We start from the raw sequence: 57,671 nt of genomic DNA on the forward strand, positions 1-57,671 counted from the left end.
GAGCACGACCTTGCCATGGTTGGGGTCGCGAGTTCGACTCTCGTTTCCCGCTCCAAAAGTTGTTAATAGGCCCGGATGGCGGAATTGGTAGACGCAAGGGACTTAAAATCCCTCGGAAATTTAACTTCCGTGCCGGTTCAATTCCGGCTCCGGGCACCATTTAGGTAGCTAAATTTGCGGCGACATGGCCAAGTGGTAAGGCAAGAGCCTGCAAAGCTTTTATCCCCGGTTCAAATCCGGGTGTCGCCTCCAACAAGGAGAAGAGATGCGAATTGGTCTTTTTTGTATATCTGTTTTGTTGATTTTGTTTTTTGGCGGTTGCTCAAATACTTGGCAAGGTATAAAAAGTGACACCAAAGAGAGTGTTGATTGGACAAAAGAGAAGGTTCACAAAAGCGCAGATTGGGTATCTGACAAAACAAAATAACTATTTCGGGAGATGGCTGAGCGGCTGAAAGCGGCGGTCTTGAAAACCGTTGAGGGTAACACCTCCGGGGGTTCAAATCCCTCTCTCCCGGCCATTACTATTTAAATTTCAACCTACAACTACAAATCCCCTAATTCTCAAATTTAACTTAAGGAAAAATGATGTTTAGAATAATACTCTTTGTGCTACTAAGCCTTATAAATCTAGCTGCCAAAGGCGAAGTGACGATATTTGCAGTAGGCGATATCATGTATCATAAAGCCCAACTAGACAGTGCAAAAAAGGGCGATGGCTTTGACTTTAGCGACAATTTTAAACATCTAGAAAAATATATCAAAAAGGCCGATATTGCACTTGCCAATCTAGAGACAACCATCGCAACTGATTTGAAATTTAGCGGCTATCCACTCTTTATGTCGCCGCCACAAGTCATTGAAAGCATAAAAAATGCTGGTTTTTCCATACTCTCTACAGCAAACAATCACTCGCTTGATGGCAAAAAAGCGGGGGTTGAAAAGACAGTTGAAACTATAAAAGAGCAAGGGCTTTTAAACATAGGAAGCTACAAAGATAAAAGAAGTTTGCCTCTTATCGTAGAAAAAGACGGCTTGAAGCTTGGATTTGTCGCCTATACTTATGGGACAAATGGCATAGCGCTCAAAAATGAGGATAGTTATATGGTAGATAGGCTAGATGAAGAGCTTATAAAAAATGATTTTGCCTACCTAAAAGAGAGAGCTGACCTTATAGTTGCCTTTATACACTGGGGCGATGAGTATCAAAAAGAGCCAAACAACTATCAAAAATCATGGGCTAAATTCCTTGCAAAAAATGGCGCTAACATTATCATCGGATCGCATCCTCACGTTGTGCAAGGCTATGAGATAGTAGATGGTGCTGTAGTTTTTTACTCGCTTGGCAACGCTTTGTCCAACCAAAGAGCAATCACTAGCAAAACAAAGGCTATAGAAGATGGTTTGGGAGTTTTTTTAACTATCAAAAAAGATGAAGATGGAGCAAAAATTGGCTTTGAATTTGTCGATTTTTGGGTCGATAAAAGAGCAAAAGAGGGCAAATTTGTCTATAGCATAATGCCAAATGAGGATGTTTTAAATGGCTCTATAATTGGCGATAAAACAGAGGCTAAAAACTCACGAGCTAGGACCTATGAGGTGCTTGGCTTGTAGCTTAAATTTGTATAAATACAAATAGCCAAATTTGAGCTTTTTATGCTGCTTATTATGCTATACTTGAAATTAAAAATTTAGGATAGAAGATGAGAAGAATTTTACTTTTGCTATCTTTTTTTAGTTTCATCTATGCAGCTCCTAGCCAACCAACAACCGAAGTTTATGCTAGTTTTGATGTGGTTGCAAAGGAGAGATCAAAGCTCTCTATCTTAGGTGTTGGAACTGTAGAGAGAATAAATGTTGAGGTTGGAGATATTGTAAAAAAGGGCGATGTGCTACTTGCTTTGGACTCTAGCGCCCAACAAATAGCCCTACAAAATGCAAACAACTCATTAAAAAAGGCAACTCTTGCCAAAGAACATCTCAAAAAAAGTCTTGATCGTTACAAAAGTGTTAAAAATACCATATCCAAGCAGAGTTTTGAAGATATAGAGTTTGAGTTTAAAAAAATATCCCTAGAGGAAGAAAATGCGAAAATAGGGGTAGAAAATGCTCAAGATAGACTAAACAAAACTCTTTTAAAAGCTCCATATGATGGCGTTATTGTCTTTAAATTTATAGAAGTTGGCGAGGGCGTTGCAGCTCCTTCACAACCACTAATTGAGATGATGAGCTATCCAATGACAAAGCTCTTGCTTAGTTTTGATAGCAAATTTATAGATGTTGTTAAGGTCGGACAGGAGTTCAGATATAGGCTAGAGGGTGGCGATAAAGAGTTTAGCTCCACAATTGACCTCATCTATCCAACTATCGACGTAAGAAACAGAAAAGTCTATGCCATCTCTTATGTAAAAGAGCTAAAAGTTGGTCTTTTTGGCGAAGGCAAAATCATCATAAAGTAGATAGCGATGTTAAGATTTGCGATAAATAGACCAGTTACTATAATGATGCTCTTTTTGTCTTTGATCATCTTTGGCTTTATGTCACTTAAAAAAATGCCTACCAACCTCTTTCCAGATGTCCAAATACCACTTATCAAAATCACCACTTACGCAAATGGCGACCTAAACTACATTGAGTCAAAAATAACCAAAAAAATTGAAGATGAGATTGTAACTATTGACAATATTGACAAGATAAGATCGATAAGTTATGACAACTTAAGCGTAGTTATAGTGCAATTTAAGCTAGAAAAAGATATAGAAGTGGCAGCCAATGACATAAGAGATCATCTCTCAAAGCTAGATTTGGCTGTAAAACCGCAGATAGAGAAGCTCTCAGCCGATAGCGGTAAGATACTAAGCCTCTTTATAACCTCCAAAAAAGACAATCAAAAAGAGTTGATGTATGGAATAAATGATAAGATAAAGCCATTTTTACAAAGAGTTGAAGGTGTTGGAAAGGTCGATAGTATCGGCTATAGCGAACCAAAGATTAAAATTTATCTAGATCCATTTTTACTTGATAAATATCATCTTGACGCAGCCAAAGTAGCCGCCATAATAAAGAGCCAAAACTTAAAATTCCCAATAGGAAAGCTCTCATCAGAAGACAAAGAGCTGTTTATAAGAGGTGAGTTTGACGCAACTTCACTCCAAGAGATAGAAAACTTAACTCTACTTCCTGGACTTTTTTTAAAGGATGTAGCGACCATAAAACAGGGCTATGACGATATAAACTCACTAGTTGTAATGGACGGCAAAGAGGGTGTTTTGCTAGATATCCTAAAGGTAAGTGGCGAAAACTCACTAAAAACCATAAAAAATATCAAAAAAAGCCTAAATACATTGATAGAGCTAAATCCAAATTTAAACATCAAAGTTGCCTACGATAAGAGCGATACCATCGAAAAACACATCTCTCAAGTTGGTTTTGATATGACCTTTGGAGTCTTTTTGACCATATTTATAGTTTTTTTCTTCTTAAGAGATGGTATTGCTACGCTAATTGCTGCCATTGCCATACCAACTTCTATTATAAGCACCTTTTTTATCATAGATATTTTGGGATATGACCTAAATCGCCTAACTCTAATAGCACTAACTCTTGGTATAGGAATTTTTATAGATGATGCCATTGTTGTTACAGAAAATATCGCTAAAAAGATGCAAAGCAACAAAGAGCCACTTTTTGCAGCGTTTGACGGAGTAAAAGAGATAGTCTTTAGCCTGCTTTCTATCAGCACAGTGCTACTTTGTGTATTTATCCCGATAGCCTTTATGGGTGGCATAGTTGGAAGATACTTTAACTCATTTGCACTAAGTGTAGCTGGTGGAGTTATCGTATCATTTTTCGTCTCTATTTTGCTAATACCGACACTTGGAGGTAGATTTACCAACTCAAAACAGAGCAATTTTTATAAAAAAACAGAGCCGTTTTTTAGAGCTGGCGAAGAGCTATATGCAAAAACTTTACACTTTATTTTGAAATTTAAAGCCATTTTTCTAACAGCTGTTGCCATTGTAATTGCACTTATAATGTCGCTTATCATCTTTGTTGGAACAGACTTTTTGCCGATGGAAGATAACAGCGAGTTTGAAGTCTATCTCGAGACCAAACCTACGACTTCTCTAAATGAGACCAAAAAAGCTGCTTTGCCTATCTTAGAAGAGATAGTCAGCGACAAAGATGTTGAAGATGCCTATTTGTTAGTTGGCTATACCGACGCCAAAGAGAGCCACAAAGCCAAAATTTATGTCAAGCTAAAAAGTCTTAAAGAGCGCACAATTAGACAACCAAAAAAGATAGAACAATACAGAGCCAAACTAAATCATCCTGAGCTAAAGATAAGAATTTTGGAGCTTCCTATTGTTGAGGCTGCGGGAGTTACTGAGCCAGTTCAAATTTCTATCATAGGAGAGAGTTTTGAAAAGCTTGATGAGCTTAGCGCAAAGGCAAGGGAGATTTTAGAAAATATCGATGGCGTTGTCGATATCAAAAGTAGCAATGAGGACTCAAAAGAAAATTTAAAAATTACTTTAGAGCGTGAGAAAATGGCGCGTATGGGGCTAAATGCCTATGAAGTAGCACAAGTTCTTTATCACTCTTTTAGCCTAAATGCAGTTGGCAATGTAGATATCGATGGCAAGCAGTATGAGATGGTGATGAGATTTGATGATAAAGATAAAAAAAGCATAGAAGACCTTATGAAATTTAAGCTCATCAATTCAAACAATGAGAGCTTTTATCTCGGCTCTATCGCTAAATTTAGCTATCAAAAAAGTAGAGCCAACATAAATAGACTAAACAGAGAGAGGGAGGTTTTGATAACCGCCAACATAAACAAAACTTCGCTTGATGTAGTCCAAAAAGCTATCGATAGCGAGCTAAAGCCGCTTTTGCCAAGTGGCTATGATTGTGTTTATTTGGGCTTTATTGAGATGATGGATGATACAAATGAGATTTTTATCTTTACAATTGCCCTAAGTGCGGCACTTATCTATCTAATACTTGCTTCACTTTATGAGAGTTTTATCTTACCATTTATCATCATGATCTCTATGCCACTTGCCTTTGCAGGAGTTGTTGCTGGACTTACTTTAAGTGGCAATAGCTTTAGCCTTTTTGTAATGATTGGTGCAATTCTTCTTTTTGGTATGGTTGGCAAAAATGCCATTTTGGTGGTTGATTTTGCAAATAGATTTGTCCATGAGGGAAAAAGCCCCGATGAAGCAGTTGTGCTTGCCGGTAGAAAAAGACTTCGCGCTGTTCTTATGACAACTTTTGCTATGATTTTTGCTATGCTTCCACTTGCCATCTCCAAAGGAAGTGGCTATGAGGGCAACTCTCCTATGGCAATCTCTATCATTGCAGGGCTTATTAGCTCTACTTTTCTAACTCTTTTAGTAGTCCCTGCTCTTTTTGGAGTTGTTTATAGAGTAGATAGTTGGTTTAGAAAATTTTATGAAAAAGATAAAATTTAAATAAAATAGCTATAATGATACCTTTTATAAAGAGGGGTGTCCGAGTGGTTGAAGGAGCACGCCTGGAACGCGTGTAAGGTGCAAGCCTTCGAGGGTTCAAATCCCTTCCCCTCTGCCACATATCTGCATAAATTTAACCTTAAAAATAGCATTTAACCACTTTTTATTTTATTTACGCTAGAATAGTCGCTTTCAAAGGAGAGAACGTGACAATACAAAAGCAACACAATATGGTGGCAAATGGATAGCATTGAACTTAACATACCAATAATAATCACCTTTATTGCCTACTCTCTTTTGATGCTTTGGATTGGCTTTTATTTTTACAAAAAAAACGAAGATACCAAAGACTATTTTTTAGGCAATCGCTCTTTAGGCCCTGTAGTATCGGCTCTTAGTGCTGGCGCTAGTGATATGAGCGGATGGCTACTTATGGGACTTCCTGGCGCTTTGTATGTAGGTGGTCTTGTAAATTCAAACATCGCCATTGGACTTACAATAGGCGCTACCCTAAACTGGCTAATTGTCGCAAAAAGACTTAGGATCTACACAGGCAAATTTAACAACTGCATAACAATACCTGACTACTTTGAGCTACGTTTTGGAGATAGTAGCCATATATTAAGAGTCATATGTGCAGCGGTCATTCTTCTGTTTTTTACATTTTATATATCAAGCGGTCTTGTTGGTGGAGCAAAACTCTTTGAAGCTACATTTGGTCTAAAATATACTCACGCGCTTTTTATAGGAACTGCTATCATAGTTATCTACACCTTTTTGGGCGGATATAAGGCAGTTTGCTGGACAGATTTGGTGCAGGGTCTTTTGATGATGGGAGCACTTTTGGTAGTTGCTATTATGATGCTTTACAAAATAGGTGGCTTTGATCAAGCACTGCACTACATCAACAAAAGCGACAACGCTAGAGTTTTGCTAGAGCAAAGACTTCAAAGCTCAAATTTAGACAAAAGCGACATTGATGAGCTCTTAAATTTACTAAACTCTACAAAAGATCTCTCCATCTACATAGACTCTAAACAATACATTCACAAAGATATCGTCTCTATTTTGAGTAGTGGCGATGAAGAAAAAATGCAAAGTGCCATAGACGCACTAAAAAAACTAGATATGCAGACCAACAGAACACATCTTTTTACTGGAGTTTCACTTCTTAGTATCATCTCTGCGATGGCTTGGGGGCTTGGATATTTTGGGCAGCCGCATATATTGATAAGATTTATGTCGATAAGATCTGTTAGGGAGATCCCAACTGCCACCTTTATAGGGATCTCTTGGATGGCAATAAGTCTTATTACATCCTGCCTTATAGGGCTACTTGGTATTGCCTACATTAATAAATTTGATCTCTCTTTGCAAGATCCTGAAAAAATCTTTATCATTATGAGTGAGCTTCACTTCAACCCTTGGATAGCAGGAGTTTTGCTAAGTGCCATACTTGCTGCTATCATGAGCACCGCTAGCTCACAACTTCTAGTTTCAAGCTCCACTATTGCTGAGGATTTTTATAGAAGAGTATTTAAAAAAGATGCTAGCGAGAGTTCTGCAATGCTTATGGGAAGGGGCGGTGTGATTTTCATCTCTTTGATAGCTTTTTTCCTCTCATATGATAAAAACTCAAGTGTTTTGGAGATTGTAGCATATGCATGGGCGGGCTTTGGCGCAAGCTTTGGAAGTGTAATGCTCTTTTCTTTGTTTTGGAAAAAGATGAGTAGAGTTGGCGCAATAGCTGGAATGGTTGCTGGTGCCTTGGTGGTAGTTGCCTATAAAAACTTTTTAGCAACCGCACTAAATTTCCCAATATATGAGATAGTTCCTGGCTTTGTAGCAGCTGCTATAGCTATCATCATATTTAGTCTTTTATATCCACCAGCACAAAAGATAGAAGAGAAATTTAACAAGGTATTTAAATAAATTAATTCAAATTTGGCTAAATTTAAAGCTTTTTGATGGTAAATTTGTGTTGATTTGTCTAGTAAGAAGTGGTATCAAGAGGGAGACTTGAACTCCCGACCTCCGGCTTATGAGACCAGCGCTCTAACCAGCTGAGCTACCTTGACACGAAAAGTGATATTTTATCTTCTCTCTACTTATAATTAACTAAATTTATCTCTTTTTTTTGAAGATATAAATTTATCAACCAACCAAAGAAGCCTTGGAAGTATGAAATTTACATCTATAAATTTAACTAAAGCAAACTTAAATTCGCCTCTGTTGATGAAAAAAAGCTCCTTTGATATGTTAAATCCAGGGTCTTTTTTCATCAAATTTAACTTAGCAAGCTCAAGTGATGTTTTGCCACGTGGCTCACTTTTGCCCTCAAGCATGGAGACTAATTTTTGGATTTTTTGCTCTTTTTTACTCTTTATCTCCATTTTAGCCTCTAATTTTAACTATTAAAAAAACTAAAAGTGCAGATAAAAATGCCGCAAATGAGCTTAAAAATAGCGCTGCTATAAGCCCTAAAAACTTTTTTGCCAAGAAAAATATCGCTACTATCAAAAAGACAAAGCCAACAAAACAAAGAAGAGCGACCAAGCCGCTCCATATGATGGCTCCAAGGCTTTTTTGAAAAGAGACTCTTATCTCATCTGCTTGAGCCTCTACAAGCTCGCAAGCCGATATTATAAACTCAGATATAGTTGCCATAAGTTATCTTTTTAAGAGCCAACCAACTATCAAACCAATCCCAAAGGTAACAGCAGCGCCTTTTAGTGGCTCTTTTTGGATAGATTTACCAATCTCTTCGCCCTTGTCTTTTAGCTTTAACATAGCACTTTCTAACTCATCTGACAAATCGCAATTATCCTTTTTTCCAAGCTCTTTTATCCTATCTAAGGCCTCTTTAAGTTCCTCTTTCAAAGAGTCTATCTCTTTTTTCAAACTCTCAACTTCACTCATAATGACTCCTTTATTTTTGAGATATTATATCTTTTTTAAAACAGAAGCGGTTAAACAAAATATTTTGCCGCCTCTTGTTTTGTAATAGTTGCTGTTTTTTTAAATTTCTCATCACGATAAATCAAATTGTAGTCTTGAAAGAGCTTAGTTTTTGCATAGGCAAGCACCAAAGAAAAGGCAAGCTCTAAGTCCGCTTTTGTCGGCTCTTTGCTAATTAGCGCATATGGTCCAATACACCCATCTAACAAAATCTCGTCAAATTTTGGATTGCAAATGGCGCTTAACTCCCTGTTTTCTACCTCATCTCTTGATATTATAAGTTTTGCGCCCTCTTCTAGTCTTAGATGTCTTCCAAATTTAAGAAGTTCTATATCTTTGGCGTTTTCTAGTTTTTCGTGATTTATCACATCTTTCATCTTTTTGCAAAAGCTATCAATAGTTAGCAAACAGCCACCCGCTGGAGCTTCAAAGCTATCAAAGCCAAACTCATCTGCAAGAAGAAGTTGCCTTTGTCTGCCTCTTCCACTGATGTCTAAGAGCTTTTCCCTATCAACTATCCCATCAAGCTCTGGTTTTGTAGGCTTTAAAAGTTTTGCACTAAGCGGTCTTAACATCAAGCCTTCGTATTTTAGATTGAGTTTTTCTACGTTTCTCAAAGCCTCTGTTCTTTGGCTCATTGGGCGTTGTCCTACAACTTCGCCAGATATTATAAATTTGGCATCAAGCTGTTCAAGCATTTCAAAAGCAACTCTAAACATATAGCCATGGCAGTCAATACAGGGATTTAGGTGCTTGCCATAGCCATATTTTGGGCTAAATAAAACATCTTTTAGATAGCGCTCTTTTATATCTACGATAGCCAACTTTGCTCCCGCTTTGTTGGCATAGTAATTAAGCTTTTCTTCATCTATCTTTTTGCCGCCAAAGCCCATATCTAAGTGAAGTGCAATGACTTCAAAACCTTGCAAACTCATAAGTTTTATGGCAAGCATACTATCAAGCCCGCCACTAAATAGTGCTAAACATCTCATAATTTCTCTTCTATTTTTTTAATCATATTTGATATCTCTTCAATTTTTGAAAGCATATCCTCTCCACCTTTGGCTCGTATCTTCTCCATCTTTGCTCTAAGATATCTTAAATTTAAATTTATGATAGATCTTTTTAGATCTTTGCTACTACAAGGATAAATTCCATCATTTAACAAAAGCTCTCTAATCTCTGGGCTATCATCGCTCTTTTTTACAATCGCCTCAAAAAGCTCTTTATGAACCAAAAAAAACTTCTCTAATTTTGGCAAAACCTGCTCTTTAAAATCTCTATTAAGCACGCTAAATTTCAAAACAGAAAGCTCCAAAGGATCATCTCTTAAGCGGCTAGTCTGTCTAACTACATAGCTCTTTTTACTTTGCTGTTCAAAAGAGGTTAGACTAAAACTCTCTTTGGGTATATTTAGTAAATTTGAGACATATTTACTATGATCTTGAGCTACAACTTTTGGAAGAGTTTTGGTGTATTCGATGATTTTAAGTAGTGCATTTTGTTTTTGTTGTGGTCTTGAGAGATCAAACTCTTCTGAGATTTTTTTTATGACAAATCTTCCGCCCTCTTGTGCGTTACTAAAGATCTTCTCAATCTTTCTTATCTCGCCTCTTAAAACCATATCAGCAGGATCAGCGCCACCTTCCAAAAGCGCCACTGAACAATCTATTTGATTGGTTGTAAGAAGTTTGGCACTTTTAAAAGCAGCACTAAAACCTGCGCCATCTCCATCAAAACTAAGAGTTACACTCAAGCCCTCTTTTTTAATAAGCGGCAAATGAGAGGCGGTTAGAGCCGTCCCAAGCACAGCAACGACATTTTTAAAACCCGCCTTATGAAGCATTATGACATCTATATAGCCTTCTGTAATGATAAGTTTTTTACTCTTAAAGGCCTCTGTTTTTGCGATGTTATATCCATAAAGAACTCTTGATTTGTCAAACAAAAAGCCCTCTGGACTATTTACATATTTTGCAGGACTCTGCCCCAAAGTCCTACCACCAAAACCGATAAGTTTGCCTGTGTGACTAAAGATTGGAAAGGTGATTCTGTTTATAAAACTAGCATAAACTCCCTGCTCGTTTCTCTTGACGGCGCCAACTTTTATCGCCTCTTCTAGCTCTATCTTCTCATTTTCTAAAAGCCTTAGAGTATTTTGTGAACTTGGCGCATAACCTATCGAAAAGCGCTCAATGCTCTCTTTATCTATCCCTCTATCGTGTAGATATCTAAGTGCTTCTGGATTTTTATAAAGCACACTTTGATAGTAGGCATTTAGTTTTTCTAAGATATATCTATCTTCTCTTTTTTCAACTCTTTTGTTTGTGTAGGTGAGTGTAAAATTGCAAAGTGAGGCAAGTTTTTCGACAGCCTCTGGATAGCTAAGTCTTTCATAATCCATTATAAATTTAATCACATCGCCGCCCGCCTTGCAGCTAAAGCAGTGAAAAAAGCCCTTATCTCTACTCACGCTCATGCTTGGATTTTTGTCATCATGAAAGGGGCAAAGTCCTATGTAGTTACTCCCCGATCTCTTTAGCGGAATATAGTGCTCTATAACATCGACAATATCACTAATTTCTAATAATTTTTGGATGCTGTTTTGATCAATCATAAGCAAAATTATACATTCTCTTTGTTATAATTAAATTAATTTCACCAAAAGAGGTAACTTGCAAGGCTTTTTTTTAGAATACAGAGATCCTATTTTTGGACTTATTATCTTTGTTTCAACTATCTTGATGATAGCCATTTTAAGCTATATTTGGGGACTTTTTAGTGCAAAAGAACAAAAAGATAGTATAGAGCGGTTTATCAAAAAGTTTAACTCAAACAAAGAGCTTGATAGTAGATATATAAAGATTTTGGAAGAGAGCGACTTGGAGTGTGGAGCTTATGAGATACTTGCAAGTATGTTTTCAAGATCGGGCGAATTTACAAAAGCTATCGATATCTACTTAGTAGCGCTAGAAAAAATCAAAGAGAAAAACGATAAGATTTTTATCCTAAATAGCTTAGCAAAGGTCTATTTTAAGGCGGGTTTTCTTAAAAAATCATCTGAGATATTTTTAGAGTCGATTAAGCTAGATCATAAAAATGGCGATGCTTTAAAGATGCTTGGAGTAATCTATGAAAAGCTCAAGCTCTACGACAAAGAGCTTGAAGTTTTAGACGCTTTGATGGAGCAAAACTACAATGTGCAAAACGCCATAAGCTATGCCAGAATAAATATGATTATCGATGATGCGACCTTGACCTTTGATGAAAAGATTAAACGCCTACTAGAAGAAAAAGAGTTTAAATTTCTTGGTAGAGTTATACTTGAGCTTTTTATCAAAAACAAAGAGCCACTCTCCAATGTGCCACTTTTTCCAAAACCGCAAGATGCGCTAGATATCATCTGGTATTTAGATGAGAGGATAAATTTAAAAGATAGTAAGTATAAAGCACTCTTTGATGCAAAAGATGGTAAAGAAACTAACAGCGATATATTTGAGATAAATGCTTTGGCTGCTATGAAAAAAAGCGGCTTTGAAGAGGCGTCGCTCTCCTTTAAATTTATCTGTCTTGAGTGCAAAAATAGCTTTCCGCTCTTTTTTTATCGTTGTCCAGTTTGCTACAGCTTGGAAAGTGCTAAAATAATAACATCGTTGGTAAAAAATAGTGAAGAAGATATCCCTTTTTTGTGATGGTTCATGCCTTGGCAATCCCGGCGTTGGCGGCTGGGCCTATATAGTGAAATTTAAAGAGCATGAAAAAAAAGAATTTGGCTCGGTTAGTAGCACAACCAACAACCAAATGGAGCTACTTGCCGCTATAAAAGGACTTAGAGTTTTGAAAGAGCCTTGCGAAGTTATGCTCTATACTGATAGCAGTTATGTTGCAAATGGACTCAATAGTTGGCTTGATAATTGGGTCAAAAAAGAGTTTAAAAAGGTCAAAAATGAAGAGTATTGGAAAGAGCTCTATAGACTTAAAAATTATCACAAAATAACGGCTATTTGGGTTAGAGGACATAGTGGTCATAAAGAAAATGAAGAGTGTGATACGATGGCTAGAAATGCCGCTTTGGCTCTTCAAAAAGAAATTTAAAGAGGTAAAATGAGAGAGTTAAAAGAGCTAGAGAAAAATCTGGATTATGAATTTAAAGATAGAGAACTTTTTAAGATAGCACTCACTCACAAAAGTGTAAAGCAGACTCAAAACAACGAGAGATTGGAGTTTTTGGGCGATGCTGTGCTAGATCTTGTAGTTGGCGAATATCTTTTTAGCAACTACAAAGATGTTGGCGAGGGAGAGCTTTCAAAACTAAGAGCAGCTCTTGTAAATGAGCAGAGTTTTTCAAAACTTGCAAGAAGTATTGGGCTTCAAAACTTCATCTACCTTTCATTTGCCGAAGAGCAAAACAACGGAAGAGGGAAAGACTCCATAGTTTGCGATGCTTTTGAGGCTTTAATGGGGGCAATCTATCTAGAATCAGGACTTAAATTTACCAAAAATTTAGCCATAAAACTTATCAAAAAAGAGTTTCCTGTCATCTCTTTGGACATATTGGAGAAGGACTACAAAACAAGACTTCAAGAGCTAACTCAGTCAAAAGTAGGCTCAACACCAAAATATGAGCTAATAAGTGCAGTTGGGCCAGATCATAAAAAAGAGTTTGATATGGCGGTTGTGTTAGATGGCAAGACAATAAGTAGTGGCAAAGGCAGAAGCAAAAAGGCTGCCGAACAAGAGGCTGCCAAAAAAGCAATAGAGATTTTAAAGAGAAAATATGAATAGTTTTGGCAAAAAACTCATCCTTACAACCTATGGAGAGAGCCACGGAGTTGGCATTGGTGGTGTGCTTGATGGACTTCCTGCGGGCATTAGGATGGATCTTGATTTTATACAAGATGAGATAGACAAAAGGAGAGCAAGAACTAGGTTTTCTACGCAAAGAAAAGAGAGCGATACTATAGAGATCTATAGCGGTCTTTTTGATGGCTTTACAACAGGGATGCCTATTGGCTTTTTCATAAAAAACAGCAACACCAAGTCAAAAGACTACGATACTATAAAAGAGCTCTATCGCCCATCACATGCTGATTTTACCTATGATGCTAAATTTGGTATTAGGGACTATAAGGGCGGCGGAAGAAGTAGCGCTAGAGAAAGTGTTGCTAGAGTTGGGGCTGGTGCTATGGCGCAACTTTTGCTAAATGAGTTTAATATAGAAATTCAAAGTGGGCTTTTTGCCATTGGAAGCAAAACAACAGCTAAATTTGACTTTGAACTTGCAAAAAACTCAGAAATCTTTGCATTAGGCTGCGAAGATGAGTTTAAAAAAGAGATACTTGATGCAAAAAATAGCCACGATAGCGTTGGTGGCGCTGTGCTTACTATAGTTAAAAATCTCCCAAAAGGCCTTGGAGAGGTGCTTTATGATAAGCTTGACGCTAGAATTGCAGCGGCAGTAGTTGGGATAAATGGCGTAAAGGCGGTTGAGATTGGAGCAGGGGCAAATTTAAGCAAAGAAAGAGCTAGCAAAGCAAACGACCAAATGGATAAAAATGGCTTTCTTAGCAACAACTCAGGCGGGATTTTGGGTGGTATTTCAAATGGCGAAGAGCTTGTTATCAAAAGCTATTTTAAGCCAACACCATCAATATTTTTGCCACTAAAAACGGTTGATAAAGATGGCAATGAAGTGATAATGAAGTTAAAAGGCAGGCACGATCCTTGCATAGCTGTTAGAGGAAGTGTTGTAGTAACAGCGATGATAAGACTCCTAATCGCCGATATGATGCTTTTAAACCTAGGCTCCAAGTTAGAGCATCTTCACAAAATCTACTCTAGCGATAAAAACTAAGACAGGTTTGACTACTTTTCATAGCCAAGACTGCACTTTTTCTTTGAGAGAGCAAAGAGTATGAAGTTCATATTCTCAACGCTTAACTCTCTAAGCTCTTCTATAAATTTAGGCTCATAAATTTTGTCTAAATCTTTGTCACTTAGTGGATAAAATGCCTCTTTTAGCTCTTTTGAAAGCCTTTGAAGCTCTTTTTTGTTGTCACACTTTAAAAAAGCTTCGTGAAATTTATTCATTATAAATTTGGTCTCATCTATGCTATATTTTGGAATCTCATAACCATAAAGAGTCAAATTTAAAATACAAAAAATGGTAAATTTTTTCATCTAAAACCAACTTAGTTGGCGAAAACCGCCAACTATTAGCTGTTATTTTGCTGTTATTTATGGTTGCAGCAGCTTTTGCCTTTGCCACCACAGCAGTGAAGCTCATGCATATAGAACTCAACTGATCCCATGCCCTCTTTTAACGCCCACTCATAAGCTTGTGAGACAAATTCCCAGTTGATATTTTCATAAAACTTATCTAGATATTTTGCTCTTGCGTTTTTTACATCTATGTAGTATGCATGCTCCCAAACATCAACTACTAGTAGCGGTACTTTGCCCTCTGTAACAGGAGTGTTTGCATTGCTTGTTTGGACTATTTCTAGTTTTTTATCTTTAGGATTATAAACTAACCAACACCAGCCAGATCCAAAAAGTGTAGTACTAGCGTTTAAAAACTCCTCTTTGAAGTTTTTAAAGTTTTTCTCCAATGCCTCTTTTAACTCGCTACTCATATCTGATTTTTTAGCTATACAGTCCCAATAAAAGTCGTGGTTATAGACTTGAGCTGCATTATTAAAAACACCCTTGCTTGACTTTGTTACTAACTCAAAAAGACTTTTGCCACTAAACTCGCCCTCTTTTGTAAGGTTGTTTAGGTTATTTACATAGGTTTGGTGATGTTTTCCGTAGTGGAACTCACAGGTCTCCTTGCTAACAACTGCATTTTTTGCAGGGTCAAATGGTAATTCTCTTAATTTAAACATATCTATTCCTTTCTTTTTTGTGATATCCTCAATGATAACATCAAATTCTAATCAAATTTTAAATATAAATTTTACAGACTAATAACTTTCCTCTTCATTTTCATCGTCATCATAATCATCATCTTCGTATTCATCCTCTTCGTCATCTAAAAGATCATCATCTACATATGAGTCTTCATCTTCATAGCTATAATCGCCATCGTCATAATAATTTTTATTCATTTTTTCTCCTTTGAAAGATAACTTTAACTATCGCTTTGTTCTAAATATACCGTTCTTGATGGGAAGGCAAACTCAACTTGATTTTTCTCCAATATATCTATAATTTTGAGATAAACATCCTCTTTTGTCTCCAAAAATTCAGCCCATACAACGCTTTTTGTAAAGCAGTAAATCATAATATTGATAGAGGACTCTGCAAACTCATCAAGGACTACAAAGAGTGTATTTTTATAACCTGCCAAGTCATCAACTGATACAATCTTTTGCCTATGTCTTGAGATGTAGTCTTGAAATTTAGATGAGGTATCGTCTGCTTGTGCGATTCCTGGGTGGTTATGAAGCATCTCTTTTATATCTTTTATGCAACTTCTAAGCTGTGCTGGTGTTGTGTCGTAGGTTAGTCCGATATAGGTTTTAATTCTTCGTCCTACCTTTCTTCTGCTCCAGTTTTTGACACTTTTACTCATAATTGTAGAGTTAGGAACAAAAACCAAAGCATTGTCAAATGTCCTAACAGTAGTCTTTCTAAGACCAATCTCGACAACAGTTCCCTCAACATCGCCACAAACTATCCAATCCCCTTGTGAAAATGAGTTGTCAAACAAAAGCATGATAGAGGCAAAAAAGTTGGCGATGATATCTTTGGTAGCAAGTGCAACAGCAAGTCCTCCAATACCTAGTGAAGCAAGTATGGTTGAGACATTAAAGCCAACATGATTTAAAAGTAGCAGAACCGCAATGATGATAATAAAAAAGTAAATTATCTTTATCATCATGTTTAAGACATCTTTTCTAGCACCCCTTGTAGCGATGTTGCCGATAAATATCATTCCATAACTTCTAATTAGACCAATAGCAAGCCAAGCATACAAAAAGATATAGACCGCTCCAAAATATCTACTAAATGTAAAAGGAACTGGAAGCGGATAGTAGTAGATAGAGGCGCAAACTCCAGTGGCGTAGGCAATTAGTAGATATCCAATTGGTCCTTTTATCTCTTCGATTATCTGAGATTTGCTCTCTTTTGCATCTTTTTTCTGTCTTAAAAAAAGACCAATAAAACCATACAAAATATTGGCAAAAAAGAGTCTTAGTGAGTAAAAAAGGACTATTGTGACTGTGATTAGAAGTATTTTTCCGCTGTTTATTTTGTTGGCATCAAATGGTAAATGTGAGTTGATAGCTTTTATGATGTTGTTTAGGTTGAAGGTCTTTAGAATAAGTCCGCTGCTTATTAAATTTATATTGTCCGATAAAAACTTAATAATCTCTTTATAGGTCTCTAAATTTTCCTTTAAAAGTTCAAATTTAGCTAAAAGTTGCTCTTTTTTGACCTCATCTGTTATGCCATCTATCTGAGAGCTATATTTTATATAATCCTTTGCTTGAAGTGCCAAAATGGTATTTTGTAGCTCTTTTTTTAACTGAGTCTGTGTTGCTCCTTCTAAATAGAGCTTTTCAAAACTAAGTATAAATTTATAAAAAATTTCCTTGTTGTCAAAAAGCATAAAGTCAAGATAGGCATCGATATATTGGAGGCTATTTTTGTTCTTTTGGTATCTTTTTACTCTATTGTTTATCTTTTTTTGCTCGTTTAGATAGGTAGAAATCTCTTTTTTATCAATTTTGTGGTTGATGATAGCATTTGGAATCTCTTTTAAAATGTTGTTTTTGTTTTCAAGTAGCAAATTTAGCTCTTTTTGGCTCTCATCTGTATCTTTTGTATTTTCTTTAAAAATTGTAATTTGACTATCTATCTGCTTTAAGTCCTCTACAATTTGATCGATAGTGGTCTCTCCATCAGCTATCTCTACATCATTTTCATCTAAAAAATCATAAAGTTCTTTTTGAATAGACTCTTTTTGAGTTGCTGGTTTTGGGCTATCTGTATTGTTTGCTTCAACCCCATCTGCCAATAGCGGAACAAAAGCAAAACTAATAATCAACAAACATTTTCTTAAAGATACTCTCATAATCAACTCCCTCTTCAATAATCTTAAAATGGTGTGTCTTTTCATCAAAAATATAGATAAGCCCCGTTTCTATGATAAAGTGCCAACCATGTATTTTGACCTTTTTACTCTCTACTGCCTCCTTAAGACCTGGATAGGTGTAGAGATTGTCTATAGAGTTGATGATATTTAACCTCTCTGTATACCACTGGATTTTTGAAGTGCTGTCTAAATTTAACTTCAAAATCTCCTCTTTTATCGGTGCTAAAAGGTTGAGCCATTTTTTTATATTTGGAACTTTTTGAAGTTTTTCATTGTCATAATAGAGCGCCGCACAGCCGCCGCAGTTGCTATGTCCGCAAACTACAATGTTTTTTACTTTTAGCTCGTTGATAGCATACTCAATAGCAGCCGTTGTTGCAACATAATCATCACTCACTCTATAGGGCGGGACGATATTTGCGACATTTCTTACTACAAAAAGCTCTCCTGGAAGTGTATTTGTTATCATATTTGGCACAACTCTTGAGTCCGAACAGCCAATAAAGAGCGTGTGAGGGGATTGGTGGTCTGCTAAATCTTTAAACAGATCTTCATTTTTTAGATAATCCTCATCCATAAATTTGATGGCGCCCTCTACGATATCCATCTTCACCTCCGTTTTGATTTGCTTATTATATACATAAAAATGTAAATAGTTGTGTAGTAATTTAATTTTTTATATAAATTTATATGGTTAAATTTAACCAATATTTACTCTATTGTGGTTAAAATAATCATTTATATTAAGAAAACGAGGAGATTTATATGAGTCTATATGATAGAGATTATCTTGCGCAATCTGGCGAAGTCGAGATAGAAAGAAGTAGAGCTACAAGTATTGTAAGAGATACCTACAAACTACTCACCGCATCACTTATTGCTGCTACTGCTGGAGCTTATGTTGGAATGGGTGCTCTTGCGGTTTATAATTGGTTGTTGTTTTTTATAGTTGAAATGGCTTTGATATTTGGCATGCACTACACAGTTGCAAAGGGCTTTAATAGTATCGCTTTGGCACTTTTGTTTGCCTTTACATTTATCACAGGTTTTGGGCTTGCTCCAATATTAAATGCATATATTGCACATGGCGCTGGACATGTCATAACTAACGCATTTTTAACAACAGCTTTGGTATTTGGAGTTTTGACTGTCTATGCTATCAACACAAAAACAGATGTTGTCTCTTGGGGCAAAAGTCTATTTTACATATTGCTAGCAGTTATAGTTGTAAGTATTTTAAATTTGCTCTTCTTTAAAAGTGGCTTGCTAGATCTTGTTATATCAGCAATTACAGCTGTTTTGTTTAGCTGCTATATAGTTTATGATACACAAAACATCTTCAAAGGAAGATATGAGTCACCTATTTTGGCGGCAGTTAGCATGTATCTAAACATTCTTAACCTATTTTTATCTTTGCTTAGACTTTTTGGTAGCAGAGATTGATGTTTTGGGGTCTCTCCCCAAAACTCAAATTTAACTTAAATTTATCTATTTTTTATATAATAACAACCTATTAAATTTATAAGGATAAAACTTGACTACCACTTTGTTAGTAATACAGTTTCTCTTAACTGTTATCATAACCATATCGGTACTTTTACAAAAAAGCTCATCTATCGGACTTGGAGCATATAGCGGAAGTAACGAAAGTCTTTTTGGCGCAAAGGGACCTGCTGGATTTTTGGCTAAATTTACAGCGATTATGGGACTTTTATTTGTTTTAAATGCACTTGCTTTGGGACATCTTTATCAAAAAAATAGCAGTAGCTCTCTGCTTGAAAACTATAAGGTGGAAACTCCTTTGCCAAGCACGCTAGATGATAGCAAGCTCCCACCAAAAGCTCCGTCACTTTAATTCATAAAAGGGTTTTAGATGCTAGAAAATATCTATAAAAATCAAAAAGAGAGCTCAGTAAAGGCTATCGAGGCACTCAAAAGAGACTTTATGACACTAAGAACAGGCAAGGTAAATATAAACATACTTGATAATGTCTTTGTTGAATACTATGGCAACCAAACTCCTCTAAATCAAGTAGCAACAGTGCTTGCAACAGATGCTATGACCATAACAATAACACCATGGGAAAAGACAATGATAAAGCCTATAGATACTGCTATAAAGGCTGCAAATATTGGTGTTACTCCAAATAGCGACGCTGAGGGCATAAAGCTCTATTTTCCACCAATGACTACTGAGCAAAGAGAGGAAAATGTAAAAAGAGCCAAAGCGATGGGCGAAAAAGCAAAGGTTAGTATAAGAAACATAAGAAAAGAGGCAAATGACGAGATTAAAAAGAGCGAAAAAGAGCTAAATTTATCAGAAGATGATGTCAAAAAAGCCTATGATGATGTTCAAAAAATAACAGACGAATTTACTTCTAAGGTAGATAGCGAAGTAAAAAACAAAGAAGTTGAGCTTTTAAAAGTATAGATGTCAAAGATAAAAGGTCAAATTTCCCCTATTTTTCCGCGCATAAAGGCCTTTTTAATAGATATGTTTATGATAGCTATACCGGAGCTCTATATTGTAACTTATGTGATACTTGGTGGAAAAGATGAGTTTTTAAAAAGTCATCTTTCTATCTTTCTTATTTGGCTCCTATATGGCATAATCATCTCACTATTTCAATCAAAAACTGCCCAAAGTCCAGGATATAGAGCTATGGATATCTACTTGATAAATTTAAAAACCGGCAAAAAACCCTCATTTTTGGACTGCTTTTTTAGATATGTTCTCTTTATAGTCTTTGGTCCTTTTGGGCTGCTATTTTGCCTTTTTAGAAAAGACCGACTAAATTTACACGACATAGCAACTAAGATAGCGCCACTCATAAAGAAAAATCAATAGCGTTAAAATAAAAAATGATTTTTAATAGTGGGCTAAATTATTTAAAGAGGGCTTAAAATGAGAGAGATAAAAACATCAATCCACTTTTTTACAAACAGACAATCTAGCCTCAAATTTAAAAATTTAAAATCAACCACTACAACTTTAGTCAAATTTAAAGTGAGCTTTTAGATGTTAAAAAACAGATATAGCTTTGGAATCATACTAACCATAATAAGTGGTATTTCATGGGGCTTTGCGGGAGCTTGCGGGCAATATCTTTTTGAGGTAAAAGAGCTAGATCCAAAGTGGCTTGCTACGGTGCGAATTTTTTACTCAGCTCTCTTTCTTGGAGTTCCTGTGATTTTCAAATTTAAAAAAGAGGCAAAGGCGCTTTTGAGTGATAAAGTTGGCATGATAGAGCTGCTTATTTTTGCTATTTTTGGATTATTTGTCTGCCACTATACTTACTACATGGCTATTGAGTTAAGCAATGCTGCAATTGCTACAGTTTTGCAATATACAGCGCCTGCAATGATACTTGTCTATGTAGCCATCAAAAATAGAGCCTTTCCTAAAAAACGAGAGTTGCTTGCTCTACTTTTTGCGATGGTTGGAGTCTTTTTGCTAGCAACTCACGGAAAACTAGATAGCTTTCAGATCCCTAAAAAAGCCCTTATTATCGGGCTTATATCGGCGGTTTGCGTTGCAATATATACCTTAAGTCCTATCAATAACAACAAAAAATATGGCACTGTAGTAACACTTGCTATGGCGCTAATTGTAGGTTCGTTTTTCTCTATTTTTGCCACAGGATACTGGGGTTTGCAAGGGGCTTATGATATTGAAAGCTTTCTTGCTGCTGCTGGCGTGGTCTTTTTTGGAACTATCGTTTCATTTACCTGCTATCTTTATGGAGTTAGTATAATTGGACCATCAAGAGCAAGCTTAATAACCGCCATTGAACCTGTTTCGGCTGCAGTTTTTGTCTATTTGTGGTTTGGTACAAAATTTGTCTTTGTGGATTATGTTGGGTTTGTTTTGATACTTGCCTGCACTGCACTTCTTGCTAGAAAATAACTAAATTTAGTGTGAAACTATCTCTTTGATGATGAGTTCTGGGCTTATCATCTTTTTAAACTCATTTTTTGTAATTGTGGCAATAATCGTGATATAGTCATTCTCTTTTGGTCTTACATCAAAGTTAAAAAATAGCGCCTCTTTTATAGTGCCGCCCTTTTTTAGGGTCATTTTAAGGTGATTTTGATCTTTTCCAATAGTTCTTATGAGAAGCACTTTTAGATCTTTTAAGATAAATGTAGGACGCGGGTTTTTTTGTCCATAAGGCTCAAAAAACTCCAAAATGTCAAGCATTTCAAGATCTAACTCATCTAAATTTAACTCTCCCAAAATCTCATCTTTGTAGTTTGTTGAAGCTATGATATCCTCTTTTGAAATTTGAGAGTTCAAAGCTTCTTTAAATTTCATTAAATTTGAAGGGTCTATTACTATGCCAGCAGCACTTCTATGCCCTCCATATCCTATCAAAAGCTCTCTGTTGTCCTCTATCGCCTTTAAAATATCAAATCTGCCGACACTTCTTGCACTTCCCTTTGCCCTGTCATCATCTATGCTAAAGACAATTGCTGGTTTTTTATACTGTTTACAAAGTCTTGAGGCAACTATGCCTATAACTCCCTCATGCCACTCTTTGCCCCAAGCAACGATGATGCTGTCATCTTCATCGACATTTAAAATGGAGTCTTCATAGAGGTTTTTCTCCTCCTCTTTTCTTGAGTTATTTATGCTTATAATCTCATCAAGATAGCCATTTGCCTTGCGAATATCGGTCGAAGACAAAAACTTATAAGAGAGCGTTGCGTCGTCCATTCTGCCTGTGGAGTTTATGAGTGGTGCTATTAGAAAACTAATATCATCAAAGCCAAATTTAGACTTGCCATAATACTCTCTTATTGCCCTAAAACAAGCTCTTTTGCTCCTATTTAGATGCTCAAGTCCCAGCCTTGTAAGAACTCTATTCATATCGCGAAGCTCCATCATATCGGCAATGATAGCAAGTAGCAAAATATCAAGAGATTTTGACATATCGTAGTTTATGCCAAAGACATCTTTGAGCGCGCCAACTAGATACCAAGCAACTTGCGCACCGCATATCTCACTATTTGGGAAATGGCACTCTTGCTGCTTTGGGTTGATGATGGCAAAGGCTATTGGCAACTTGCTTGGAGGTTGATGGTGATCTGTAATGATAAGCTCAATCCCTCTTTTTTGGCAACAAATAGCCGCTTCATCTGCGCTTATGCCATTATCAACTGTGATTATTAGGTTGGTGTTTGCTGGAAGATTGTCTATGATGGTGCTATTTAGTCCATACCCTTCCGTAAAGCGGTTGGGGATCTTGACATCAAATTTAGCTCCAACTCTTTGTAAAAAGTGGGTTAAAATGACGCTACTTACGATTCCATCGACATCATAATCGCCCACTATTATGATATTTTCTTTTTCTTCTACCGCTTTTTTTATCCGTTTGGCAGCTTTGTAGTTGTCCTTTAGCTCAGACGGTAGCGGAATATCTCCTGCTTTTTTGCAACTATCATCTTTAAAACGGTTATGTAAAATCTCTTTTAACTCTTTTTTTCCTATCATTTTTTAAGTGCCGCTTTTATAAATCCTAAAATTGCAGGATTGGGTCTTGTGAGGCGAGAGGTAAATTCTGGATGAAACTGAACACCTAGAAAAAATGGATGATTTTTTAACTCAACAGCCTCTATAAGCCCATCACTTTCACCGCTTACTATCATATTGTTTTTCTCAAAAATCTCCCTGTAGGCTGGGTTTGCCTCATATCTATGTCTGTGACGCTCTTTGATTTTATTGCTACCATAAATTTGAGAAAGAAGAGTTTCTTTTTTTATGTCACACTCATAAGCGCCAAGTCGCATAGTCCCGCCAAGTGGGCTTTTGTGAGTTCTAAGCTGCTTTTTACCATGACTATCGATAAACTCATCAATTAGATAGATAATTGGCTCTTTTGTATTTTCATCAAACTCAACCGAATTTGCCCCTTTTATCCCTAAAACATCTCTTGCAAACTCAATTAAAGCAAGTTGCATTCCAAGACAAATCCCAAGAAATGGGATATTGTGCTCTCTTGCAAATTTGATAGCTGCCATCTTGCCGTCTATCCCGCGGTTTCCAAAACCACCTGCTACCAATATGCCATTGACATTTTTAAATAGCTCTTCTACATTTGTCTTATCTATGCGCTCACTATCGCACCACTTGATATTGACTCTTACATCAAGCCCTGCGCCTGCGTGAATAAGTGCTTCAGTTAGGCTTTTGTAGCTCTCTTTAAGCTCCAAATACTTACCCACAAAGGCAATCTCTACACTATCACTTGGAGCTAACACTCTTTTTACCAAACTATCCCAATTTTGCATATTTGGCTTTAGCTCGCCAAGTCCCAAAGTCTCGGAAATTGGCACTAAGATATCTTGCTTTAAAAAAGAGAGTGGGACTTGATAGATACTTGCAAGATCTGGACTTTCTATAACTGAGTTTTTCTCAACTCCACAACTTAAAGCAATCTTATCTTTTAACTCCCTGTTTAGCGGCATTTGACTTCTACAAATTATCATATCAGGCGTTATGCCTATCCTTCTAAGCTCGCCAACGCTGTGTTGTGTTGGTTTGGTTTTAAGCTCACCTGCTACCTTTATATATGGCACAAGTGTTAGATGAACATACATTGCATTTTTTCTACCAACTTCGCTTCTAAGTGCTCTAATAGCCTCTAAAAAAGGAAGTCCCTCTATATCTCCAACAGTTCCACCAATCTCAACTATCAAGATATCATTGCCTTGACCCGCCTTTTTGATGCGATCAACTATCTCTCCAACGATGTGAGGGATCACTTGAATAGTTTTACCCAAATAATCCCCGCGGCGCTCCTTTTCTATAACTGTGCTATAGACCTTTCCTGTTGTAAAGTTGTTTTTCTGGCTTAAATTTTCATCTAAAAAACGCTCATAATGTCCCAAATCCAAGTCAGTTTCAGCGCCATCATCAGTTACAAAAACCTCGCCATGTTCAAGTGGGCTCATAGTGCCAGGATCTACATTTATGTAGGGATCTGCCTTTAGGATACTTACCTTAAAGCCTACGTTTTTTAGAAGTGTTGCGATACTTGCAGCTGCAATTCCTTTGCCAAGAGAGCTTAAAACTCCGCCTGTTACAAAGATATATTTTGTCTCTTTTAGCATATTTTTCCTTAAATTTTTTCTAGCTCAATTATACCTTTTTAACTTTTATAGTTGATAAAAATAGAGAAATTTAAGAGTTAATTAGGTTGAAATTTAAGAGAGTAAAATAGGGTTATTTAAATTTGTTTATAAGCTTTATTCTATTTTTATTTAGATAAAATTATCGCCATGGAAGCTCTAAAAAATATTTTTAATTTTTACTACACTGGCTTTAAAGATATGAAACTTGGCAAAACCCTTTGGTTGATTGTCTTTGTAAAGCTTTTTATTATGATTTTTATACTTAAATTTCTAATCTTTAACAAGACTATTTATAGCGAGTTTCAAACTGATGAAGATAGAGTTAATTTTATATATCAAAATTTAAAAAAGGATTGAAAAGATGGACGATCTTTTAACACTTGATTGGTCAAGAGCGCAATTTGCACTAACAGCCATATATCACTTTTTATTTGTTCCACTAACTTTGGGTCTCTCTTTTATGATAGCTTTTATGGAGACTATCTATGTAAAGACAGGCAATCCTGAGTGGAAAAAAATAACTAAATTTTGGCTTAGGCTTTTTGCCATAAACTTTGCCATTGGCGTTGCAACTGGACTTATAATGGAGTTTGAGTTTGGAACAAACTGGGCGAACTATTCGTGGTTTGTTGGAGATATCTTTGGAGCACCTTTGGCGATTGAGGGACTTTTTGCCTTTTTCCTAGAGGCTACATTTTTTGCTGTTATGTTTTTTGGTTGGGATAGAGTTAGTAAAAAATTTCATCTTTTCTCAACTTGGATGGTAGCACTTGGCTCAAATTTAAGTGCTTTTTGGATACTTGTTGCAAATGGCTGGATGCAACACCCAGTTGGCACAGTTTTCAACCACGAAACTCTTCGAAATGAGATGGTAAATTTCGCCCAGGTTGCACTCTCACCTGTTGCAATAAGCAAGTTTTTACACACAGTTAGTGGCGGATATATCACTTCGGCTCTCTTTGTTTTGGGAATCTCAGCCTACTTTATGCTTAAAAAAAGAGATTTTCAAATGGCTAAAAAAAGCTTTATCATAGCTGCAAGTTTTGGGCTTTTAAGCTCAATCTTTGTTCTATTTAGCGGCGATGAAAGCGCCTATCAAGTAGCACAAAAACAGCCAATGAAACTAGCTGCGATGGAGGGACTTTATAAGGGCGAAGTAAATGCCGGAGTTGTTGCTATGGGGATTTTAACACCAGGCAAAAAACCAGGCGATGATAAAGAGCCTTTTATAGTGCAGTTTCAAGCGCCCTATTTGCTAGGACTTATGGCAACAAGAGGGATAAATAACTTTACTCCAGGCATCGATGACTTAGTCTATGGCAATGAGAAGTTTGGTATCCCATCAACTAAGAGCAGAATGGAGAGCGGCGAGGCAGCGCTAAATGCACTTCAAGGTATCAAATCCACTCAAGATAGAGATGAGATTGCCTATTATAGGTCGATTTTAGATAAAAATATGCAAAACTTTGGCTATGGATATTTAGAAAAACCAGAAGATATTGTTCCGCCTGTTGCGCTTACCTTTTATAGCTTTCACCTAATGGTCGCACTTGGCTCTTATTTTATATTGCTATTTTTTGTGACACTCTATCTAACTATGGCAAACAATATCGAAAAATACAAAAAAATTCTTTGGGCATGCGTCTTTAGCATACCACTTGGATATGTTGCGTGTGAAGCAGGTTGGGTAGTGGCAGAAGTTGGGCGACAACCTTGGGCAATACAAGATCTAATGCCTGTTGGAGTTGCAGTTACAAATTTGGCAAGCTTTAATGTTTGGCTCTCTTTTTGGCTTTTTGCACTTTTATTTACAATTTTGTTTATAGCTGAGATTAAAATCATGCTTAAACAGATCAAGATAGGATTTTGAGATGTATGAGTTTTTACAAATTTATTGGTGGATTGTAGTTTCGCTAATTGGGGGGCTTTTTGTCTTTATGATGTTTGTTCAAGGCGGACAAACTTTGGTTAAAAAAGTTGCAAAAAATGAGCAAGAAAGAGATCTCTTTTTAAACTCAGTTGGACTAAAATGGGAGCTTACTTTTACAACTTTGGTTATGTTTGGCGGAGCTTGCTTTGCCGCTTTTCCACTCTTTTATGCAACTAGTTTTGGCGGAGCTTACTGGGTTTGGCTTGGAATACTTTTTTGTTTTATTGTCCAAGCAGTTGCGTATGAGTATAGAAAAAAACCAAAAAACTTTTTAGGACAAAAAACTTATGAAAATTTCCTTTATATAAATGGCTCTTTGGGAGTTATTTTGATAGGTGTTGCGGTATCTACCTTTTTTAGTGGAAGTAGCTTTGTTTTGGATGGTAGCAATTTTGTCGCTTGGCAGAGCAAGTTTAGAGGACTTGAGGCTTTGAAAGATCCATTTAACTATCTTCTTGCAATCGCTCTTTTTTTCCAAGCAAGAGTTGGTGGAGCAATCTATCTTATAAACAATATAAACGATGAAAAGATAAGATCAAATTTAAGGTCAAATTTAAAAATTGACGCCTTAATTTTCGTGCTATTTTTGGTAGCTTTTTTGGTAGCTCTTGTCCTAAAAGATGGCTATTTTGTAGACGAAAATGGCATTGTAAGTCTAGTGAAATTTAAATATGGACTAAATTACTTAAAGATGCCAATTGTTTTGATTATGCTCTTAATTGGGCTAATTCTGGCTCTCTTTGGACTTTACAAAGCTATCTTTACAACCAGCATAAAGGGAATTTTTCCATACGGAGCTGGTGTTGTTTTGGTTGTGATGAGCGTGTTTTTGGTAGCTGGACTAAACTCCACAGCCTTTTATCCATCACACTTTGACTTGCAAAGCTCACTTACCATAAAAAATGCAAGTTCAAGCCCATATACACTCAAAGTTATGGCTGTAGTTTCACTTTGGGCGCCAGTTTTACTAGGTTATATTGCCTATGTTTGGCGACTTATGGATGCTAAAAAACTCACAAAAGATGAGATAGAATAAGGAAAATAAAATGATAAAGTCAATTGTATTTATAATTTTTTGGTTTGTTTTGATCTATGCAAGTTATAAATTTGTGCTACTCAATATTAAGCAAGTTGAAAAAAACGAAGAGAGATATTTTAAAAAATAGTCAAATTTAGGGTTTAATTAGGGTTAGATGTGATAAAACTTGAAGATGTAAGGATAGAAAGCGGTTGGAAAGAGCAGCTAAAAGAGCAGTTTTTATCTCCATATTTTGACAATATCAAAAAAGAGTTACTCATAGCTCTTAGAAAAGAGGAGGTCTATCCGCCACCTAACCTCATCTTTAACGCCTTTAACCTTACACCATTTTCCAAAGTAAAAGTTGTCATACTTGGGCAAGATCCCTATCACAAAAGGGGGCAAGCTATGGGACTTAGCTTCTCTGTTCCAAGAGATGTTAAGATCCCGCCTAGCCTTAAAAATATCTATAGCGAGATTCAAAGCGACTTAAATATCAAAGAGCCAAATAGCGGCGATCTTAGCTACTGGGCAAAACAGGGAGTTTTACTTTTGAATGCCACTCTTACAGTTGGCGCAAACTGCCCAAATTCTCACTCAAACTTTGGTTGGCAAAGATTTAGCGATAGTGTGATACAAACTATAAGCCAAAAGAAAAAAAATGTTGTCTTTATGCTTTGGGGCAATTTTGCAAAACAAAAAGCGCCGCTCATCGATAAAAACTCTCATCTTATACTAACAGCCGCTCATCCAAGCCCACTTGCAAGAGGGGAGTTTTTTGGCTGTAGGCACTTTAGTAGATGTAACGACTACCTCATAAAACACAACATCACTCCAATAGATTGGGATCTTTCCAATGGCTAAGATGAATTTTGCTTTAAAATATCGACCTAAAAACTTGGATGAAATTTGCTCTCAAGATGAGATAGTGGGGATTTTTAAAAACTTCATCAAATCCAACCAAATACCGCACTCTATCTTTTTTGGCGGCGCAGGAACTGGCAAAACTAGCTTTGCAAGAGCACTTGCAAATGAGCTTGAAACACTGTTTTTTGAGTTTGATGGTGCAAATTTAAAGATAGATGAGGTTAGAAAGGTCATACCAAAAGGAGCACTCTTAAAGCCACTTATCTTTATAGATGAAATTCATCGCCTCTCAAAAACACAGCAAGAGACACTTCTTTTACCCATGGAGAACTATGACGCCATTTTTATCGGAGCAAGCACCGCCAATCCATTGTTTGCACTAACTCAAGCCATAAGAAGTAGATGTTGTGTTTTTGAGTTTAAACCTATAAAAAACTTTGAAAATATCCTAAAAAGAGTAAGAGAAGATGAGGATTTTACCATCGATGATGAGGCAAAAGAGTATCTTTTTGTAAGTAGCGGCGGCGATGCAAGAGCTATGCTAAATTTACTTGAGTTTGCCCTACTTCAAAGCAGAAATTTAACTCTTGAGATCTTAAAAAAGATAAGAGCCTATCCACTTGGGCAAGGTGTTAGCTCATCAGATACACACTACAACCTAGCAAGTGCTTTGATAAAAAGTCTAAGAGGAAGCGATGTTGATGCAGCACTTTACTATCTAGCAAGACTTATAGAGGCAGCAGAGAGCCCTGAGTTTATCGCTAGAAGATTTGTCATCTTTGCAAGTGAAGATATAGGCAATGCCAACCCAAACGCACTAAATTTAGCAGTTAGCACGATGAGTGGCGTAAAAAATATCGGCTATCCAGAAGCTAGAATTATACTTGCACAGTGCGCCGTCTATCTTGCCTCAAGTCCCAAGTCAAACAGCAGCTACAAGGCGATAAACAAAGCCTTAGAATATGTAAGATCTACACCACCTCTAGCCATACCAAGATATCTCATAAACAACGATATAAAGATAAAAGAGTATCTCTATCCGCACGATTTTGGTGGTTGGGTGGAGCAAAAATATCTAGAAAAAGAGTTAAATTTCTATAGTAGCAATGAGATTGGTTTTGAAAAAAGGCTAAGTGAGTGGCTAAAAATGATAAAACAAAAAGATGAAATTTAAAAAGGTCTATATCGAACTAAGCGATATTTGCGGGCTTGGCTGCTCGTTTTGTCCCATACTAAAAAATAAAAGAGGGATAATGAGCGTGGAGAACTTTAGAAAAACTCTCAAAGAGTTTGAAAACAGAGCCGACATCATAGCTCTTCACATCTTGGGCGATCCTTTGATACTTTCAAATTTAAAGAGCTATTTAGAGGTTGCAAAGGAGCAAAATAGCAACATTGAGATCACTACAAGTGGAGTTTTTTTAGACGCTTCGCGAGCGGATCTGTTGCTCTCATATCAAAACATCAAGCAAATTAACATCTCTCTTGCTAGTTTTTTTCATCAAAAAAAAGTTGCTTTTAAGCAATATCTCTCAAACATCTTCTATCTTTGCGACCAATTTAGCGGCGATGGCTTTATAAATTTAAGACTTTGGAACCTAGATAGCGAGCTAAAACCGCTAAATGACAACTCAAAGTTTTATGAAGCACTGGGACTGCACTTTGGTTTAAATATCGATAAAAAAGCCCAAAAAACAAGGCTAAAAAGACATATTTTACTAACTCAAGGAAAAACTTTTGAGTGGCCAACTATCAAGGGAGATGGCGAAGCTAGTGGGCGATGTTACGGGCTAGAGAAGCAAATAGGCGTGCTAAGTAGTGGCGTTGTTGTGCCTTGCTGTATGGACGCGGGTGGAGTTATAGAGCTTGGAAATATCTTTCAAAGCTCGCTTGATGAAATTTATCACTCCAAAAGAGCAACTCTCATAAGAGAGGGATTTAAGAAAAATCTTTCAGTAGAGCCACTTTGCAAAAACTGCACCTTTAAATTTGCCCGTGTGAAGCAAATTTGAGCCTTTAGTTTGCTTTTTAACTATCCAAATTTGCCCATAAATTTCTATCAAGTGCTAAGACATTAACAATACCAAAAAGTGCGTTTAAATCATCTAAAATAACTTTTGCTGGGTCTTGTTTTACAATGGGCTTGTTGATATCAGCCTCAAAACTATCAAAGCCTTTGTTTATGGCGATATAAATTTTAGTTTTTATAAAGCTAATGTTAATTTCACAATTAAAAATCTTTTGCAAATTTAAAACTCGCTCCATAAATGCGGGAGTTAAAAGATAAAATGCGTTTTGAATATCATCGCTAAAGACTTTGAATTTTTCGTTAAATTTGGGATTGTCAAGGGTTATTAGACTAAGCCCTTTTTTATCTCTTGGAGCGTGATGGGACATGATAAAGGTGTTTGACTTGATGTTTTTGTTAAAATCAGCGATAAACAAAATGCCTGTAAAAAGGTGAGTTTTATCTCTTTCATAGCGGTAAGAAAAGTAATTTATCAAAAAACGAATTGCCCAAAGACGTAAATCTATTTCATTATCAGTCTCTTTTTTATCTTCTAAAACCAAATCACTAAAACTAAAGCTAACACCATTAATCTCACCCGTTATCATATCATTGCCTCTTTGGTGGCTAAAAGGTTCAAAAAGTCCGCTTCTGATGATATCTGTAGCGTTTATATAGGCGTTCATTTTATAATTTATGCCTTTGTATTTGAGGTAGGGCAAAAGGTATTTTTCTTTATATAAATTTCTAAAAACTCTTGCTCTTTTATCAACTAAATTTAGATACTCTCTTCTAAATCCATAAATTAAAAATATTAAAAATGAGATAATTATAAACAACTTAGTTATGAAATTTAGCCTTGTAAGGTCTAAAAACTGAACTAAAACTATCAAAAATGCAAAAAATAAAACAAAAAATACCTTTAAAAATGCATAAATTTGAAGTGCCAAAAAGTTAGAAACTGCCTTTCTTCGCTCCATTTCTAACTCATGCAGAGTTATTGTTTTCACTATTTATCCTTAAAATTTCAACTATTTTTAGAATCTTTTCAATATCTTTTATGATGTTTTTGGCTGGATTTTGAGTGATTAAACTTTTTGTAATATCTGGTTCAAAGCTATTAATCCCAGTTTCAATTGCAATATAAATAGTGCCTTTTAAAAAACTGATGTTAATATCTGTTTTAAAATGGTTGTAAAGCTCTAAAACTCGCTCCATAAATGCTGGCGTTAAGATATAAAATGCATTTTGTATATCATCACTAAAAACTTTGAATTTCTCATTGAATAAAACATTATCAACTTTAATTTCTTTTAAATTTCCTTTTGGAGCTCCAAAACTCATTATAAAGGTGCTTGAATCAATAAATTTATTAAAATCAGCCTTAAAAAATATCCCTTTAAAAATAATATCAGTTCTCTTTCGACTGCGATATGCTGGAATTAAAGTTTCTGCTAAAAATGAATAGCTATCTTTCTCTTGTTTTAAATTTTTTAAAACAATATCACCAAAATAAAACTTAACGCCGTTACCATTTTTTATACTTTTTATCTCGCCGCTTACTGTATCATCGCCATTTTCATAGTCAAATTCTCTAAAAAGTCTTGAACGAATCAAATCAACAGTCTCAACTCCATAATAAGGCTTATAAACAAAGCCTTTGTTCTCTAAATATGGTTTTAAAAAATAGTTTTTAAACTCTTTATTAAAATCTTTTGATTTATCTGCTCTTAGCTCTTTTGAAGTAGAAAAAAGTAGTTTTATAGATAAAATTATTAAAATAAAAAGAAAAATTTTATCTTTATAGTTTGAATTTATAAAATATTGTCTATAAAATATCAGTATTAATACCAAAAATAAAATTATAAAAACAAATGACAAAAAAGAGTTTATAAACGAGGAATTATTTAAAAATTGGCGTTTTTTTTCCAACTCTAAAAGTGTTTTATACTTATATTCCATAGTTTTTCCAAATTTTATTATTTAAATTCAGTTCTCCAACTAAATTTAAAATTTCTAAAATATCTTTTTCATAAATTTCTAAAATTGAATTTTCACCAATTAAAGAGTTATGAAGTTTTGGCTCAAAACTATCATAATTAAACTCCAAATAAATATAAATTTTACTATCCAAAAAGGCAAAATTAAGCTCTTTTTTAAAATAATTTTTGATTTTTAAAACTCTTTCCATAAAATTTGGTGTTAAAATATATCTTGCATTTATTTGATCATTTGTAAATGTTTTAAAGCTTTTTTCGAACTCCACATCATCCATATATGCTCTATTACCAAATCTTTTTAAAAAAGCAATTTTATTTGATAAGACATAGGTTTTGGAAGTAAAAGTTTTATTAAAATCGGCTATAAAAAATATCCCTTTAAATATAGTTTCATAGCGAACTTTTTGATTTCCTTTTTCATCATAGGTTATGATCTCTTCTTGTAAAAACAGATCGCTTAATTTTATATTTACACCTTTAAATTTACCCTCTATCAAGTCATTTCCACCATAAAAATCAGCAATTTTATAAATATTTGGATAGTAAAACTCTTTTTTATCTATAAATTTATTTGGAAAATAATCTAAATTTGGGCTAATTTTTGTGATAATTTCTCTTAAGAGTTTGTTTTTAAACTCATAATTAAAATTTTTTACAGCAAAATTTCTATATGTTTGATAGATAAAAACGGCACAAAAGCTAGGAATAAAAAGTGAAGTTAAAAAATTATCTGATGAAAAATAGAGATAGACAAAAGCTAAAATAGCCAAACCACTTAAAAACAAAAGTACCATTTTAAGGTGGCTTAAAATGGCTAATCTCTTGTTTTCAAGGTTTTTTATATCATTCATTTACTATTTTTTGAAAAGCTCACTAACATTTGGACTTGCTTTTTCATCTTTTTCAATTTCAAAAAACGCATCTTTTTCAAATTTAAAGAAATTTGCAATTATATTACTTGGAAACATCTCAATTGTATTGTTATAAACCATTACACTTGAGTTGTATGCTCTTCTTGCAGCTGAAATTTGCTCTTCAATCTCAGTTAAAGTAGCTTGTAAATGCATAACATTTTCATTTGCTTTTAAATCTGGATAGGCTTCAATCGCAACTTGAATATTTCCTAAAAGTTTTGAAATTTGGGAATTTAAATCAAAAGTTTCTTTGTTGTTGTTTGAATTTATAGCCCTACTTCTAAGTTCAGTAACCTTAGTTAAGACCTCTTTTTCATGTGTTAAATACTCTTTTACAGTTGAAACTAAATTTGGAATTAAATCATATCTTTTTTTAAGCTGAGTAAATACACCTGCGCGGATATTTTTAACTTGATTTCTTTTGGCTATCAAGTCGTTATAAACACTAATTAACCAAAAAAGTAAAACAACTAAAATCGCTACAAATATCAAAGTTCCATTCATTATAAATCCTTTGTAAAATTTGGTCTATTTTACAAAAAATTCACTTTATTACATATAAAAATATAACAAACTTAGCCCACTGTTTTGGACTAAGTTTTAAAAAACTAAATTTAACCTAATTTTTTAGCCATTCTTTTTCTAATAGTTGGATCTAAATAGCGTTTTCTAACACGGATATTTTTAGGGGTTACTTCAACAAGTTCATCTTCTTCTATCCACTCCAATGCTCTTTCAAGTGTTAGAATTCTTGGAGGAACTAGTTTTATAGCATCATCACTTCCACTTGCTCTAACGTTAGTTAAATTCTTACCTTTTATAGGATTTACATCAAGGTCATTTGGGCGGCTGTGCTCGCCAATTATCATTCCTGTATAAACTTTGGCTTGAGGTTCAATAAATAAAACTCCTCTTTCTTGTAAATTCCATAAACTATAAGCTAGTGCAACACCATTTTCCATACTTACTAAAGCTCCATTTACCCGTCTTTCAACACTTCCACAAAGTGGGCGAAACTCTAAAAAGCTATGGTTCATTATACCCTCACCCTTAGTATCTGTTAAAAACTGACTTCTAAATCCAATCAATCCACGAGCTGGAATTTCAAACTCCAATCTTGTCTGTCCATCGCCTGTTGGACTCATAACTTTCATCTCAGCTCTTTTTTTACCAAGTTTTTCGATAATAATACCAGTAAATTCATCAGGACAATCAATAACTAAATTTTCAAAAGGCTCACATTTAACACCATTTATCTCTTTTACAATAACCTCAGGGCGACCTAGTAAAAACTCAAATCCCTCTCTTCTCATACTTTCAGCTAAAATTGTAATCTGTAACTCGCCTCTTCCACTAACTCTAAATTTACCCTCGCCAATGTTTTCATAACGCATAGCGATGTTGGTTTTCATCTCGTTTTGAAGTCTTTCTTCTATCTTGTTTGAAGTTACACTCTTACCCTCAGTTCCAGCAAGTGGCCCATCATTTACACTAAAAATAACACTAATTGTTGGCTCTTCAATATGAAGTTCTTCAAGTGGCATAGGGTTAGCAGGATCAACTATACTATCTCCAACTCCCAAAGCTTCAAATCCCGCAATTGCTACAATATCACCACAGCTTGCTTCATCAATATCTAGTCTATTAAGTCCTAAAAAGCCAATTAACTTTGAAATTCTACCTGTTAGTTTTGTGCCATCAGCTCTTACTTGCATAACACTTTGATTTTTGCTAATTTTACCATTAAATATTCTTGCAATACCAATTTTACCAACATAATTATCATAATCAAGAGTAAAAACTTGAAGTTGTAAAGGATTATCATTGCTTCCACTTGGTTTTGGAACATTTTGTAAAATTGTTTCAAAAAGTGGTGTCATATCTTTGTTTTCATCATCTAAATTTAACTTTGCGTAACCATCTCTTGCAGCTGCATAAACTGTAACAAACTCTAATTGTTCATCATTTGCATCAAGAGCTACAAAAAGGTCAAATATTTCATTTATTACTCTATCTGGATCAGCTGCTGGTTTATCAATTTTATTAATAACAACAATTGGTTTAAGACCAAAAGAAAGTGCCTTTTTAACAACAAATTTAGTCTGTGGCATAACACCTTCTTGTGCGTCAACTAAAAGTAAAACTCCATCAACCATCTTTAAAACTCGTTCAACTTCTCCACCAAAATCGGCATGCCCTGGAGTATCAATAATATTTATTTTTGTATCTTTATAAATAATGGCAGTATTTTTGCTTAAAATTGTAATACCTCTTTCTTTTTCAATATCACCGCTATCCATAACTCTATCGCCAACTGCTTTGTGAGCATCAAATGTGCCTGATTGTTTTAAAAGTTGATCTACCATTGTAGTTTTGCCGTGATCAACGTGTGCAATTACAGCTATATTTCTAATGTCTTTCAATATCTTTCTCCAAATTTAAATTATGAAAATTATATAAATTTAATTCTAAATTTATAAATAAATTTTAACCTCATTTACTAAAAACTCATAAATTCTTTGTTGCAAAAGAGCTTCATCTTCATCATCTTGACTAATAAGTCTTCTTAAGTGTTCAAAATCTATCTTTTTAGCATATCTTTTCACACTTCTTAACTCACTATCAATCTCTTTTAAAACAACATCAATAGTGTAATTTTTGTAAATTTTGCTCTTTTGTAAATACTCTTTTACCAAAAAAACAAGTATTTTGGCTCTCTTTTCATCATCGCTATAAATTTCTTTACCGATTTTTTCTATTGTATCAAAATCTTTTTCGCTTGGCTCTTTTTTTGCCATTAACATTGCTGAAAAAATTTTGGCTCTAAATTCAAGAGATCTATAGTGTGGTAAAAATAGCTCTCGAAATTTAGAGATGAGCCGAAGTTTTAAGTTCATAATCTATCCTAATCATTTTTTAAGTATCTTTTAGTTAGTATTCTTACTCGCCTCTTCTTAGACCTGTGCAATGTCATTTTTAGGCACCGTTTCAGGGTAGGAATACAGCAGAACATCTAAGCTTGGTATGTGCCGCAGCCATCTGAGAAGGGGTCTTTTAAATCAAAAAATCTCATAAAATCCTTACAAATTTCATAAAAATCAACTTCATCATTTAGTGGATTTTCTTTAAAAAATTTAAGACTTGACTCAAAACCACTAATTAACTCTTTACTTTTTACACCATAACTTATAGAAATTCCTGCTTCAAAAAATGCTGCTAGTTTATCGCAATACTTTAAAGCTTTTCCATCAATTGTTCTATATTCGTCTAAATTTATCTCTTTAAAATTTTTTGGCAAAGGTTTTGGAGCTGTTTTGTAAATCCTATCTTCAAACTCATCTTTTACAAATTTTTCCCCACTTTTTCTAATGCCTAAAACATAGCTAAACTCATCTTTTACAACTTCTGGCACAAAAGGCAAAATTTTATCATCAATTAGGCGCATTTCATACTCGTTTAGTATTTCATTTAGACCTTTAATGCCATATTTTACAGGGCTTATTATATCTCTTGTTAAACTTTCTGGCAGGTCATGAAACAAAGCACAAAAAAAGTTAAACTCAACTCTTTTTTTACAAGCTTTAATTTTAAGTGAATAAAAATATCCCAAAATTGCAACAACCAACATATGTCCCAAAACTGAAGTCTCAGGAATGCGCGGAGTTTGTACCCAACGCTTTTGAAATCTAAGACGCCCACTCAAATCAACAATACGAGAGAGCTTTTTATTCATTATAATTTTTCTAACACCTGTTAATTCATAATAATCCTCAAGCTCGGCATCAACTGAGTTTTTAAGCTCTTCAATATCACTTAAAAATTGGCTTGTTTGATAGACAATGTTAAATTCCCATTTTGTCGCAAGATAGGAGGCTGCTTTTAAAATAACTCGCTCTTTTTGATAAGAGCTATCTTTTTTAAGAAGATAATTTTTAAATCTTTCATAAAATTTGCCATCTTCTATAGTTTTTAACTCATTTTCATAGTTATCTATCACCCACTCATTTATCTTTTTTGATTTTGTTTTTTGGATCTGATGAAAAACATCTGGGCGGATATCTGTAACCATAACTCTAAGTAAAAAATCAAATATTCCGCCTTCAATGATATAATTCATATCTACATCATCTTCAAATTTAGCTATAAAATAGGCGATTATAAATTTATGAGCTTGTTTATCAAGTTCCACTAAATTTACCATTTTAGGATAGTCATTCCACCTTGAAATAGATGCTGCCTTAAAAATATGTTCTATTAAACTTGCTTTTATCACTGTCTATTTACCAAATTTGAATCAATTTCAATAACTGTATGAACATTTCCTCTTGGATTAAAATCTCCAACTATTTTCATCCATTTTGGCTTTAATTTTTTTTCAAGCAGATCATAAATTTCATTTATACTATCTTCATGACTTATGTTTTTATTCATAAATGAATTAATATAAAGTTTAATTGCTTTTAATTCAACAACCCACTCATTTGGAATATATTCTAAATAAATTGTTGCAAAATCTGGATAACCACTCCTTGGACAAAGGCATGTAAATTCTGGCAAAGTTATCTTTATAACATAATTTTTTTTATGTTTGTTTTCCCAAATTTCAAGATCTTTTTCTGGATCAAACTCATTTAAAATTTTTTCACCATAACGCATTTTCTTCCTTTAAATGTTTGATATCTTTTGGTTTATCCAAATAAAAACCTTGTATATAATCAACTCCAAGATTTTTAAATTTCTCATATAAATTTTTCTTATCTATAAATTTAACTATAGTTTTTATGCCAATATCTTTTAATAACTTCTCATAGCCTAGAAAAATAGTGCAAATTTTTTCATCTCCGATAGTTTTGTTTATCTCCATATCATAGATAACATAGTCCAAATTTAGATATTTTATATAGATATAACCTGCATTATCGCCGCCAAAATGGCTAAGTGCTATCTCAAAACCAAGATTTTTAAATTTGTCTATAATTTCGCCAAATCTATTCATCTCATGATATAAATTTTCCTCCCAAAACTCGAAAATTATCTTTGTTGGATCTAATTTTTTATCGCTTATTAGAAGTTCGATGCTGTTTTGAAAAAGAGTACTTCTTAAGCTAACTGGCGAAATTTCTAAAATTATCTTGCTTTTTAACTTGCTAAAGTCCAAAATATCACAAAGATAGGCAATAACTTGTATGTCATAAGTCACTTCGTAGTTGTTTGTTTTGGCAGCATATAAAATTTTGTTTTTGCTAACTAGTCCTAGTTCTTTTGAGTATAGCTTGATATTTAATTCAATCAAATCGTCATTTGCTTTTAAATTTTTTATCAAGTTATATTTTATATTAAAGTCCTTGTTACCGATACTATAATAGACTAGTTCATTAAAATAATCAGGCTTTAAAACTTTAATAATATCTTTATCGCCTTGAAGTTTTAAAAATAAAGTATTTATAATGTTTTGAAAATTTTTGTCAAAATTGCTTGAAATACCGCTATAACTAATCTTTACTTCAACTCCATCAATACCATCTCTAAAAAGCCTACTTTCAAACTCTTTTAAAAGATGAGTTACTTTGCCAATCTTTTCATTTGTAATAAACAAAAAATTTCCGCCGCTATATTTGCCAATAGGGACTCTAACAAGACCTTTTTCTTTCATAAATTTAGAAAGCTCATTTACAAATTTCAAAAGAATCAGATCTGCATTGTTATAGCCATAGCGGTTGTTTATATCTTGAATATTGTCAAAGCTAATAAGAAAGATATTAAACTCTCTGTTTTTTTTGAGTTTTTTAATGATAAGTTTAGTAATATACTCTCTATTAAATGCTTTAGTTATTGGATCTAGGACTGAGTTTTTAAATGCAAAATAGATAAGATAGACTATATAATAGACATAGCAAACTATCAATATGACAAATAAAATTTTATCTTCAAACTCAAATTCAAATTTATCTTTTTGTATAAGTAAAAAAAGCGATAAACCTATGACTAAAACAAGTGGAAAAGTAATTTTTAAAGAGAGCAAAAAACGATTTTGTCTCTCTTTTTCTTCACTAAACAGCATTATATATCCAAGTGTTTGACATCTTTTGCGTGATTTTGAATATACTCTCTTCTTGGCTCAACCTCATCACCCATGAAAAGATTAAATGTATCACTAGCACTCTGTGCATCATTTACACCAATACGAAGCAAACGTCTATTTTCTGGGTTCATTGTAGTATCCCAAAGTTGCTCTGGATCCATCTCACCTAGACCTTTATATCTTTGGATATAGGCACCTTTTTTAGCATTTGCCTCTATATCATTAAGCACTTCAATTATATCTTTTCCAAAATCTATCCCTCTTGATGCAATTTTTGAGTAAAGATAGATAGCCTCTTCAAAAAGATAATTTGTAAAAAGTGAGTCATTTATGATGAGTTCTTCCAAGCCACTATCGGTTTGGACATAAATTCTAATCTCATCTTCATTTAGATAGTAGTTTAATATATTGTGATTTTGGCTCTTTAAAAAGCTCTCAATCTCTTTAAAAAGATCTTCATATTTATAGCCGGAAAAATCTCTATTTTCTATCATATATCTAATAACCGAGATGACATTAAATCTCTTTTTAAGTTCGTTTAAGATGGCTCTATAGTTTGCAACTAGATTTAAAAAATTTATCAAATCTTTATGACCAATGCCCTCAAACTGCCCCTCTTGCACACCATTTTCTATCAAAAACTCATTTAAGGCTCTCTCATCTTTAAGATAAATTTCTCTTTTACCCTTTTCATATCTAAAAAGTGGTGGTTGAGCTAGATATACATAGCCATTTTCTACAACTTTTGGTAAAAATCTAAAGAAAAATGTCAAAAGCAGAGTTTGAATGTGACTTCCATCAACATCAGCATCAGTCATAATGATAATCTTATGATATCTCAATCTCTCTTCATCAAACTCTTCGCCAATTCCACAACCAAAAGCTGTGATCATATTTTTAATCTCTTCTGATTGTAAAATACGATCCAATCTTGCCTTTTCGACGTTTAGAATTTTACCTCGAAGTGGCAAAATAGCTTGAAAAACTCTATTTCTACCCTCTTTTGCAGATCCACCAGCGCTATCTCCCTCAACTAGGTAAATTTCACTAATGGTAGGATCTTTGCTTTGACAATCTGTAAGCTTTCCAGGTAGAGTGCCAACTGCAAAATTATCTTTTTTTCTAGTAAGATCTCTTGCCTTTCTTGCAGCTTCTCTTCCTCTTGCTGCCATCAATGTCTTTTGCATGATGGCTCTTGCTTCTATAGGATTTTCTTCAAAATACTTTGAAAGAGCATCAAAAACTACTCTTTGAACAACTGTTCTAACATAGGTATTGCCAAGCTTTCCTTTGGTTTGTCCTTCAAATTGCGGTTCAGGAACTTTGACACTTATAACTGCAATTAAACCCTCTCTTACATCATCGCCAAGTATTTTTATATCTTTTTCTCTAGCATTTGCATTTAGTGAGATGTAGTTAGTTATAACTCTTGTTAGTCCTGCTCTAAAGCCCGCTTCGTGAGTTCCGCCCTCTGGAGTTTTGATATTATTTACAAAACTAAAGAGTGTTTCTGAATAGGTGCTGTTATACATAAGAGCAAAATCTATCATAACATCTTCAGCAACATCACTAAAAGAGACAACTCTAGCAACTGCCTCTTTTTTATTAAGATGTTCTACAAAGCTTTCAAGTCCCCCCTCAAAGTGAAAAGTATCGGACTTGCCAACTCTTTGGTCTTTGAAATTTATGGTTATTTTTGGATTGAGATATGCAAGTTCTTTAAATCTCTCTTCTAAGACAGTATATTGAAAATCAGTAGTTTCAAAAATCGAATCATCAGGCCAAAACTCAACTGTTGTGCCATTGGATTTGCTATCTCCAATAACTTCTAGTTGTGTAGTTGGAATACCTTTTGAAAACTCCTGTCTGTATCTTTTGCCATCTTTATCGATAGTTAAGACAAGTTTTGTTGATAGGGCATTTACAACACTTACTCCAACGCCGTGAAGTCCACCACTTACTTTATAGGTATCTTTGTCAAATTTACCACCTGCATGAAGAACTGTCAAAACAACAGTTGCAGCTGGAATTTTTTCAGTTGGGTGAATATCAACAGGTATTCCACGACCATTATCACTTACAATTACACTTTTTTCATCTGTAATAGTTACATCTATCTCATCACAAAATCCAGCCATTGCTTCATCTATCGAGTTATCAACAACTTCATATATCATATGATGAAGACCACCAATGTTAGTATCACCTATATACATTCCAGGGCGTTTTCTAACGGCTTCAAGACCTTTTAAAACTTTTATATTACCTGCACCATAATGTTCTTGCATATATTTCCTTTATATAATAACCGGCATTACTACCGTTGTAAAATCACTACTTTTAAATACAATTGATAGTGATGAGTTTTTGTAACTCATCGTAAAAGTATCCTCTTCTAAAACATTTAGAAAATCAACTATAAATTTGTTGGTAAAATTAAAGCTAATCTCCTCTTTAACTCCAGTTTCATACTCTATTTGAGTTTTGGCTTCTGAGTTGTCACTTTCATTTATGCTTTCAAAAAGTATAGCATTTTCTTTTAAAGTAAGCTTCATTTTTTCACATACCATTGAGATTGCTCTTATTCCACTTAAAAACTTATCTCTTGGTAGAGTTATTGTGTTTTCATAATCTGTTGGTATGACCTTTTGATAATTGACATATTTTGAGTTAATAAGCTTTGTAAAAAACTCAAAGTCAGCACTTTTGCCTATAAAAAAGGTCTCATCGTAGTAAATTTCTATTTCATCAAAAAAGATCTTTTGAATCTCATTTATAGCTTTTTTAGGAAGTATAAAAGAGTCGCTTTCATCGCTTTGTATCTCCATTGTATAGACTGAGAGTCTTTTGGTATCTGTGGCTACCAAATTTACATGATTTTTATCTATATCTATAAAAGCGCCTGAGAGTGCAAAATTTTGTATATTTTGGTCAATTACTGGAGATATTTTTTTAAGATTTCTAGTAAATTTAGCAGAGTTTATTTTAAATTTCTTTTTATTTTCTAAATTTGGAAACTCTGGATAGTCATCTGTGTTATACATAGCAAGTTTATACTTGGAACCTTTTTGTCTAATATAGAGATAGTTATTCATAGTTTCAAGTGTAATCTCTTCATCTTTTAAGGCTCTTAAGATATCTAGTATTTTTTTACCATTGGCTGTAGCTCTTCCCTCTTCAAAGATTCTAACATCATTTATCTTTGAGTAAAGTCCTATTTCAAAGTCAGTCGCCTTTATCTCAAGTGAGTCATTTTTTGCTTCAAAAAGTATATGAGAGGTTATTGAACTAGCATCTCTTTTGTCGATAAAAGAGTTTGCATTTGTGACAATTGAGTCTAACTTGTTTTTGTTTATTAATATTTTCATAACTCTTCCTTTATAAATTTAATAGTAATAATAACTGGTGTGATTTAGTGAATAAGTTCATTTAGCTCCCTTATAGTTGTAGTTTTGTATGTGAATAAAATTTTGCTCTTTTTCACTTCTATTCACTCTTTTTACTTTTTATTCTATTTTCAAGTTCATCTATCTTTACCTTTAAAAGCTTGTCATTTTTGATGATTTCACTTATGCGTCTTATGTTGTGACTAATGGCGCTGTGATCTTTGAGGTCAAAGTGACTAGCGATTGCGGGCATTGAGTTTAGTGTGAGTTGTTTTGATAGATAGATGGCTATGCGCCTTGCTTCTACTATCTTTTTCTTTCTGCTTTTGCTTCTTAAGTCGCTTGGTTTGATATTTAGCTCTTTTGATACAACTTCGATAATTTTTTCTATGTTGATAGAGTCGGTTTTTTCTTTTATCTGATCTTGCATAATATCTTTTGTAAATTTCAGAGTTATCTCTGTTCGCATAAGTGTTGAAAATGCATTTAGTCTTATGATAACACTCTCTATCTCTCTTATGTTATCGCCCATATTTGTAGCAATATATTCGATAATATCTTGACTTAAATTTATCTTGTTATCTTGACTTTTTTTACGAATAATTGCTATTTTGGTATCAAGTTCTGGAGGAACAATATCTGCCAAAAGTCCTGATTCAAAGCGGCTAAGAAGCCTCTCTTCAAAGCCTTTTAGTGCCTTTGGAGGCTTGTCACTTGTCATTACTATCTGAGAGTTTTTATCGGTTAGTTCGTTAAATGTATGAAAAAAAGCATCTTGAATCTTATCGGTTTTGCCAAGAAACTGCACATCATCTATAAGTAAAACATCGCAATTTCTATATTTGTTTGTAAATCTATCCATCGTTTTTTGGTTGAGATGGAAGGTAAAATCATTGATAAACTGCTCGCTACTTGCAAGAATGACACTTTTTTTATTTTTGATGCAGTAGTTTCCTATGCTTTGAAGTAGGTGAGTTTTGCCAAGTCCGCTAGAGCCATAGATAAAAAGAGGGTTATATTGTAGACCTGGATTTTGTGCAACATGTTGTGAGCAGGTATATGCAAAGCGGTTAGAGTCACCAACTACAAAGTTTTCAAAGCTAAAAAAATTATTTAAAAGGGAGCTTTGAGGTTTATTCTCAGTTTTGCTCTTTTTTTCTGCCGTTATTTTGGTCTTTGAAGTTATGATAATAATCGGTTTTACGCCTGTTATTTGCTCATAGACCATCTCTATGATTTTTGCATATTTTGTATAGATAAAGCGCGCTATTATTTCATTTGAGACATTATAGACAACAAGATCTGGCTTGGAGTGCTTTTGGTTAAAGACCATAGGTTTTATATATCGCTCATATTCACTTGGTAAAATTTTATTTTTAAGCTCAGCTGATACTTGATCCCAGATTGGCTTCAAATAACTTCCTTATCTATAAATTTAACTTTTATTTTACTAAATTTTTCTTAAAATAGTGGTTAAGTTTAACATAATTATTTAAAAATGTGAATAGTATGTGAATAGAGGTGAAAATAAGAGATGAAAATTTTAGGAATTGACCCTGGGACGCGAAATTGTGGATATGCCGTTGTAGAAAAAGAGGGTGTGAATATAAATTTAATTGAGGCGGGAATTATAAAAATAAAGCAAGATGAATTGCAATACCAAATAGTTCAAATGTGCGAAGCTATGGATGAGATTTTTAACTCTCATAAGATAGATAGCGTGGCAATTGAGAGTATGTTTTATGCCTACAATCCGCAAAGTGTCCTAAAACTAGCGCAGTTTCGCGGTGCTTTGAGTCTAAAAATCCTACTTTTGCATGGCAATTTTGGCGAATATACACCTCTTCAGATAAAAAAGGCGATGACTGGAAAAGCAAAGGCAACTAAAGAGCAGGTTGCCTTTATGGTTAAGAGAATTTTAGGAATTAAAAAAGAGATAAAACCGCTCGATATAACAGATGCAATAGCCATAGCTCTTACTCATGCCAAAAATATCTAGATACTTATGAGTTTTTTTCATCCTTATAGATAGACTCTTCAAATATAAATTTATGTTCATCTGGAAGAGAATTATAAATTTCACATGCTAAATTTCTTATTTCCCACAAAGCTGATTTTGAAGTTCTAAGATGTAAAAAATTTTGAAGGCTTCTTGCATTTATACTCCAAGTAAGTTCAGTTTTATAACATTCTGGAAGTGCATATTTAGCGATGTCTAGTGTATTTATTTTATTTAAAATCTGACGGATATTTTCAAGAGCTTGAATGCTATAATTATCAACCATTTCATTTCCAGTTAAAACTATATAGCGAGACGCATTTTTAAAATCCCCTATTTTAAACTCATTTTCTTTTTTAAGTTCTTTTAGGGTATATCTAGTGGATTTAACACTCAAACTTGCCATTCTATGACGTGCTAATTCTTGTAAAAGTGCTCTTGAAATTCCTTTTATATAAAAATTATAATGTAGATGTTCAAGTGTTGAGGCATGTTTAAATTTATTTCCAACTCTGTTGATTAGCTCTTTGTCTATCTCGCCTCCATTATCCCCTTTATCAAAGCTTTGCCAACAAGTTCTTATAGCATTTGAGCATATCCAAAGTGGAGTGAAATTTAATAGTTTTACTTCCATTTTTTTCCTTTTTATAAAATTACAGCAAATAGTATGCCAAATAAAATCAAAGGAATATTAAAAAATATAAAAGTCGGAATACAAGTATCATAAATATGATTGTGCTGTCCGTCAAAATTTAAACCACTAGTTGGTCCAAGTGTGCTATCGCTTGCAGGACTTCCAGCATCCCCTACTGCAGCTGCAATGCCTATTAAAATAATTATAGCTGATGTGCTAAACCCAAGTTCAAGTGCGAGTGGATAGTAAATCGCCGTAATTATTGGAATAGTTCCAAAACTACTTCCAATGCCTATTGTAATAAATAGTCCAATAATTAACATTAAAGCTGCTCCGCCAAGCTTTCCACCAGCCAAAGAAGCAGCCGCATTAACAAGTTCAGGAATGCCTCCTGTTTCTCTTAAAATTGCACCATAACCTGCAGCTACAAGCATAACAAAGGCAATAAATCCCATTATATGAATACCTTTATCAAAAGTTTTATCCATATCTTTATATTTAATTCCACCAAAAACTATCATGGTAATAATTCCAAGAAGTGCACCAAGAGGAAGAGAACCAAAGAAAATTTGAATAATAAAGGCTACAACTATTCCAGCTAATGCACCCCACTCTTTTAAACCCATTTTTATCTCGTCTAGATTTTTAGGTGTATTGTTTTCAATATCTTTGTATTCTCTTGGTTTTTTAAACACAATCACAGCTAAAATAAGTCCTATAATCATTGGAATTGCTGCCATCCACATAACACTTGCGATTTGTGAAATTTCAATATTTAAGCCATTGTTTGCCATCTCTTTTTGTAAAATTGAAAAAAACAAAAGTCCAAATCCAACTGGAAGTGAAATATATGGAGTTTGAAGACCAAAAGTTAAAGCACATGCTACGGCACGTCTGTCGATTTTCATTTTATTCATTACGCTTAAAAGTGGTGGAATTAAAATAGGAATAAAAGCGATATGAACAGGAATTAAATTTTGTGAAAAACAAGCAATAAAAGCAATTGCAAATATAAAATAAAACTTACTTTTTGTTATAAATTTTGAAATTTTATTAATTAAAATCGTAGTTAAATTTGTAAAAGAGATAGCTGCAGCTAAAACTCCAAGTAATATGTATGATAGTGCAGTTTGAAGATTACCTTTCATGCCTTCTATAAAGACATCTAAAGTATAATTCATACTTTTTATAAAAGTATATGTTTCTCCACTTGGAACAATATGAGCCATAAGTCCTGCAACCATCGCTGAAATAAGGATAGAAAGCATGACATTGCATCTTAATATACATAAAATAAACATTAAAATAATGCTAGAAAATACGGGATTACTAAGCATAATTTTCCTTTAAATTTAAATAAAGATTCATTATATGATAAATGGATTTAAATTTTAATAATTTTTTTAAATTTAACCATAGTAGGGTTTATTGGATTTGGCTATTTTTGGTAGAATAAAAAATTAAATTTAGGAGAGTTTATGAGAAGTGATATAATCAAAAAAGGTTATACAAAAGCCCCTCACCGCTCGCTTTTAAGAGCAACAGGGCTTAGGGATGAAGATTTTAATAAACCATTTATCGGTGTTGCAAATAGTTTTATAGAGATAATTCCAGGACATTTTTATCTAAATAAATTTAGCCAAATTATAAAAGATGAGATAAGAAAAAATGGTTGTGTGCCTTTTGAGTTTAACTGCATAGGCGTTGATGATGGCATTGCGATGGGACATGAGGGAATGCTTTATTCTTTGCCAAGTCGTGAATTAATAGCAAATTCAGTTGAAACTGTGATGAATGCCCACAGTTTAGATGCACTTATTTGCATACCAAACTGTGATAAGATTGTTCCTGGCATGATAATGGGAGCCTTAAGAGTAAATGTTCCTACTGTGTTTATAAGTGGTGGTCCAATGGCTGCTGGAGTTGATAAAGATAGTGGGGAAGCGCTTGATTTAAATAGTGTGTTTGAAGGCGTTGGAGCTTATGAAGTTGGTAAAATCGATGAAAAAAAGTTAAAAATGCTTGAGTGTGAGTCCTGTCCAGGTGGCGGAAGCTGTAGTGGAATGTTTACAGCAAATTCTATGAACTCACTTTGTGAAGCGATGGGAATAGCTTTGGTTGGTAATGGCACAATTTTGGCGTTAACTCCCGAGCGTGAAGAGTTAGCAAGAGCTGCAGCTAGAAGGATTTGTCAAATCGCACTTGATGATAAATTTAAAATAAAAAATATCTTAAATAAAAAAGCTATTAGAAATGCTTTTGTCTGCGATATGGCAATGGGTGGAAGCTCAAATACAATTTTGCATATGCTAGCAATTAGCCGTGAAGCAGGGTGCGCACTTAATATAAAAGAGTTAAATGAGATCAGTAAAAATATAGCCCACATTGCAAAAGTGGCTCCTAGTCTTCCAAGTGTTCATATGCAAGATATCGCACGAGCTGGGGGGATAACTGCTATATTAAATGAAATTTCAAAAAGAGATAATGGCATGCTTGATCTTGATAATCTAACAGTAACTGGTGAGATGATGAGCGAGCGTGTTAAAAATCATAAAGTAGCTGATTATAGTATCATAAAAAGTGTTGATAAGCCTTATTCAAAAGTAGGTGGTTTGGGGATTTTGTTTGGAAATTTAGCAAAGCAAGGGTGTGTTATAAAAGCAGCTGGTATTGTTGGAGAGCGTAAATTTAGTGGAAAAGCAATTTGCTTTAACTCACAAGATGAAGCAATTAGTGGAATTTCAAGTGGAAAAGTTCAAAAGGGCGATGTTGTGGTGATTCGCTATGAAGGTCCAAAAGGTGGTCCTGGAATGCAAGAGATGTTAAGCCCAACAAGTCTTATAATGGGTCGTGGGCTTGGAGCTGATGTGGCACTTATAACAGATGGTAGATTTAGCGGTGCTACAAGAGGGCTTTCTATCGGTCATGTAAGCCCAGAAGCAGCAGAGGGCGGAATGATAGGACTTTTAAAAGATGGCGATATTATAGATATTGATGTTGATAGCTACTCTATAAATGTCCGTTTAAGTGATGATGAGATAAAAAGACGAAAAAAAGAGTGGAAGTATGAGGGTAAAGAAGTAAAAAGTAGGTGGCTAAGACAATATCAAAAGTTAGTTACCAATGCAAGCAATGGGGCGATTTTGGAGGCTTAAGTTTCATTGGCTAGGAGATAGTGACAAATTTAGCCAAATAGGTTGAAATTTAGAAGTTTTTAAATTTCAATCTTGCTAAATTTAGGTTATCTCACAAAATAAATGCAAAGTAGGGCAGAAATAGTTTTTAAATTTCAAACCCTACTCTATCCCGCTAAGCAAAGGGACAAAATCACACTCCCAAAGTTGCTCTTTGGTAATAATTTCTCTATTTTTTTTAAATTTGGTTATAAATTGTCTATTTTGAAATTTAATCGGTGCTATTAAAATGCCGCCATCTTTTAGTTGCGAAAAAAGCCTTTCATCGATAGAAGTTGTAGCAGCTGAGAGCAAAATCCTATCATATGGCGCATATTTTTTCCAACCATTGTTGCCATCGTCGCATCTTATATTGACATTTGTGATATTTAGTTTTTTGATATTTTCTTTTGCCTCATTACAGAGCCTTTTAATCCGCTCAATTGTAAAAACAACTCTTACAATTTTGCTTAAAATAGCCGCTTGATAGCCACTTCCACAACCTACCTCAAGCACACTATCTGCCTCATCTAGCTCAAGCGCCATAGTTATTTTTGCAACTGTAAGAGGCGAGCTTATCCACTGGTTGCCAACTATTGGCTGTGGGTTTAGAGTGAAAGCATGCGCTGTCATTGGGACAAAAACAGAGCGATCAACCTCTTTAAATGCATTATAAACCTTTGGAGAGAGGCTAACTTTATCTGCTAACTCATCTGCCATTTTTTCGCAGTTTTTCTTGATGAAAAGATTCAAAACAGCCCTTTTTATTTTTTAGAGTTTGATTATAGCTAATCTTTAAATTTATTAAAAAGAAGCTTCAAAACTGCCCTACTTACCTCTCTTCTTTTGCCCTTTGTTGGGAAGAGATGTAGCGACATCATCGGATTAAAATTTGCTTCAATAATGCCATAATTATCTTTTGTTGGAGTAGCGGTTGGATCTTGTATAATCATATCAATTCCACAAATTGTAGCGCCCAATGCCTTTGTAGCTTTGATGGCTATCTGCTTATAGCCATCATCTACCTCATCTGTCATATCTATGGAAATTCCACCTGTTGAGACGTTGCTATTGGCCCTAAGAAAAGCTACTTCTCTATCTTTTAGTATAGTTTTGAAGTCATATCCCTGCTCTTTTAGCTGGACTTTTTCTATCTCGCCTTTTTTCAAAAAGGTAAGTGGCGCTTCATAGCCATTAGCTCTTAGAGGGTTTTTGTTCTCTATCTCGATTAGCTTTTCAATGCTATTTTTGCCATCGCCAACTACCTTTGCAGCTTCTCGTTTGCAAACAGCCAAAACTCTCTTTTTTTGGACATAAAATCTAAGCTCAACGCCATTTAAAAACTCCTCTACTATGATAGAGCTATCGTTTTTAAATGCCTCTTTAATGGCTATTTTGTAGATGTTTTTCTCTGGTTTTTCTCTAAAAATAGTTATACCAATGCCATAGTTTGTGCTTTTTGGCTTGATAACAAAGGCGGCTGGCAGATCTTCATAATAGTCAAATGCCTCTTGAAATGAGCCAAATTCTTTGCCATCAGGCACTCTTATGGAGTGCTCTTTTAAAATCTTTTTTGTAGCTATCTTATTTTCCATTATAAAGTAGCTAATAAGCGAATCTTTGGAGCTCATATTGCCATTTTTTAGAAACTCCTCTTTGTTTTTATATCTCAAAGAGAGTAAATTTTCTGCTCTATCTAGAATTTTTACCTCTACACCCTTTTTAATAGCCTCTTTTATGAGATCTTGAGTTGAGAGTTCAAGGTCGCTAAAACCATGCAAAGAGTAGGGTTTTGTGCCATAAATTTCGCTATGTTTTTTTGCCAACTCCACTCCCCAGTTTAAAAACTCATTGCTATTTGGACACTCATTTATAATTTTGGCCGATAGTGTTAAAGATGGATTGTTTAGTGCCTTTTCATACTCTTTTACTCTTTTTATAAGTAGTTCATCGCCGATAAACTTAGCCATTTTATCTAGCAAGCCAAAAAGAGCCTTTCCCTCATCAAGGTAAGGGCAGGGTTTTAGTGGATGAAGTTCACAAACAACTCTGTGCATCTCATCCCACTTTGCAACCTCTTCGTCGCTTTTGCAATCTGGCAAAAATAGCATTGTAAGTAAAAAGAGCTTAATAAATAAAAAATCCTCTTTTTCTATGCCGTAGGGCGCAAAGGGATTTAGATCTATGTTTCTTATCTCAAGATAGACGATACAGGTCTCAACAAGGCACTTTCCATCTTTTTTGGTTCTAAGTCTAGCATCGCTATAAAGTTCCTTTTCGACAAGCAACTCTTTGTTTTCTACAAGTCCTTTTAGGCTTTTTTGAAAGCTAGATAGACTCTCATAAGAGACCTTTATATTTTGACTATTTTTATATCCCCAACGACTCTGTCTTAGGGATCTCATAGCTCTTTTTGGTGGAGAGCCGTAGAGCTTTGTTGTGTAGTTTGAATCAACATAGGGTGTTGCGCCTAAAAGATAGCTAAGAAGCCATCTATATCGAAAATAATTCCTTATAAGATGTAGATAGAGATTATTTTTTGCCATTTGCAAGCAAGAGGGATTTAGCTCTTTTAGTTTTTTGTCCAAAAACTCGCTATTTATCTCAAAGTTATAGTGTATGCCGCTAAGTAACTGGACATCTTTGCCATATTTGTCTGCTAAATACTCTCTATAAGCTCTCTCATCTTCATCTTTTAGTTTTGCAACTTTTATATCGTCTCTGTTTTTTGGGATAAAGGCTGGAGTGCTTATCGCCCAAAAAAGCTCATCTCTTTTTTGATTTGAAGTTCCTACTATTTGGTGAAGTGCCTTGAGCCAAGCAAAAACCTCATCTACATCTTCAAATGGCGGAGTTATAAGCTCTATTTGACTCTCTGCAAAATCAGTTTGTATGTAGGGTTGATGTTCTCTTTTTCCAAAGCTTTTTGGATGATTTTTTAAAGAGATTTTGCCATCTAAATTTACTCTAAGTCCCTCTTTTTCTATCCCAACTTTACTTTTGTAAAGCTCTTTTAACTCATCAAACTCAAATTTAATACTATCTTGCATATCTTTTAAAAATCATCAAAGCTAAGACTTCCCTTGCTGTAGTTGGTGACTTTGCTTTCAAAAAAGTTACTTCTTTGGTCGTTAAATTTAGAGAAGTCATCAACCCACTTTATCGGATGAGATGCACTGTAGAGCTTTTTTAGACCGATTGCGCTTAGGCGTTGATCTATAAGATAGTGGATATACTCCTCTATAATATCATCTGTAAAGCCCATAATTTGGTTTTGAGTGATGTATTTTCCCCATTTTATCTCAAGCTCGCCCGCTCTTTTAAACATCTCATAAATTTTGTTGATATTTGTCTCATTGAAAAGATCATCTCTCTCTTTGCGAAGCGAGTTTATCATATTTTGAAAAAGAAGCAGGTGAGTTATCTCATCTCTTTGGATAAATCTTATCATCTGAGCAGAACCTAACATCTTTCCAGCACGTGCAAGTGCATAAATGGCAGTAAAGCCGCTATAAAAATAGACGCCCTCTAAAATTTGGTTTGCAACCATAGCAAGTAGTAGCTTATCATCAGTAACCTCTCCAGCTAGCTCTTCATAAAGACTTGAGATATAGTCATTTTTCTCTCTAAGCACGCTATCGTGTTTTTCCATCTCATAGATAAGGTCGGTGTTTTCACAGATTGCCTCAACCATCACAGCATAACTTTTTGAGTGGTTTGCCTCTTCATAAGCCTGTCTTGCTAAGATCGCATTGATCTCAGGTGCGGTTATGTAAGGATTGATGTTGTCGGCTAAGTTGTTTGTCTGAAAGCTATCCATTGAGATAAGTTGGCTCCAAACTAGGTCATACATTCTTTTTTCAGCCTGTGTTAAGTTGAAGTTGTAGTCTCTTACATCATCGGTTGTATCAACCTCTTTTGGAAACCAGGTGTTTGCCTCCATCAAATCCCAAAGCTTCAGTGCCCATTGATATTTAGCCTTTGTGAAATTTAAAATTCCGTGTGGATTGCCACCAAAAATTCGTCTGTCATTTAGGGATTCATTTGAACTTGGGTTATAGATCCTCTTTCTTTCTACACTATTTTTTTGCATAACTCCTCCATAAAACTATTTATTTTCATATAGATATTGTAGCAGGTTTAACTCTCATATCGTTACAAAAAAAGTAAAAAAAGGCTCAAATTTAGCTCTGATTTTAGAAAAAATAGCTCTGCTTTTAGGAGAAATTTCTTAACTCTATCTTTAAATTTGAGTTGATTTTTTTGGTATCAAATTTAGTAATTGGACTACTTAAACAGCCAAAATTATCGCCCGTATTTAGGAAATTTTGTAGATAATAAACTCCCTTATATCCAAGCTCTTCTAGCATTTTACTCATTTTGCTTACCATTTTTTCATCTATAAAGTCACTATGTATCGTTGTCCTAACCTCAAAAGGAAAATTTATAGAGATGAGGTAGAGCAGGGTGGCTTTAAATTTCTCATAGAGATTTGAGTTGGTGATGAGTTTGAAGTTTTTTTTATCGGACTTGAAATCAAGCGCTATATAGTCGATGAGCCTCTCCTCTATCGCCTCTTTTAAAAGCTCCAAATTTGAGCCATTTGTATCAACTTTTGTTAAAAATCCAAGTTTTTTTGCAACTTTTAAAAGCGGCATAAAACTATCTGAAAGTGTGCATTCTCCGCCACTAAACACAACTGCTTGAAGTTTTCCAGCTCTACTTTTTAAAAACTCCTCACACTCTTTTTGAGTAATTTTATTGGTCGATGTTACAACGTGAGTGTTGTAGCAGTAAATACAGCGCATATTGCACCCCGCAAACCAAACAATAGCCGATAGTTTGTCTGGATAATCTGTCATTGTAAAAGGTGTAATATCATAGATCATTTTATTCTGCGCTAAATTTCAAGAGTTTCGCCTCTTTTGAAATTTAGGGCAAAACTCTTAAATTTTGGTCTTAGATAAGCTTGTCGCAATTTGACGAGATTTTTTCTTTGAACTGAATTCTCTCTTTATGTTCGCCAATTTTGCCAAGGTTGAAGCTCTCAACTGGTCTGTGATAGCCCATAACTCTAGTATAGACTACACATCTTGTTCTTTTTTGTTCTAACTCTTTTGGAAATTCTTTCATCTTATGCTCCTTTTTTATTGTTTTTAAATTTCTCTTCTTCTTGTTGTGCTAAAAGTTCCTCATCACATTTTGGACAAAACTCATGTTCGCCTAAGATGTAGCCATGCTTTTTACAAACGCTAAAAATAGGTGTTATTGTGATATATGGCAATTTATAGTTTGTTATGATATTTTTTACCAAGCTCTTGCAAGCCTCTTTGCTACTAATCTTTTCTTTCATATAGAGATGAAAAACTGTTCCGCCTGTATAGCTGTTTTGGAGGTCGTCTTGATAGTCAAGCGCTTCAAATGGATCATCTCCAAAGTTTGCAGGAAGTTGAGTTGAGTTTGTATAGTAGATATTTTCACCGCTTCCTGCTTGAATGATATCTGGATATCTTTTGATATCCTCTTTTGCAAAGCGGTATGTTGTGCCTTCGGCTGGCGTTGCTTCTAGGTTGTAAAGATTGCCAGTTTGCTCCTGAAATAGCTGTATTTTTTCTCTCAAATGACCAACTAGCTCTAGTGCAAATTTTCTTCCAAAGGCGGTGGTGATGTTCTCTTTATCATCTGTAAAGTTTCGTATCATCTCATTTGCACCATTTATGCCAATAGTTGAGAAGTGATTTCTAAAGTGCTTTAGATATCTTGCAGTATATGGATAGAGCCCTCGGTCATACATCTTTTGTATAAATTTACGCTTTTTTTCCAATGTTTGACTAGCAAGTTGCAAAAGTTCATCAAGTCTTTTGTAGAGTGCCTTTTTATTGCCCTTATAAAGATATCCAAGTCGCGCTAAATTTAGAGTAACTACGCCGATACTTCCAGTCATCTCAGCACTTCCAAAAAGCCCGCCGCCACGCTTTAGAAGCTCTCTTAAGTCAAGTTGAAGTCTGCAACACATTGAGCGGACATTACCAGGTTTGTAGGCATTTTCATTTGGTATTTTGTTGCCATTTTCATCTGTTGTGTATTGGCTGCCTATGAAGTTTTGAAAGTAACTTGAGCCCATTTTTGCTGTATTTTCAAAGATAACATCGGCAACTTTACTGTCCCAATCAAAATCCTGCGTGATGTTTAGTGTGGGTATTGGGAAAGTAAATGGCTGTGAGCATTTATCGCCCTTTGTCATAACCTCATAAAAGGCAATATTTATTCTATCCATCTCATCTTTGAAGTCGCCATAGACCATATCGGTAAGTTTTGCTCTACCGCGCTCATTTGCCATCTTTAAAAGCTCATCATCATCTAAATCTTTAAAAATATGTTCATCATTTCTAGTAGGAATTTGCTCTTTTAGATCTTGCGGGCAGGTAATATCGATGGTGATATTTGTAAATGGACTCTGTCCCCAACGAGCTGGCACATTTAGGTTATAGACGAAATTTGTAATGGCTTTTTTTATCTCATTGTCGCTTAATTTGTCTCTAAAAACATATGGCGCAAGATAGGTATCAAAGCTTGAAAATGCCTGTGCGCCAGCCCATTCACTCTGAAGTATTCCTAAAAAATTTGCCATTTGATAAAGAGCCTCTCTAAAGTGTTTTGGTGCTTTGCTCTCAACTCTTCCTCTAACTCCGTTAAAGCCCTCATTTAAAAGTGCTCTTAGACTCCAACCAGCGCAATATCCAGTTAGACAGTCAAGGTCGTGTATATGATAAAATCCATCTCTATGCGCAAAACCCTCTTCTTTGCTATAAATTGTGTCAAGCCAGTAGTTTGCTATGATTTTGCCGGCGGTGTTGTTTATAAGTCCAGCATTTGAGTAGCTTGTGTTTGAGTTGGCGCTTATTCGCCAGTCGGACTTGCCTATGTATTCGTTTATGGTCTGTGTGCAGTTGATATAGGTGCTATCTTTTTGGAGCTCCAAAACTTGCTCTCTTTGGAGTTTGTGCGTGTGTCTATAGAGCATAAAAGATTTCAACACCTTAAAATACCCAGCGTCAAATAGCTCTTTTTCTATCATATCTTGGATATATTCAACTTCAAGAGAGCGTTTAAAAGTAAGCTTGCTTAGGATGTTTTGATAGATTTTTTCATCGTAGAGTTCGCTTTCGCTTTCAAAAGCTTTTTTTATGGCATCTTCTATCTTATATGGTTTAAATTTGTCGGTTGTTCCATCTCTTTTTAAAATATTTTGCATCTACTTCCCTTTTCTAAATGAAAATTATCATATCTTATGGTTGGTTAAATTCAGTTAAATTTATTTTATTAATTTCTTGATAAGACGATAACAGATATCATTTAATCACTTTTTAATATATTATTTTAAGCTTTATATGTTCTATTAAAATTACTTATTTGTGGTAATATTGCAATAAATATGTTGGATATTTAAATTTATTTAATTAAAATAAATAATTAATAATATTATTTAAGCTAACTTCCATTTTCTCCGATATCTCTGCCTAAAATTCTTAAATTTCACTCTTTAAAATGCTTTGTTGCGATAGTTGGTATCATTTACTGATTGTTTATAAATTGCTAATATGATTTGCGAAAGTTTTGATAAATGGAATATAAATTTATTAATTCTTTTAATTTAAACCAAAAGGAGGACAAAATGAAGTGTCATGCTCACCATCAACACAACTATAGTTGCGAACATGAGAGTAAACCAATGACTAAAAACTCAACCACTACTTCACAAGACAATGACTCTTTGACTTGTGATAACAATGCAAACTCACCAGACGACGATGATGACGATCGGTGTTGTTGCTCTTCACAAAACCAAAATTTTTACAATAGAAATTTAAAACTCAAAAAAGGCTACAAAGCTTCTAAATTTTTCATAAACGAGATGGATTGCCCTACTGAAGAGGCGCTGATAAGAGAGTCTCTTGGCAAAAGCAGCGATGTTGAAACTCTATATTTTGATCTTATTAATAGAACTTTGATAGTTATTCACAAGATTGATGGCAAGTTAGATATAGAAAAAGAGATTGCTGCTCTTGGAATGAAAGCTGTTACAAAGAGCGAAACTACCAAGAAAAAAGATACAAAACTCATTAGAATTGTTATAGCTTTGATCTTTGCAGGAGTTGCGGAGTTTTTGAGCTTTAGAGAGCCAACTTTTATACTTTCTTTGATAATTGGCGCTTTGTCATTGATAGCTATTGCAATTTGTGGAATAAAAATCTATAAAAAAGGGCTTATATTTATAAAAAATAGAAATTTAAATATGAATGCTCTAATGACAATCGCAGTAACTGGAGCGCTTATACTTGGCGAGTTTAGTGAAGCTGCTATGGTTATCTCTTTGTTTGCACTTGCGCAGTGGCTAGAGAGCAGATCTCTGTCTAAGGCAAAAGATGCCATCTCTTCACTTTTGGAGCTAACTCCTACGATAGTAAGAGTGAAATTTGGCGATAGCTGGATCGATAAAGAGGCGAAAGATGTTGAAGTTGGTGCAGTTGTCAGAGTAAAGCCTGGTGAAAAAATAGCACTTGATGGAGTTTTGGAAAGTCTAGAGTGTGAGGTAGATCAATCTCCAATAACAGGAGAGAGTGAGCCTATCTTAAAAAGAAGTGGCGATAAAATATTTGCCGGTAGTATCAATCAAAACAGACTTTTTGACTACAAAACAACTGCTATTTTGGACGACTCTACAATCTCTCGTATAATTCGCTCTGTAAAGGAGGCAAGCGCTAAAAGAGCGCCTATGCAAAGATGGATAGATAAATTTGCCTCTATCTACACCCCTTTAACAGTTTTGTTTGCTCTGCTAGTTGCTATAATACCGCCTCTATTTGGGCTATCTTGGGCTGTTTGGATAGAGCGCGGACTAATTATACTTATCATTGCTTGTCCTTGCGCCCTTGTTATCTCAACACCTTTTACTATAGTAAGCGCCTTAACAGCGGCTCTTAG

The 57,671-nt window shown here is 34.6% G+C and carries 54 protein-coding genes, 5 tRNA genes, 1 other RNA gene and 1 pseudogene (1 of these 61 running past the window's edge); 28 read left to right on the top strand and 33 right to left on the bottom strand.

Going from position 1 to position 57,671, the window contains the following annotated elements:
• Positions 1–69: 69 nt before the first annotated feature.
• From Q0X52_RS00005 to Q0X52_RS00045, 9 genes are all read left to right on the top strand, one after another.
• A tRNA-Leu gene (locus Q0X52_RS00005) sits at positions 70–159 on the top strand.
• Between the two features lie 19 nt (positions 160–178).
• A tRNA-Cys gene (locus tag Q0X52_RS00010) sits at positions 179–252 on the top strand.
• Between the two features lie 13 nt (positions 253–265).
• Positions 266–427 (top strand): hypothetical protein, encoded by a 162-nt coding sequence (locus Q0X52_RS00015; RefSeq protein WP_297573200.1) that lies wholly within the window; start codon positions 266–268, stop codon positions 425–427.
• Positions 428–433: 6 nt separating this feature from the next.
• A tRNA-Ser gene (locus tag Q0X52_RS00020) sits at positions 434–521 on the top strand.
• A 67-nt stretch (positions 522–588) separates the two neighbouring features.
• Entirely contained in the window at positions 589–1,614 is a 1,026-nt protein-coding gene (locus tag Q0X52_RS00025) for a CapA family protein (RefSeq protein ID WP_297573202.1), read from the top strand.
• Between the two features lie 89 nt (positions 1,615–1,703).
• Positions 1,704–2,459, top strand: coding sequence for an efflux RND transporter periplasmic adaptor subunit (locus tag Q0X52_RS00030; RefSeq protein WP_297573205.1), 756 nt, complete (start codon positions 1,704–1,706; stop codon positions 2,457–2,459).
• A gap of 6 nt (positions 2,460–2,465) precedes the next feature.
• Entirely contained in the window at positions 2,466–5,480 is a 3,015-nt protein-coding gene (locus Q0X52_RS00035; RefSeq protein ID WP_297573208.1) for an efflux RND transporter permease subunit, read from the top strand.
• A 30-nt stretch (positions 5,481–5,510) separates the two neighbouring features.
• Positions 5,511–5,598, top strand: a tRNA-Ser gene (locus Q0X52_RS00040).
• 122 nt (positions 5,599–5,720) lie between these two features.
• Entirely contained in the window at positions 5,721–7,412 is a 1,692-nt protein-coding gene (locus Q0X52_RS00045; protein ID WP_297573211.1) for a sodium:proline symporter, read from the top strand.
• 69 nt (positions 7,413–7,481) lie between these two features.
• Here Q0X52_RS00045 and Q0X52_RS00050 read toward each other — a convergent pair.
• The 6 genes from Q0X52_RS00050 to dnaG form a co-directional block, all read right to left on the bottom strand.
• Positions 7,482–7,558: transfer RNA gene (locus Q0X52_RS00050), tRNA-Met, on the bottom strand.
• A 36-nt stretch (positions 7,559–7,594) separates the two neighbouring features.
• Complete coding sequence (locus tag Q0X52_RS00055) at positions 7,595–7,873, bottom strand: hypothetical protein (RefSeq protein WP_297573218.1); 279 nt, start codon at positions 7,871–7,873, stop codon at positions 7,595–7,597.
• 1 nt (position 7,874) lies between these two features.
• Entirely contained in the window at positions 7,875–8,147 is a 273-nt protein-coding gene (locus Q0X52_RS00060; RefSeq protein WP_297573226.1) for a hypothetical protein, read from the bottom strand.
• A gap of 3 nt (positions 8,148–8,150) precedes the next feature.
• Complete coding sequence (locus Q0X52_RS00065; RefSeq protein ID WP_297573229.1) at positions 8,151–8,399, bottom strand: hypothetical protein; 249 nt, start codon at positions 8,397–8,399, stop codon at positions 8,151–8,153.
• Between the two features lie 50 nt (positions 8,400–8,449).
• Entirely contained in the window at positions 8,450–9,430 is a 981-nt protein-coding gene (locus Q0X52_RS00070) for an argininosuccinate synthase domain-containing protein (protein WP_297573231.1), read from the bottom strand.
• Positions 9,427–11,055 (bottom strand): DNA primase, encoded by a 1,629-nt coding sequence (gene dnaG / locus Q0X52_RS00075; protein ID WP_297573976.1) that lies wholly within the window; start codon positions 11,053–11,055, stop codon positions 9,427–9,429. Before dnaG ends, Q0X52_RS00070 begins: the two co-directional genes overlap by 4 nt.
• A gap of 58 nt (positions 11,056–11,113) precedes the next feature.
• On the opposite strand from dnaG, the gene Q0X52_RS00080 reads away from it, so the two are divergent.
• Genes Q0X52_RS00080 through aroC form a run of 4 tightly spaced genes read left to right on the top strand, consistent with a single transcriptional unit; the run spans position 11,114 to position 14,292 of the window.
• The gene (locus Q0X52_RS00080; protein ID WP_297573236.1) at positions 11,114–12,130 is read left to right on the top strand and encodes a hypothetical protein; all 1,017 of its coding nucleotides are present in this window, start codon (positions 11,114–11,116) and stop codon (positions 12,128–12,130) included.
• Entirely contained in the window at positions 12,105–12,533 is a 429-nt protein-coding gene (rnhA, locus tag Q0X52_RS00085; RefSeq protein WP_297573238.1) for a ribonuclease HI, read from the top strand. The genes Q0X52_RS00080 and rnhA overlap by 26 nt, the downstream gene beginning before the upstream one ends.
• A gap of 9 nt (positions 12,534–12,542) precedes the next feature.
• Positions 12,543–13,223, top strand: a complete 681-nt coding sequence (gene rnc / locus Q0X52_RS00090; protein ID WP_297573241.1) for a ribonuclease III — start codon at positions 12,543–12,545, stop codon at positions 13,221–13,223.
• On the top strand, positions 13,216–14,292 hold the full coding sequence (aroC, locus tag Q0X52_RS00095) for a chorismate synthase (RefSeq protein WP_297573243.1): 1,077 nt from the start codon (positions 13,216–13,218) through the stop codon (positions 14,290–14,292). Before rnc ends, aroC begins: the two co-directional genes overlap by 8 nt.
• 11 nt (positions 14,293–14,303) lie before the next feature.
• Here aroC and Q0X52_RS00100 read toward each other — a convergent pair whose 3' ends face one another.
• From Q0X52_RS00100 to Q0X52_RS00120, 5 genes are all read right to left on the bottom strand, one after another.
• A complete protein-coding gene (locus Q0X52_RS00100; protein WP_297573248.1) occupies positions 14,304–14,618 on the bottom strand; it encodes a hypothetical protein in 315 nt (104 codons plus the stop codon).
• Positions 14,619–14,671: 53 nt separating this feature from the next.
• Positions 14,672–15,325 (bottom strand): superoxide dismutase [Fe], encoded by a 654-nt coding sequence (gene sodB / locus Q0X52_RS00105; protein ID WP_297573250.1) that lies wholly within the window; start codon positions 15,323–15,325, stop codon positions 14,672–14,674.
• A gap of 78 nt (positions 15,326–15,403) precedes the next feature.
• Positions 15,404–15,547 (bottom strand): hypothetical protein, encoded by a 144-nt coding sequence (locus Q0X52_RS00110; RefSeq protein ID WP_297573252.1) that lies wholly within the window; start codon positions 15,545–15,547, stop codon positions 15,404–15,406.
• A gap of 23 nt (positions 15,548–15,570) precedes the next feature.
• The gene (locus Q0X52_RS00115) at positions 15,571–17,520 is read right to left on the bottom strand and encodes a mechanosensitive ion channel domain-containing protein (RefSeq protein ID WP_297573256.1); all 1,950 of its coding nucleotides are present in this window, start codon (positions 17,518–17,520) and stop codon (positions 15,571–15,573) included.
• Positions 17,483–18,148, bottom strand: a complete 666-nt coding sequence (locus tag Q0X52_RS00120) for a carbonic anhydrase (RefSeq protein ID WP_297573258.1) — start codon at positions 18,146–18,148, stop codon at positions 17,483–17,485. Before Q0X52_RS00120 ends, Q0X52_RS00115 begins: the two co-directional genes overlap by 38 nt.
• 158 nt (positions 18,149–18,306) lie before the next feature.
• Here Q0X52_RS00120 and Q0X52_RS00125 point away from each other — a divergent pair, with 158 nt between their 5' ends.
• The 5 genes from Q0X52_RS00125 to Q0X52_RS00145 all read left to right on the top strand — a co-directional run bounded on the left by Q0X52_RS00125 (position 18,307) and on the right by Q0X52_RS00145 (position 21,448).
• Complete coding sequence (locus Q0X52_RS00125; protein ID WP_297573259.1) at positions 18,307–18,984, top strand: Bax inhibitor-1/YccA family protein; 678 nt, start codon at positions 18,307–18,309, stop codon at positions 18,982–18,984.
• 91 nt (positions 18,985–19,075) lie between these two features.
• Positions 19,076–19,396 (top strand): preprotein translocase subunit SecG, encoded by a 321-nt coding sequence (gene secG / locus Q0X52_RS00130; RefSeq protein WP_297573261.1) that lies wholly within the window; start codon positions 19,076–19,078, stop codon positions 19,394–19,396.
• An 18-nt stretch (positions 19,397–19,414) separates the two neighbouring features.
• On the top strand, positions 19,415–19,972 hold the full coding sequence (gene frr / locus Q0X52_RS00135; protein WP_297573263.1) for a ribosome recycling factor: 558 nt from the start codon (positions 19,415–19,417) through the stop codon (positions 19,970–19,972).
• Positions 19,973–20,389: an RDD family protein gene (locus Q0X52_RS00140; RefSeq protein ID WP_297573264.1), complete on the top strand. Its 417-nt coding sequence runs from the start codon at positions 19,973–19,975 to the stop codon at positions 20,387–20,389.
• A 171-nt stretch (positions 20,390–20,560) separates the two neighbouring features.
• Complete coding sequence (locus Q0X52_RS00145; RefSeq protein WP_297573266.1) at positions 20,561–21,448, top strand: DMT family transporter; 888 nt, start codon at positions 20,561–20,563, stop codon at positions 21,446–21,448.
• Positions 21,449–21,454: 6 nt separating this feature from the next.
• On the opposite strand, the gene recJ is transcribed toward Q0X52_RS00145, so the two are convergent.
• Together recJ and Q0X52_RS00155 are read right to left on the bottom strand one after the other, a co-directional pair.
• Positions 21,455–23,035: a single-stranded-DNA-specific exonuclease RecJ gene (gene recJ, locus Q0X52_RS00150; protein ID WP_297573267.1), complete on the bottom strand. Its 1,581-nt coding sequence runs from the start codon at positions 23,033–23,035 to the stop codon at positions 21,455–21,457.
• Positions 23,032–24,654 carry a CTP synthase gene (locus Q0X52_RS00155; protein ID WP_297573269.1) on the bottom strand — a complete coding sequence of 541 codons (1,623 nt, stop codon included), beginning with the start codon at positions 24,652–24,654 and terminating at the stop codon, positions 23,032–23,034. Before Q0X52_RS00155 ends, recJ begins: the two co-directional genes overlap by 4 nt.
• Before the next feature lie 168 nt (positions 24,655–24,822).
• Here Q0X52_RS00155 and Q0X52_RS00160 point away from each other — a divergent pair, with 168 nt between their 5' ends.
• From Q0X52_RS00160 to Q0X52_RS00185, 6 genes are all read left to right on the top strand, one after another.
• Positions 24,823–25,032 carry a DUF4492 domain-containing protein gene (locus Q0X52_RS00160; protein WP_297573271.1) on the top strand — a complete coding sequence of 70 codons (210 nt, stop codon included), beginning with the start codon at positions 24,823–24,825 and terminating at the stop codon, positions 25,030–25,032.
• Positions 25,033–25,036: 4 nt separating this feature from the next.
• Positions 25,037–26,545 (top strand): cytochrome ubiquinol oxidase subunit I, encoded by a 1,509-nt coding sequence (locus Q0X52_RS00165; RefSeq protein WP_297573273.1) that lies wholly within the window; start codon positions 25,037–25,039, stop codon positions 26,543–26,545.
• Position 26,546: 1 nt separating this feature from the next.
• Complete coding sequence (locus Q0X52_RS00170) at positions 26,547–27,641, top strand: cytochrome d ubiquinol oxidase subunit II (protein ID WP_297573275.1); 1,095 nt, start codon at positions 26,547–26,549, stop codon at positions 27,639–27,641.
• 162 nt (positions 27,642–27,803) lie between these two features.
• Positions 27,804–28,487 (top strand): uracil-DNA glycosylase, encoded by a 684-nt coding sequence (ung, locus tag Q0X52_RS00175; protein WP_297573978.1) that lies wholly within the window; start codon positions 27,804–27,806, stop codon positions 28,485–28,487.
• Position 28,488: 1 nt separating this feature from the next.
• A complete protein-coding gene (locus tag Q0X52_RS00180) occupies positions 28,489–29,664 on the top strand; it encodes a replication-associated recombination protein A (RefSeq protein ID WP_297573980.1) in 1,176 nt (391 codons plus the stop codon).
• Complete coding sequence (locus tag Q0X52_RS00185) at positions 29,654–30,502, top strand: radical SAM/SPASM domain-containing protein (protein ID WP_297573277.1); 849 nt, start codon at positions 29,654–29,656, stop codon at positions 30,500–30,502. The genes Q0X52_RS00180 and Q0X52_RS00185 overlap by 11 nt, the downstream gene beginning before the upstream one ends.
• 16 nt (positions 30,503–30,518) lie before the next feature.
• Here the strand turns inward: Q0X52_RS00185 and Q0X52_RS00190 are convergent, their stop codons facing one another.
• The 6 genes from Q0X52_RS00190 to Q0X52_RS00215 form a co-directional block, all read right to left on the bottom strand.
• Entirely contained in the window at positions 30,519–31,508 is a 990-nt protein-coding gene (locus Q0X52_RS00190; RefSeq protein ID WP_297573279.1) for a DUF3137 domain-containing protein, read from the bottom strand.
• Entirely contained in the window at positions 31,486–32,460 is a 975-nt protein-coding gene (locus Q0X52_RS00195) for a DUF3137 domain-containing protein (RefSeq protein ID WP_297573281.1), read from the bottom strand. The genes Q0X52_RS00190 and Q0X52_RS00195 overlap by 23 nt, the downstream gene beginning before the upstream one ends.
• Positions 32,450–33,349, bottom strand: coding sequence for a DUF3137 domain-containing protein (locus tag Q0X52_RS00200; protein ID WP_297573283.1), 900 nt, complete (start codon positions 33,347–33,349; stop codon positions 32,450–32,452). Before Q0X52_RS00200 ends, Q0X52_RS00195 begins: the two co-directional genes overlap by 11 nt.
• A 3-nt stretch (positions 33,350–33,352) precedes the next feature.
• Positions 33,353–33,916: a LemA family protein gene (locus tag Q0X52_RS00205; protein ID WP_258299295.1), complete on the bottom strand. Its 564-nt coding sequence runs from the start codon at positions 33,914–33,916 to the stop codon at positions 33,353–33,355.
• Between the two features lie 110 nt (positions 33,917–34,026).
• A complete protein-coding gene (typA, locus tag Q0X52_RS00210) occupies positions 34,027–35,835 on the bottom strand; it encodes a translational GTPase TypA (protein ID WP_297573286.1) in 1,809 nt (602 codons plus the stop codon).
• Positions 35,836–35,886: 51 nt separating this feature from the next.
• A complete protein-coding gene (locus Q0X52_RS00215) occupies positions 35,887–36,309 on the bottom strand; it encodes a hypothetical protein (protein WP_297573288.1) in 423 nt (140 codons plus the stop codon).
• A gap of 54 nt (positions 36,310–36,363) precedes the next feature.
• Between Q0X52_RS00215 and ffs the strand changes: the two genes are divergently transcribed.
• An RNA gene (ffs, locus tag Q0X52_RS00220) (signal recognition particle sRNA small type) lies at positions 36,364–36,461 on the top strand.
• 30 nt (positions 36,462–36,491) lie between these two features.
• On the opposite strand, the pseudogene Q0X52_RS00225 reads toward ffs, so the two are convergent.
• The 6 genes and pseudogenes from Q0X52_RS00225 to dnaA form a co-directional block, all read right to left on the bottom strand.
• Positions 36,492–37,685, bottom strand: a pseudogene (locus Q0X52_RS00225) (HD domain-containing protein); the annotation flags it as partial.
• On the bottom strand, positions 37,682–38,068 hold the full coding sequence (gene queF / locus Q0X52_RS00230; RefSeq protein WP_024962388.1) for a preQ(1) synthase: 387 nt from the start codon (positions 38,066–38,068) through the stop codon (positions 37,682–37,684). The gene queF and the pseudogene Q0X52_RS00225, both read right to left, overlap by 4 nt.
• On the bottom strand, positions 38,055–39,473 hold the full coding sequence (locus tag Q0X52_RS00235; protein WP_297573292.1) for an EAL domain-containing protein: 1,419 nt from the start codon (positions 39,471–39,473) through the stop codon (positions 38,055–38,057). Before Q0X52_RS00235 ends, queF begins: the two co-directional genes overlap by 14 nt.
• On the bottom strand, positions 39,473–41,782 hold the full coding sequence (gene gyrB / locus Q0X52_RS00240; protein WP_297573294.1) for a DNA topoisomerase (ATP-hydrolyzing) subunit B: 2,310 nt from the start codon (positions 41,780–41,782) through the stop codon (positions 39,473–39,475). The genes Q0X52_RS00235 and gyrB overlap by 1 nt, the downstream gene beginning before the upstream one ends.
• Positions 41,783–41,791: 9 nt before the next feature.
• Positions 41,792–42,862, bottom strand: a complete 1,071-nt coding sequence (dnaN, locus tag Q0X52_RS00245; protein WP_297573296.1) for a DNA polymerase III subunit beta — start codon at positions 42,860–42,862, stop codon at positions 41,792–41,794.
• 118 nt (positions 42,863–42,980) lie between these two features.
• On the bottom strand, positions 42,981–44,285 hold the full coding sequence (gene dnaA / locus Q0X52_RS00250; RefSeq protein WP_297573982.1) for a chromosomal replication initiator protein DnaA: 1,305 nt from the start codon (positions 44,283–44,285) through the stop codon (positions 42,981–42,983).
• Between the two features lie 129 nt (positions 44,286–44,414).
• Between dnaA and ruvC the strand changes: the two genes are divergently transcribed.
• Positions 44,415–44,879, top strand: a complete 465-nt coding sequence (gene ruvC / locus Q0X52_RS00255) for a crossover junction endodeoxyribonuclease RuvC (RefSeq protein ID WP_297573303.1) — start codon at positions 44,415–44,417, stop codon at positions 44,877–44,879.
• Between the two features lie 4 nt (positions 44,880–44,883).
• Here the strand turns inward: ruvC and thyX are convergent, their stop codons facing one another.
• Both thyX and Q0X52_RS00265 read right to left on the bottom strand, forming a co-directional pair.
• A complete protein-coding gene (thyX, locus tag Q0X52_RS00260; protein ID WP_297573305.1) occupies positions 44,884–45,513 on the bottom strand; it encodes an FAD-dependent thymidylate synthase in 630 nt (209 codons plus the stop codon).
• Between the two features lie 11 nt (positions 45,514–45,524).
• Entirely contained in the window at positions 45,525–46,850 is a 1,326-nt protein-coding gene (locus Q0X52_RS00265; RefSeq protein WP_297573307.1) for a Na+/H+ antiporter NhaC family protein, read from the bottom strand.
• Between the two features lie 141 nt (positions 46,851–46,991).
• Between Q0X52_RS00265 and ilvD the strand changes: the two genes are divergently transcribed.
• Positions 46,992–48,668 (top strand): dihydroxy-acid dehydratase, encoded by a 1,677-nt coding sequence (gene ilvD, locus Q0X52_RS00270; protein WP_297573309.1) that lies wholly within the window; start codon positions 46,992–46,994, stop codon positions 48,666–48,668.
• Between the two features lie 141 nt (positions 48,669–48,809).
• Here ilvD and Q0X52_RS00275 read toward each other — a convergent pair whose 3' ends face one another.
• The 6 genes from Q0X52_RS00275 to Q0X52_RS00300 all read right to left on the bottom strand — a co-directional run bounded on the left by Q0X52_RS00275 (position 48,810) and on the right by Q0X52_RS00300 (position 55,941).
• Entirely contained in the window at positions 48,810–49,439 is a 630-nt protein-coding gene (locus Q0X52_RS00275; RefSeq protein ID WP_297573311.1) for a protein-L-isoaspartate(D-aspartate) O-methyltransferase, read from the bottom strand.
• A 35-nt stretch (positions 49,440–49,474) separates the two neighbouring features.
• On the bottom strand, positions 49,475–51,736 hold the full coding sequence (gshAB, locus tag Q0X52_RS00280) for a bifunctional glutamate--cysteine ligase GshA/glutathione synthetase GshB (RefSeq protein ID WP_297573313.1): 2,262 nt from the start codon (positions 51,734–51,736) through the stop codon (positions 49,475–49,477).
• Between the two features lie 5 nt (positions 51,737–51,741).
• Positions 51,742–52,779 carry a ribonucleotide-diphosphate reductase subunit beta gene (locus Q0X52_RS00285; protein WP_297573315.1) on the bottom strand — a complete coding sequence of 346 codons (1,038 nt, stop codon included), beginning with the start codon at positions 52,777–52,779 and terminating at the stop codon, positions 51,742–51,744.
• 124 nt (positions 52,780–52,903) lie between these two features.
• A complete protein-coding gene (locus Q0X52_RS00290) occupies positions 52,904–53,575 on the bottom strand; it encodes an anaerobic ribonucleoside-triphosphate reductase activating protein (protein ID WP_297573317.1) in 672 nt (223 codons plus the stop codon).
• Positions 53,576–53,645: 70 nt separating this feature from the next.
• Positions 53,646–53,819, bottom strand: a complete 174-nt coding sequence (locus tag Q0X52_RS00295; RefSeq protein WP_297573319.1) for an anaerobic ribonucleoside-triphosphate reductase — start codon at positions 53,817–53,819, stop codon at positions 53,646–53,648.
• A 1-nt stretch (position 53,820) separates the two neighbouring features.
• The gene (locus Q0X52_RS00300; RefSeq protein WP_297573321.1) at positions 53,821–55,941 is read right to left on the bottom strand and encodes a ribonucleoside triphosphate reductase; all 2,121 of its coding nucleotides are present in this window, start codon (positions 55,939–55,941) and stop codon (positions 53,821–53,823) included.
• 420 nt (positions 55,942–56,361) lie between these two features.
• On the opposite strand from Q0X52_RS00300, the gene Q0X52_RS00305 reads away from it, so the two are divergent.
• Positions 56,362–57,671, top strand: the 5' portion of a protein-coding gene (locus Q0X52_RS00305; RefSeq protein ID WP_297573323.1) for a cation-translocating P-type ATPase. The gene runs 967 nt beyond the window's last position; only the first 1,310 of its 2,277 coding nucleotides appear in the window; it begins with the start codon at positions 56,362–56,364; its stop codon lies beyond the right edge, outside the window.

Origin of the sequence: uncultured Campylobacter sp. (genome assembly GCF_947255105.1) — a bacterium.
Lineage (GTDB): Bacteria > Campylobacterota > Campylobacteria > Campylobacterales > Campylobacteraceae > Campylobacter_B.

Excerpts from the sequence above, each read along its gene's own strand:
- Q0X52_RS00015 (WP_297573200.1), top strand. The coding sequence starts at position 266 with ATGCGAATTGGTCTTTTTTGTATATCTGTTTTGTTGATTTTGTTTTTT.
- Q0X52_RS00025 (WP_297573202.1), top strand. The coding sequence starts at position 589 with ATGTTTAGAATAATACTCTTTGTGCTACTAAGCCTTATAAATCTAGCT.
- Q0X52_RS00030 (WP_297573205.1), top strand. The coding sequence starts at position 1,704 with ATGAGAAGAATTTTACTTTTGCTATCTTTTTTTAGTTTCATCTATGCA.
- Q0X52_RS00035 (WP_297573208.1), top strand. The coding sequence starts at position 2,466 with ATGTTAAGATTTGCGATAAATAGACCAGTTACTATAATGATGCTCTTT.
- Q0X52_RS00045 (WP_297573211.1), top strand. The coding sequence starts at position 5,721 with ATGGATAGCATTGAACTTAACATACCAATAATAATCACCTTTATTGCC.
- Q0X52_RS00055 (WP_297573218.1), bottom strand. The coding sequence starts at position 7,873 with ATGGAGATAAAGAGTAAAAAAGAGCAAAAAATCCAAAAATTAGTCTCC.
- Q0X52_RS00060 (WP_297573226.1), bottom strand. The coding sequence starts at position 8,147 with ATGGCAACTATATCTGAGTTTATAATATCGGCTTGCGAGCTTGTAGAG.
- Q0X52_RS00065 (WP_297573229.1), bottom strand. The coding sequence starts at position 8,399 with ATGAGTGAAGTTGAGAGTTTGAAAAAAGAGATAGACTCTTTGAAAGAG.
- Q0X52_RS00070 (WP_297573231.1), bottom strand. The coding sequence starts at position 9,430 with ATGAGATGTTTAGCACTATTTAGTGGCGGGCTTGATAGTATGCTTGCC.
- dnaG (WP_297573976.1), bottom strand. The coding sequence starts at position 11,055 with ATGATTGATCAAAACAGCATCCAAAAATTATTAGAAATTAGTGATATT.
- rnc (WP_297573241.1), top strand. The coding sequence starts at position 12,543 with ATGAGAGAGTTAAAAGAGCTAGAGAAAAATCTGGATTATGAATTTAAA.
- aroC (WP_297573243.1), top strand. The coding sequence starts at position 13,216 with ATGAATAGTTTTGGCAAAAAACTCATCCTTACAACCTATGGAGAGAGC.
- Q0X52_RS00100 (WP_297573248.1), bottom strand. The coding sequence starts at position 14,618 with ATGAAAAAATTTACCATTTTTTGTATTTTAAATTTGACTCTTTATGGT.
- sodB (WP_297573250.1), bottom strand. The coding sequence starts at position 15,325 with ATGTTTAAATTAAGAGAATTACCATTTGACCCTGCAAAAAATGCAGTT.
- Q0X52_RS00110 (WP_297573252.1), bottom strand. The coding sequence starts at position 15,547 with ATGAATAAAAATTATTATGACGATGGCGATTATAGCTATGAAGATGAA.
- Q0X52_RS00115 (WP_297573256.1), bottom strand. The coding sequence starts at position 17,520 with ATGAGAGTATCTTTAAGAAAATGTTTGTTGATTATTAGTTTTGCTTTT.
- Q0X52_RS00120 (WP_297573258.1), bottom strand. The coding sequence starts at position 18,148 with ATGGATATCGTAGAGGGCGCCATCAAATTTATGGATGAGGATTATCTA.
- Q0X52_RS00125 (WP_297573259.1), top strand. The coding sequence starts at position 18,307 with ATGAGTCTATATGATAGAGATTATCTTGCGCAATCTGGCGAAGTCGAG.
- frr (WP_297573263.1), top strand. The coding sequence starts at position 19,415 with ATGCTAGAAAATATCTATAAAAATCAAAAAGAGAGCTCAGTAAAGGCT.
- Q0X52_RS00140 (WP_297573264.1), top strand. The coding sequence starts at position 19,973 with ATGTCAAAGATAAAAGGTCAAATTTCCCCTATTTTTCCGCGCATAAAG.
- Q0X52_RS00145 (WP_297573266.1), top strand. The coding sequence starts at position 20,561 with ATGTTAAAAAACAGATATAGCTTTGGAATCATACTAACCATAATAAGT.
- recJ (WP_297573267.1), bottom strand. The coding sequence starts at position 23,035 with ATGATAGGAAAAAAAGAGTTAAAAGAGATTTTACATAACCGTTTTAAA.
- Q0X52_RS00155 (WP_297573269.1), bottom strand. The coding sequence starts at position 24,654 with ATGCTAAAAGAGACAAAATATATCTTTGTAACAGGCGGAGTTTTAAGC.
- Q0X52_RS00160 (WP_297573271.1), top strand. The coding sequence starts at position 24,823 with ATGGAAGCTCTAAAAAATATTTTTAATTTTTACTACACTGGCTTTAAA.
- Q0X52_RS00165 (WP_297573273.1), top strand. The coding sequence starts at position 25,037 with ATGGACGATCTTTTAACACTTGATTGGTCAAGAGCGCAATTTGCACTA.
- Q0X52_RS00170 (WP_297573275.1), top strand. The coding sequence starts at position 26,547 with ATGTATGAGTTTTTACAAATTTATTGGTGGATTGTAGTTTCGCTAATT.
- Q0X52_RS00180 (WP_297573980.1), top strand. The coding sequence starts at position 28,489 with ATGAATTTTGCTTTAAAATATCGACCTAAAAACTTGGATGAAATTTGC.
- Q0X52_RS00185 (WP_297573277.1), top strand. The coding sequence starts at position 29,654 with ATGAAATTTAAAAAGGTCTATATCGAACTAAGCGATATTTGCGGGCTT.
- Q0X52_RS00195 (WP_297573281.1), bottom strand. The coding sequence starts at position 32,460 with ATGGAATATAAGTATAAAACACTTTTAGAGTTGGAAAAAAAACGCCAA.
- Q0X52_RS00200 (WP_297573283.1), bottom strand. The coding sequence starts at position 33,349 with ATGAATGATATAAAAAACCTTGAAAACAAGAGATTAGCCATTTTAAGC.
- Q0X52_RS00205 (WP_258299295.1), bottom strand. The coding sequence starts at position 33,916 with ATGAATGGAACTTTGATATTTGTAGCGATTTTAGTTGTTTTACTTTTT.
- Q0X52_RS00215 (WP_297573288.1), bottom strand. The coding sequence starts at position 36,309 with ATGAACTTAAAACTTCGGCTCATCTCTAAATTTCGAGAGCTATTTTTA.
- queF (WP_024962388.1), bottom strand. The coding sequence starts at position 38,068 with ATGCGTTATGGTGAAAAAATTTTAAATGAGTTTGATCCAGAAAAAGAT.
- Q0X52_RS00235 (WP_297573292.1), bottom strand. The coding sequence starts at position 39,473 with ATGCTGTTTAGTGAAGAAAAAGAGAGACAAAATCGTTTTTTGCTCTCT.
- gyrB (WP_297573294.1), bottom strand. The coding sequence starts at position 41,782 with ATGCAAGAACATTATGGTGCAGGTAATATAAAAGTTTTAAAAGGTCTT.
- dnaN (WP_297573296.1), bottom strand. The coding sequence starts at position 42,862 with ATGAAAATATTAATAAACAAAAACAAGTTAGACTCAATTGTCACAAAT.
- ruvC (WP_297573303.1), top strand. The coding sequence starts at position 44,415 with ATGAAAATTTTAGGAATTGACCCTGGGACGCGAAATTGTGGATATGCC.
- thyX (WP_297573305.1), bottom strand. The coding sequence starts at position 45,513 with ATGGAAGTAAAACTATTAAATTTCACTCCACTTTGGATATGCTCAAAT.
- Q0X52_RS00265 (WP_297573307.1), bottom strand. The coding sequence starts at position 46,850 with ATGCTTAGTAATCCCGTATTTTCTAGCATTATTTTAATGTTTATTTTA.
- ilvD (WP_297573309.1), top strand. The coding sequence starts at position 46,992 with ATGAGAAGTGATATAATCAAAAAAGGTTATACAAAAGCCCCTCACCGC.
- gshAB (WP_297573313.1), bottom strand. The coding sequence starts at position 51,736 with ATGCAAGATAGTATTAAATTTGAGTTTGATGAGTTAAAAGAGCTTTAC.
- Q0X52_RS00285 (WP_297573315.1), bottom strand. The coding sequence starts at position 52,779 with ATGCAAAAAAATAGTGTAGAAAGAAAGAGGATCTATAACCCAAGTTCA.
- Q0X52_RS00290 (WP_297573317.1), bottom strand. The coding sequence starts at position 53,575 with ATGATCTATGATATTACACCTTTTACAATGACAGATTATCCAGACAAA.
- Q0X52_RS00295 (WP_297573319.1), bottom strand. The coding sequence starts at position 53,819 with ATGAAAGAATTTCCAAAAGAGTTAGAACAAAAAAGAACAAGATGTGTA.
- Q0X52_RS00300 (WP_297573321.1), bottom strand. The coding sequence starts at position 55,941 with ATGCAAAATATTTTAAAAAGAGATGGAACAACCGACAAATTTAAACCA.